We start from the raw sequence: 57,277 nt of genomic DNA on the forward strand, positions 1-57,277 counted from the left end.
GGCAGCCCCATCGGGATCTGGTTCGGCCGCCCATCCGGAAGCACCCGGATGCCCAAGCCGACGCGCCGCGAAGGGGAGAACGGAATGAAGGCCGGTTGCGCGACGAGCCTTGCGGACGACTTCATGCTGGCCGTGTACTTGGACGGACAGGGGCGCGTTCCCAGCTATCGCACCGGTCTCGACTTCGGCCTGAGCGGTGCGATGCTGATGGAACTGGCTCTGGACGGCCTCATCCACACTGCCGGCGGACACATCGTCGCCGTCCACGCGGCGCAGTCGCGCGACCGCGTACTCGGCGAGGTGCTCGTGCGGATCCAGTCGTCGCGCACGCTGCGCACGGCGCCGCAGTGGGTCAGGGCCCTGAGTGGCGGCGCGCACAAGCGTCTCGCGGCCGGGTTGATCACTGACGGCGTCCTTGTTCGCACGCCGCGACGGTTGCCTTTGCCGGCCGATTCGGCCCGTCGCTACGACGTCCTGTGCGGGGAGCGACAGGGTGCCGCGGTCCGGTCCCTGCGCAGTGGGGCCGACGATCGCTCCGTCGCGCTGGCCACACTGGCGACTGCCTGCGCAGTGGCGTCTGGAGATCAGGATGAGAGCGAGTACGGGGCGCGGATGCGGTCCCTGGGCCCGGCCTGCGCCGAGATCCTGGCCGCGGTCGCCGCGTGCGTGTGGCCCGTAGCGCTGTGCTCCTGGGCCTGAACCCGCCGCCCTGTCATGTCTCCATGCCGGGGCGGAAATCGGCGCGACCCACCGATCGACCCGGTCGGCCGACCCCGCGGAAGTCCGACTTGCGGATCTTCCCGTGAACGCCCTTCACGCCGTCGACGACCTGGGAGACCGCGAAGTCGCCCGCCGCGCTGAGGTAGGCCATCGCCACATGGCGGTCGATACCGTAGTCGGTCGCGAGCAGGTCCAGCGCGCAGCGCACGCAGTCGCGCATCGCCTCGTTCAGGTCCTCGTCCAGGCCGATCGGCACGAGGTGGTCGTCCGTCCGGCGAACGGGGCGACGCGGCCGTGGCCAGGGCGGACAGCCGCACCACCCGGCACCACCTCGAGCTTCACGGTGGCGCGCAGCGACGCCTCGAACGCTGTCAGGGCGACCTCGCCATCGCCCTGCGCGAAGTGGGGATCCCCGAAGTAGACCAGCGCGTCGTCGACCTGTACCGGAAGGAACAGGGTGGCGCCCTCGCCGAGCAGGGAGACGTCGATGTTGCCCCCGTGACGCCCCGGCGGGACGGAGTGCGGTCGTTCGCCCCCGGGCACCGCCACGCCCATGACGCCGAGGAACGGCCGCAGCGGGAAGCGCAGTGAGCCACGGGAGGAGTCCGCCGGGTCGACCGCCATCCGGCCCCACGCGCCCTGGCGAGCCGAGTGTGCCGTCGCGAAGGTGAACACGGGGCCGGGCAGCGACGGCATCTCGCCAGGGAGTGCGCCGAAGCCGTGGCGTGCGGAGACCATGCCGTACGGAACCCGCGGGGTGAGGCCGAGGACGGTCACGGCGAGCAGATCGCCCGGCCTGGCGCCGGCCACGGCTATCGGCCCGGTGACGAGGTGCGGCCCGTCATTGTCGAAGTCGTGCGGCATGCCGGAGTCCGCCACCTGCCGGGCGTCGTCGAGCACATGGCCGCCGCTGACGCCGTAACGGCTGAAGAACTCACGTGGGTTGCGGCGCTGGTCCTCCAGAACTCCCTCGTGGCTGATCGTGTCGACCGTGATGGCGGAGCCCGGTTGCACGACCGCACACGGTGAGTCTGCCTCGCACGGAAGGCGACCCCACAGGGTGTTCCCGGGCGTGGCCGGGATGTAGGTCGTCGACGCGATCACTCCGTGATGCGGCTGGAGGATCGGGAAGCCCGTCGCGGCAAGGTCGAGCCGGGGCGAAACGGTCACGGTCATGGCCTTTTCTGTAGGCGATGACTCGAACGCTGGGAACGCCCAGTTGCCGTGGTGTTTCCCCTGGAGGGCGACGCTGTAAAGGTGTCTTGTATTGCAATATGCCATCTCGAAAAAGGGGATGGGGGGCGAGCCCCGAGGTGGCGGGAGGGGCGCCATACTCGCTGCCGGAGCCGTCCGTGTGGCTGTTGCGAAAGGTGAGCCGGCCTATCCGCACAGCCCTGCTCGGCCTGGTGTGTTCGCCCGTCCGGCAGGGGGCGGGCACATCGGGGCCCCGACCGGTCTTCGGACGGGGCCCATCGTCGTGCCTGGAGGGGTTGCGCGCGGCGGTGGCCTACGACGTGATCTTCGGCCCGGCCAGGCGGGCGGTGGACGCGTCCACCTGGCCAGACCTCAGAGGTCGAGGACGAGCCGGTCGCCCTGACAGCGGCCGACGCAGATCATCATCGTGCGTCCGGCAAGGCGTTCCTCGTCGCTGAGGACGGAGTCCCGGTGCTCGGGTGTCCCCGCGAGGACGCGGGTCTCGCAGGCGCCGCAGTATCCCTTCTCGCAGTCGTAGGACAGGCCGCTGACGGCATCGCGCAGGACCTCGATGAGGCGGCGGTCGGCCGGCACGGGAAGCGTGACTCCCGTGCGTGCGAGCTGGACCTCGAAGGTCCGGTTCTCAACGGCATCGAACGCCGTTTCGAGGTCGTCGCCGGCGGTGAAGCGCTCCAGGTGCAGCCGGTCGGTGAGATTCAGGCGGGCGCACTCGTGCTCGACGGCCGCCAGCATCGGTGCCGGCCCGCACGCGTAGACGGCGGTGTCCGCGTCCAGGCGGCCCAGCAGTCGGGGGAGGTCCGGCAGGCCGGCCTCGTCCTGCGGGAGCAGGGTGAGCGCGTCGCCGGCGATGGCGGCGAGTTCGTCGGCGAACCCCATCGTCGAGCGGGTGCGTCCGCCGTACACGACCGTGAAGGGCGTGCCGCGTCCGGCGGCCTCACGGGTCATGGCGAGGATCGGTGTGACGCCGATGCCGCCGGCGAGGAACAGGTAGGACGGCGCCGGCGTGAGCGGGAAGTGGTTGCGCGGCCCGCGTACCACGAAGGTGACTCCGGGACGGGCGAGTTCGTGGAGTTCGACCGATCCGCCCCGGCCCTTCGGCTCGTGCAGGACGCCGATGCGCCACGTCGCGGCGTCGGCGGGGTCGCCACACAGCGAGTACTGGCGCAGCCTGCCCGAGGGCAGGCGCAACTCGACGTGCGCGCCGGGCTGCCAGGCGGGCAGTTCGCCTCCGTCCGGCAGGCCGAGGCCGACGGCGAGGACGCCGTCGGCCGCCGCGCGCACCTCGGTCACCCGCAGCGGGGTGGGCGTGGTCAGCGCGCGGATCGATCCTGCCGCCGCGGTCGCCCGAGGACCGGACGTGAAGACCGCCGGGATCGCGTCCCAGCCGGACTGGTTGCCGCGCGTCGGGTAGGGAACGAGCCCTTCCTCGATCACCCGATAGTCGGGCAGCCGGGTCAGGATCTGCGTCATCATCGCGCGGAACATGGCTCGGGCGAGGTGCGCGCCGGCGCACCGGTGCGATCCGATCCCGAAGCTGAGGTGCCGGCCGGCGTCGCGGTCCAGTCGTACCTGCTCGGGGTCGGGGAACACGGTGGGGTCGTGGTTCGCGGCGACCCACGGGATCAGCACTCGGTCGCCCGTGCGCATCGGACAGCCGCCGACCTCGACGTCCCGGGTGACAGTGCGCGCCATCGACTGCGACGGAGCGAACGCGCGGAGGAACTCCTCGGTCGCGGTGTCCAGCAGATCGGGGGAATCGATCAGCTTCTGGCGCTGGTCGGGGTGGCGAGCGAGGTGGACGAGAGTCGATCCGGTCAGGGAGGTGGTGGTGTCGACGCCGCCGGCGATGAGCAGGCCGATCACCGACACCAGCTCGTCGTCGCCGAACTCGCCGCCGTCGGCGCGCCGGCCGGCCACCAGCGTGCTGACCCCGTCGGGCTTCGGTTCGGACCGGCGCTCGGCGATCAGCTCGCGGATGCGCTGGTCCATGTAGGCCAGTCCGGCGGCCCCGCGCACGGCACGTTCGCTGCCGGTCGGCGCGGCGAAGATATCGTGGATCGGCCCTGCCAGCTTCGCCCAGTCCTCTTCGGGGAAACCGAGCCAGTCCAAGGTCACCGCGGCCGGCAGCGGGTTGGTGAGGTCGCGGACGAGGTCGCAGGAGCCGAGCTCGATGAAGTCGTCCACGACGCGGGCGGCGTGGCGCTCGATCATGGGTACCAGGTGCTCGACCGCCTCCGGGGTCAGCAGCGGGTTGATCAGTTTCCGGTACTCGGTCGCACGCGGCGGGTCGAGCTCGATCGGATACTGCTCCAGCCCCGGTCCTTTGGGGATGACGATGCCGACCCCCTGGCCGCCGTGGTCGCTGCGAGCGGAGGAGAACGTCTCGTCGTCGCGGGCGATGCGTGCCACGTCGGCGTATCGCGTCGTGTACCGGAAGCCGCCATGGGCGGCGGAGCGGCCGACCGGACAGCTCTCGCGGAACTGCGCGTAGTAGGCGACCGGATCGGCGTTGGCCTCGTCGGAGTGGTGGTCGAAGTCGGTGTCAGCGGGCATGAAGTCGATGTCGGCGGACATGGTGGGCACGCTCCACGTGCTCGGGCCTTGCGCGCGGTGTTGTCCGGCCGCGCCACCGGATGTCTGCGTGCCTCATCGGCGCGGCCCACCCTAAGGCGTCGCGCCGCGTGCGACAACGTCTCGTGGGAGACGCTCAGAAGGTCAGGACGGCCTTGCCGACCGCGCCGGACCGGACCGCGGCGACGGCCTCGTTGATCTGCTCGAACGGGAAGTAGGTGATCATCTTCTCGACCGGGAACCGGCCCTTGGCGTTGAGCTCGAGCAGTCGTGGCAGGAACAGCTGCGGCAGGCTGGACCCGCCGATGATGCCGGTGACGGTGCGCCCGTTGAGGATGCTGCGCCACTCGAAGCTCATCGACTCGCTCGGGCCGACTCCGATGACGCCGGCCCGACCGAGCGGCCCGAGAGCCTCCACCGCGGTGCGCAGGACATCCTCGCGCCCGGTCGTGTCGACCACGAAGTCGAACCCCTCCGGGACCAGGGCGGCCAGTTGCTCGGCGGCCTCCCCGGCCGAGGAGTCGACGGTGTGCGTGGCTCCGTAGCCGCGGGCCGCCTGGAGCTTGGCCGGGTTCACGTCGACGGCGACGACGACCTCGCAGCCGCTCAGCGAGGCGGCGATGACAGCGGCCACGCCGACAGCCCCCGTCCCGAAGACCGCGATCGACGACCCGGGGCGCGGCTGCAGCACATTGAGCACGCCGCCGGCTCCGGTCTGGAAGCCGCAGCCGAAGGGGCCGGCCCGCAGCAGGTCCCACGACGGGTCCATTCTGACGACCGCCCGCTCCGGTGCGACGACGTGGCTGGCGAACGACGACTGTCCGAGGAAGTGGGCGTTGACCTCCCGCCCCTCGTGGGTCACCGCGGTGGAGCCGTCAGGCCGGCGGCCGGAGAAGTTCACCGCGTCGAAGCCGCGGCAGTAGGCGGGCGAGCCGGTACGGCACAGCGCGCACGTGCCGCAGGACGCGAAGGACATGGCGACGTGGTCGCCCGGGCGTACGGAGGTGACGTGGGCGCCGACCTTCTCGACGATGCCCGAGCCCTCGTGCCCGAGCAGCGCGGGCGTGGGGAAGAAGGTGGAGAACTCGAGGTCGGTACCGCAGATGCCGACGCCCGCGACGCGGACGAGCACCTCGTCCGGGCGGGGATCGTCCAGGTCCACCTCTGTCAGGACGAATGGCTGTCGGGCTTGCTCCAGCAGAGCGGCGGTGGCACGCACAGGGCCTCCTCATTGCCTCACATTGCGAGACTGCATATTGACATGCGCGACAAGGTCGGTCAAGGTTCCCCCTATGGCGGCTGTTGACTTTCCTTCTTCCCAGCACTTCATCGACGGCGAGTGGGTTGCGGCCCGCGACGGCGGCACGCTGGACGTCCTCGATCCGGCCACCCGGCAGGTGATCACCGAGGTGGCCCGGGCGGGAGGCGCCGATGTCGACGACGCGGTCGCCGCCGCGCGCCGCGCCTTCCCTGCCTGGGCGGCGACCAACCCGAGTGAACGCGGAGCGCTGATCCGGCGCTGGGCCGACCTCGTCATCGGCGAGGTCGAGGCCCTCGCGGCCGTCGAGGCCCAGGACGTGGGCAAACCCCTGTCAGGGGGCCGGACGAACATCTACATCGCACACGGCATCATCGACTACTTCGCCGGCGCGGCCGACAAGCTCACCGGCGTCACCCTGCCCACCCGCAGCCCCGACTACCTGGGCTACACGGTGCACGAGCCGTACGGCGTGTGCGCCGTCGTCATCCCGTGGAACGTTCCCGCCGTGCTCACCGCCGCCAACGTCGCGCCGGCGCTCGCCGCGGGCAACACGGTCGTGCTCAAGCCGTCCGAGATCGCGCCGCTGGCACCGTTCGCCCTGGTCGAACTCGCCCGCCGCGCAGGCTTCCCGCCGGGGGTGATCAACGTCGTCGCGGGCCTCGGCCCCGAGGCGGGCGTCGCACTCACCACACACCCGGACGTCAACCACATCAGCTTCGTCGGTTCCACCGCCACAGGGCGGGCGATCATGACCGCCGCGGCACAGAACCTCGTCCCGGTGAAGCTGGAACTCGGCGGTAAGTCGCCGAACGTGGTCTTCGCCGACGCCGACCTCGACACGGCGATCCCGGCGATCGTCGCCTCGATCACCGAGAACGCGGGGCAGAACTGCTACGCCGGTTCCCGGCTGCTCGTGGAGGCCTCCGTGCACGACGAGGTCGTGGAGCGGGTCGCCGCCGGCATGGCCGACGTCAGGACCGGGCCCTGGGAAGCCGACCTGGACATGGGGCCGCTGGTCAGTGCCGCGCAGTTCGCCCGCGTCAGCGGCTTCCTCGAGGACACGCCTCGCGAGGGGGCGCGGCTGGTCACCGGTGGCGGGCCCACCGGCGACGGGTGGTTCGTCCGGCCGACCGTGTACGACCGTGTGGACGCGGGCATGCGCGTCGCCCGGGAGGAGGTGTTCGGCCCGGTGCTCGCCGTGCAGTCGTTCCGCGACACCGCCGAGGCGACCGAGCTGACGAACGCGACGGACTTCGGCCTGCTGGCCTGCATCTGGACCGACGACGTCTCGCGGGCGCTCCGGCTGGCGAAGGACGTCCGCTCCGGGCAGGTGGCGGTCAACCAGTTCCACGACGCGGGAGTGATCGGCTTCCCGTTCAACATGCAGAAGGACAGCGGCTTCAGCCGGGGCGGCGGATACGCGGCGCTGCGCGAGTACACCCAGGAGAAGGGCGTGGCCATCCGGCTGCTGGCCCGCTGAGAGCGACACCATGGGAATCATTGCCGGGGCGCGATCGGAACCGGCCCGGGAGGGACCGGAGCCGGAGGCCTCGACACCGGCCGTGCTGGAGCGGGAACTGACCGAGGCGGTGCTCGCCGGCGCCGGGCGCTCGGACGTACTCCACGCGCTTCGCCGGGCGACCGGTCGGCACGTGCGCCTGCTGTCCGCCGAGGGCGCGCCACTGGCCGCCACCGACGGCGGTGCGGGGGTGCCGCCCGCGGTGGCGGACGGCGTGCTCGGCGAAGCGACCGGACCGGTGGTCCACACGCTGGACGGGCTGCGGGCCACGGCCCTGCCCGTGCGTGCGGGGACGACAGTGGCCGGTGTGCTGCTGACCGTCGGCCCCGGTGACCCGCGCGTGCGGGCGCTGGCCGGTGCCGCCGTCACCGCGCTGCTCATCGACGCCGTACGCGCGGGGGACCGCTCTGCCGAGGTCGCGTCGCAGCACACGCCGGCCGACGTCATCGCCGCGCTGCGGTCGGGGACGGTGAGCCCCGCGGTGTGCGCGGCGGCCGCGGGACTGGGGATCGATCTGCGGCGACCGCCGACCGGTGCCGTACTGCACTACGGCGGCTCCCGCCTGCGTGCCTGGTCCACCGCCCTCACCTGGCTGGAGCACCCGGTGCGGCAGGAGGGGCGCACCGCGTGGACGGTGGTGCCCGACGTGGCCGTGCTCGACCGCCTGCGGAACCGGCTGCGTCTCATGACCGACGACGATTCCGCCGACCACGTCATAGCGGCGAGCGGTTCACGTCCCGACTCGACCGTAGGCCTGGCCCGGTCCTTCACCGAGGCCGAGAGGCTGCTCGGACTTGCCAGGGCCCGGATGGTCCCGCTGCTCACCTACGACCGCTGCGGGGTCGTCCAGGTACTCCTGCCCCTCCCGCGCCCGCAGCTGGAGGCTTACGCCGAGGCGCACCTCGGTCCGATCCGGCAGCGTCCGGAGCTGATGGCGACTCTGCGGGCCTGGTTGGCCGAGCGAGGCAGCCGGCAGAGCGTCTCCGCACAACTCCATCTGCACCGCAACTCGGTGGGCTACCGGGTGCGCCAGATCAAGAGCCTCCTGGGCATCGACCCCCTGCTTCCCGCCGCCTCGGCGCAGCTGCACCTGGCGCTCGCGGCCCTGGACCTGCTCGCCGCTGACGACCAGCGGCTGCACGGCGACGACGAGCCGGTGCCGACCGGGCGCTGAGCCGCCACCTGCCGCCCCCTCGCGCGGCGCGGTGACGCCTTCCGGTGAGGCCGCCCTCAGCTGCCTCCGTACCCTCACCCACCTGCCGCAGCCTGGGCTGTCAGCCCTGTGAATGGGCGATACACCAATGAAACCAAGATGTTCCCCGGGAGCGTTGACAGCACCGGTCAGCGGGGGCAAAGTACCTCGCAATACGTTCCACCGCCTCGCAATGCGAGACGGCAAGGGTAAGGAGGCATGTGCGGTGCGAGCCATGGTGCAGACAGATTTCGGCGGACCCGAGGCCGTGTCCCTACGGGATGTCCCCGAGCCGGTCTGCGGACCGCGCGACGTTCTCGTCGAGGTCGTGTTCTGCGGGCTGAACCGCCTGGACCTGCTGCAGCGCAAGGGGCCGGGACTGGTCCCCGGCTTCCGGTTTCCGCACGTGCCGGGCATGGACTTCGCCGGGACGGTGGTGGCGACCGGTTCCGCGGTCAGCTCGGTCGTCCCGGGTGACCGGGTCGTCGCGGACCCCACCCAGGGGTGCGGCAGTTGCTCCCGGTGCGCGGTGGGCGATCGTGCGTACTGCTCGAGTCCCCGGATCCTCGGCGGCAACGCCCCCGGCGCTCTGGCCGACTACGTACTGGCCTCTGCGGAATCGATAGTTCAGGTCCCCGACTCCTTGCCGCTCGCGGCGGCCGTCACTCTGCCGACCGCCGCTCCGACGGCGTGGCACGCGGTGCACTCGGTCGGGGCACTCGCCGCGGGTGAGACCCTCGTCGTGCACGCCGGCGCCAGCGCCGTGAGCCTGGCGGCCATCGCGCTGGCCAAGCGGGCCGGTGCCTCGGTCGTCGCGTTCGCCGGCAGCGAGGCGAAGCGGGACGCGGCCCGCACCGCCGGTGCCGACCTGGTGCTGCCCAACGGGGACCCCGACGCGGCGAAAACGGTGTCGGTCTTCACCGGCGGCGCCGGCGCGGATCTGGTCCTGGACCACGTCGGCACCCACACCTGGCGCACCTCATTGGACTGCCTGGGCATCCGCGGGCGTCTGCTCCTGATGGGCAACACCAGTGGCGACCAGGTCTCGTTCTCGCTCCAGGAGGTCTTCCACCGCGGCCTGAAACTCCTGGGCACCGGCGGCTACACCTCGGCGGACTTCGTCGCAGCCACCTCAGCCTGCTTCGCCGACGGCCTGCACCTGCCCACCGCCGCCAGGATCCCGCTCGAGGACCTGGCCGACGCCTGGGACGTGCTCGCTGATCGCGAGACGATCGGCAAGGTCGTGATCGAGCCATGACCGACCTTCTGATCGTGGGCGGCGACGTCGTCACGATGGACCCCGCCCGACGCGTCCTCACCGGTGCGACGGTCGCCGTGTCCGGGGACAGTATCGCCGCACTCGGCACGGCCGAGGATCTGCGCGCCTGCTTCCCGGGCGCGCGGGAGATCGACGCGTCGGGCTGTGTCGTGATTCCGGGCCTGGTCAACGCCCACCAGCACACCACCGTCGACCCCCTCGTGCGCAGCACGATCCCGGACCACATCGGCTCGCACGAGTCGATATTCGACTGGATCGTCCCGCTGCACGCCCACGCCGACGGTGACGACGACGAACTGGCCGCGACCATCACCGCGATCGACTGCCTGTCCCGGGGCATCACCACCGTGCTGGAACCGGGCACGGTGGCCTACCCGGAACGAGTCGCCGCCGGGCTCGGCACCGCGGGTGTCCGCGGGCGGGTCGGCGGCTGGGGCTGGGACGCCGAGGGCGTGCCGTTCGGCGCGCCCGCCGACGAGGTGCTCGCCCGGCAGGAGGACATCGTCCGGTCCCTGCCGGCCACCGGGCCGGTCACCGGCTGGGTGACGCTCGTCGGCCACGACCTGGCGAGCGACGAGCTCTTCGCCGGGGCGGCGAGCCTGGCCGAGCGGCTCGATGTCGGGCTCACCTGGCACATCTCGCCGGGACCCGCCGACATCGAGGCATACGCCCAGCGCTGCGCGCGCCGACCGGTGGTCCACTTCCGCGAGCTGGGAGTGCTCGGCCCACGCCTGCTGCTGGGGCACGCCGTGTGGCTCGACGACGCCGAGGTCGATGCCCTCGTCGAGACCGGAACCGCGGTCGCCGCCTGCCCGGGGGCCTACCTGCGTCTTGCCCAGGGGTACACACGCGCCTCCCGCCACGCCGAACTGGTGCGGCGGGGCGGCCGGGTCGCCCTGGGCTGCGACGCGCACAACGCCGGAGACGGTCCGGATGTCCTCCTTGCCGCCTATCTGTTCGCCGCTCTCGAACGCGACCGTGATCTGCCCGACCCCATCCGCGCCGAGCAGGCGTTCGCCCTCGCGACGATCGACGGCGCCCGGGCGATCGGTCTCGGTGAACGCATCGGCTCCCTCGAAGTGGGCAAGGCGGCCGACCTCGTCGTGCTCGACGCCCGCGACCCCGCCTGGGTGCCCCGGGGCGACCTCGCCCGCCAGCTCGTATGGGGCCATGTGTCGCGCACCGTCCGAGACGTGCTGGTCGACGGCCGCGTGGTCGTTCGCGACCGGCGACCCACCGGCGTCGACCTCGCGGCCGTCGCCGCGGCCGCCGCCGAACGTTCCGCCGCCCTCCTCAGGCGCGCCGGCATCACCCCCCGCCCCACCTGGCCCATGGAGCGGGCGGCCGACCGGTAAGGAGACCCGCCGTTGAACGTCATCGACAAGTCCGGGCTTCCGCCGGCGAAGAAGCAGGGCCCGCTGACGCTACCGATGGTCGCCGGCCCGGCCGACACGACCCACACGACCCACACGACCCATCCGACGCGACTCCGACACAGGGGTCGACCCCGCGCCGTACGGCTGCTGCACACAGGTCAGCGAGGGCCGCCGTCGAGCACGGTCACTTCATCGGCGCCCGGCGGCCGGAGACCCCGGAGCCGAAGGACGCCCGGATCGACACCGAGCACACCGCCGCGTTCGTAGCGAACTCACGACCGGCGAGACATCCGAGCACATCGAGGCGCTGGCCCTCGCACACCCACCGTGCGTCAGCACATGGCCATCGCCGACCGGCGAACCCGCCCCCGCAGATCGCCGACACGCCGTCGCCCGCCTCCATCCCACCCTGTGGAAGGTGCCGCGTGCGCGAGACGAAGGCCGCGGCGCACACAGCCCATGCTCCCCGGACGCGCACCTCGCGCTCGCGGAGGCCGTCGGCATCACCACCGACCTTCGATCACGTCCGCCTTTGGCCGCATCGACCCCACCCGGGTCCGAGCGGTCGGGCGGATGGTCTCCCACGGCTCGTCGCCGCGGGTGAGGAGCCCCTCTCCCACCAGGACCGTGTCTCCTGCGCCGAACTCGATCGGGCCGTCAGCCCCACCGGCCGACCGCCACTCCGACGTGACCACCGCCCCGAAGAGGCGGTGCCATCCAGCGAACGGAAGCACACAGATGACCACAAGAAGCATGCTCTGGCGTCGTCGGGCCGCAACCGGCCTCGCCCTCGCGGGAACCCTCGCGCTCTCCGGCTGCGCCGGTAACGCGGCGACCGCGTCCAAAGCGACCCCTGCGGCGAGCGGCGGCAGCGACTCCCGCCTCAAGGAGCCCGACGTCAACGGCGACGGCAAGGTCGTCGTCGGTGTCCTCAGCCCCGGCGACATCAACGACCGCGGCTACTACCAGAGCTTCGTCGATTCGGCGGAGGCCTTCGCCGAGGAAAAGGGATGGACGATCATCAAGCGCGGAAGCGTAGCCCCGAGCGACGCGCTCACCGCGGCCCGCGCGATGTGCCAGCAGAACGTCGACATGGTCGCGCTCGGCGCGAGCGAGCTCAAGACCGCGACCCCCGCCTCCGAGGAGCCGGTCTGCGGCAAGACGGTCTGGTACCTGCCGTCGTCGTCGGACACCGACGTCCACCCGAGGGTCCTGTTGTCCGCCGACGACCCCAATCAGTCCCTGCTCGCCGCCGGTTACGCCGCGGGCCTGAAGATGAAGGCGGCGGGTTACACCAAGGCCGGATTCATCACCGGCAACAAGGCCGACTTCAGCGTCAACGCCGCCACGGCGTTCCTGGCCGGGATCCGGGAGGTCGTCCCGAAGGCCACCATGACGAGCACCTACACCGGCGACTTCAACGACTCGGCCAAGGCCAAGGAAGCCACCCAGGCACAGATCAGCCAGGGCATCAAGGTCATCTACCCCTACCTCGGCGGAGCGACCGACGCCGCGGCGCAGATGGCGAACGAAGGTGGCGCGCTGACCCTCACGCCGGGCACTGACCGGTGCGACTCGACCAGCCCGAAGTACGACATCTCGGTGATCTTCAGCCCGGGTGACTATTTCCGTGCAGCGCTGGAGGAGTTCGCCAAGGACAACCTCAAGATGGGCACGACGCGTGTGTGGAAGCTGGGCGTCGACCCCTACCCGAGCGTCAAGATCTGCCGGCCCAAGGGTGACGAGGCGCAGCGGCTCGACCAGTTCATGAAGAAGATCGGCACCGACAAGATCGATCCGGCGGCCGAGGTCAAGCGCCTCGGCTGACGCGCCGACAGCCACGAGGAAGATCAGCAATGACACCGACGACCTCAGCGGTTCCGATTCTCGAGCTGCGCGGCATCACGAAGTCATACGGATCCGTCAAGGCCTGCGCCGGCGTGGACCTCAAGGTCGACGCCGGCGAGATCCACGGACTCCTTGGTGAGAACGGGGCGGGCAAGTCCAGCCTCATGAAGGTCCTGCTCGGGCTGGTCCGGCGCGATGCCGGCACCGTCCTGGTGCGCGGGGAGGAGGTCGCGCTGGACAGCCCGCAGGAAGCGGCCGAGCTCGGCATCGGCATGGTGCACCAGCATTTCAGCCTCATCAACGGGCTCACCGTGTGGGAGAACGTGGCGCTCGGCGACAACGGCAAGGTGAACAAGCAAGCCATCCGTACCGACATCGCCGAGGTCTCCGCCCGGTACGGGCTGCCCATCGACCCCGACGCACGCGTCGGGACTCTCTCGGCCGGTGAGCGGCAGCGGGTCGAGGTGGTCAAGTGCCTGCGGCGCAACCCGCAGATCCTGATCCTGGACGAGCCCACCTCGGTGCTGACCCAGGCCGAGTCGGAGGAGTTGTTCGCCGTGCTCGGCCGGGTGGTGCAGGAGGAGGGGCGCGCTGTCATCCTCATCAGCCACAAGCTCGCCGAGATCGCCCAGGCCACCGACCGGGTGACGGTCCTGCGCAGAGGCCGTATCGCTTTCCGGGCGGTCACCGCCGAGACCACTCCCCAATTGCTCGCCCGGCAGATGGTGGGCCGGGAGGTTTCCCTGGGAGAGGAGGCCGCCGCCCTCGGCCTGGTGCCGACGGGCGAGAGGCGCAAGGGCGGGGGCGGCGGCCCCGAGGGGCAGCCGCCCGTCCTCCGCCTCGCCGGACTCACCGTCGAGCAAGGCGGGGTCAGGCTCCTCGCGGACGTCGACCTGACCGTGGGCCCGGGCGAGATCGTTGCCCTCTACGGTGTCGAGGGCAACGGCCAGGCGACCCTGGGGGACGTCCTCGCTGGGCTGATCCCACCGACCGCGGGCACTGTCGAGGTCACCGGGAACAGGGTCGACGTGACTCGGCCCGGCGCTCTCTCGAAGGCAGGTCTGGGCATCGTGCCGGAGGACCGGCACCACAGCGGCGTCGTCCTCGACATGAGCGTCGCCGAAAACCTGACGATGAAGTCGCTCGACAAGGTCAGCGGCCGGTTCCTGCTGCGGCGGCGCGCCATGCTGGCCGAGGCCCGTCGCCTCGCGGGCGAGTTCAACATCGTCACACCGTCGCTGGACGCACCCGTGCGCAGCCTGTCAGGCGGCAACCAGCAGCGGGTCGTCCTCGCCCGGGAACTGTCCGGTCACACCCTGGTCCTGGTGGCCGCGCAGCCCACCCACGGCCTTGACGTCGGTGCCATCGAGGACATGTACGCCCGACTGCGCGCAGCGGCCGCCGAGGGCGTCGGAGTGCTGCTCATCTCCACCGAATTCGAGGAAGTCATGGCCCTTGCAACCCGGATCGCGGTGATCTCGTCGGGGCGGATCACCGGAGCACTCCCCGTCTCCGAGGCGACCCCCGAACGGCTTGGCATGCTGGTCGGCGGTGAGGCCGCATGAGCGCCGCCTCACTGTCGGATCCGGACGATCTCGGCAGGCGCCTCCTCGCCCGGCTCCGACCAGGGCGCCGTGACTGGATGACGGCAGGCCTCACGCTCGCGCTCATCGGTGTCGCCGGCGGCGTGTCCGCGCTGCTGCTCACGCTGACCGGGGCCTCACCGAGCGCTTCGCTGGCCGCGATATGGACCGGGTCCCTGGCCAACACCACCGGCTGGACGACGACGCTGCTCAACACGGCGCCTCTGCTGCTGGTCGCGGTGGGTGCGTGCGTCTGCGCGTCCGCCGGCACGTTCAACATCGGCCAGGAGGGGCAGGTGCTCATCGGCGGCCTGGCCGGAGCCTGGGTGGGGCTGCGCCTGGCCATGCCCGGCCCGATGCTGGTCGCCGTGGTGCTGGTCGCCGCCGCGGTCGGAGGGGCCGCCTGGGCCGCGCTCAGCGCCCTGATGCTTCGCTTCCGTGGTGTCAACGTCCCGGTGAGCACGCTGCTGATGACGTTCCTCGCGATCCAGCTCGTCACCTTCGCGGTCAGTACGCCGTGGGTCCTGCAGGAGAGCGTGCAGGGCGCCGGGGACATCGCTGACGCGCAGTCCAACGCCCTGCCGGCTCATGCCCAGCTCGCCGGCTTCGGGCACTACCCCTCGCTCCAGCTGAACACGGGCCTGTTCCTCGCGCTCGTCGCCACGGTCGCGGTCGCCCTCCTCCTGAGCCGCAGCCGGTGGGGCTTCAAGGTGCGCATGGTCGGACTGAACCCGCGTACGGCCCAGCACGCGGGGGTCCGGGTGGCCGCGCTCGGCGGTCTCACCCTGGCGCTGTCGGGCGCCTTCGCGGGACTGGCCGGAGGGCTGCTGCTGACCAGTCCGGTCAGCACCAACCGGCTGCAGGCCGGGCTTTCGGACAACGTCGGCTGGGACGGCCTGCTCGTCGCGCTCGTCGCGCGCAACCGGCCCATGGCCGCGATCCCGGTGTCGTTCGTGTTCGCCGTGCTGCGTGCGGGCGGCGATTTCCTCTCGGCCACCGGCGTGCCGTCGTATCTCGTCGACATCGTCAAGGCGTTGCTCGTCCTCGCCTTCGTCGCACCGCCCGTCCTCGTCGACCTCTTCCACGGGCGTCGCGGTGCCACACCGCGGGCGGCGCCCGCCGTTTCCGTTGTCCCGGCCAAGACGGAGGCAGCCGCGTGAGCGTTCTGGACAGCACTTCGACCATTCTCGCGAGCGGCGTCCGGCTGACCGTGCCGTTGGCCTTCGCCGCCTGCGGTGAATACCTGGCCGAGCGTGCCGGCGCGATGAACATCTCCGTCGAGGCGATGATGCTCAGCGCCGCCTTCACCTCGGTCGCCACAGCCAGCGCGACCGGCAGTGCCACCGTCGGCCTCATGGCCGGCGTCCTGACCGGCCTCGTCGTCGGTTTCGTGCACGGCAACCTCTCCCACCGGGCCCAGATCAACACCTTCGTCGTCGGCCTCGTGCTGAACGCGCTCGTGCTCGGGCTGACGAGCTACCTGATCACGACCGAGCAGTTCGCCTCGCACCAGGTCGGGGTGCTGTCGATCCCGCTGCTCGAAGACATCCCGCTCATCGGCAAGCCGCTGTTCTCCGAACGCTGGCCCGCCTACCTTCTGATTCTGCTGGTGCCGCTGACCTGGTGGTTGGTGGAGCGCAGCCGCTGGGGCCTGGAACTCCGAGCGGTGGGGGAGAACCCGCAGGCCGCCGACGTCACGGGCATCAAGGTGAACGCGCGCCGTCGGCAGGCCTTGCTGTGGTGCGGCGCGCTGGCCGGCCTCGGCGGCGCGTACCTCGCGGTCGGCGAGGTCGGATCGTTCAACCAGAACATGACCGCCGGACGCGGCTACCTCGTCATCGCCGCGGTGATCTTCGGGGCCTGGCGGCTCGGCCGGACCATGCTCGGCTGCCTGGTGTTCGGCCTCTCCGACGCGATGCGCCTGGCGCTCCCCGCGCTCGGTGTCACCCTCAACGCCCAACTGCTCGTCGCGGCCCCGTATCTGCTCGCGCTCCTCGCCATGCTGCTGTTCACCACCCAGCACAGAGAACCCGCGGCGCTCGGCCGACCCTTCGAGCGTGGGTCGACCTGACAGCAGGGTCCGAAGAGGGGCCTCTCGGCATGCCTGTGCGGGCCCTCGTACGTCCGGTACGAGGGCCCGCACAGGCATGCCGAGAGCACGGTGTCGGACGCCCCACACGCGCGGCCCTGCGCAGCGGTCCCAGCGCAGGGCCGCGCCGAAACAGGCACGGTCATCCGAACCACCTCCGTCCGGATGGGCACACCACTCGGCGAACGCCGGCCCCCGCGACGGGCCGGCGTTCGCCGTGGCACAGCTGTGTCAGCGTCGGCGGAGCGCCGCGGTCTCCAACGCCGGAGGCGTATGGCCGATGTCGTGTGGGTTGAGCACGCTGCCCGGCGCGACGAGTTCGTCGATCCGGTCCAGTGCCTCGGCCGACAGCGGCCGGTCCACCGCGGTGAGCTGCGTCAGGAGCTGGTCGTGGGTGCGCGGGCCCATGAGGGCCGAGGTGACGCCGGGATGGGCGAGTACGAACCGCAGCGCCAGCTCGACGAGTGTGCAGCCCTCGTCGGCGGCGAGGCGCACGAGTTCCTCGACGACCGCCAGCTTGCGCTCGCGTATCCGCTCGTCGGCGTAGTCGAAGTGGTCACTGTGGGTCCGCGCGCGTGAGTCTCCCGCCGGTTCGGAGCCGGCCCGGTACTTACCCGTCAGCCAGCCGCCGCACAGCGGGCTCCACACCATGACCCCCATACGGTGCCGCTGCGCGGTGGGCAGCGCGGCGGCCTCCGCGTGCCGGGTCAGGATCGAGTACGACAGCTGCTCCACGGTGAACCGCTCGCGGCCGGCGCGCCGTGCCGCCCACTGCGCCTCCACGATCTCCTGCGCCGGGAAGCTCGAGGTCCCGATCGCCCGCACCTTGCCCGCCCGCACCAGGTCGCTCAGCGCACCGAGCGTCTCCTCGATGCCGGTCCGGGGATCGGGACGGTGGACGAGATACACATCGAGGTGGTCCGTCCGCAGACGTCGCAGGCTGTCCTCCACAGCACGTCTGATCCAGAGCCGGGAGTTGCCGCGCCGGTTGCGATCGAGCGGCCTCCCGGGCATCTCATTGTGGAACTTCGACACGAGTACAACGTCGTCGCGGCGTCCCTTCAGCGCGCGGCCGAGAATCTCCTCGGACTCGCCGAAGGCGTACACGTCAGCCGTGTCGACGAAGTTGACCCCCGCGTCCAGCGCCGTCGACACGATGCGATGGCACTCCGCCTCGTCGGTGTTGCCCCAGGCCCCGAACATCATCGACCCGAGGCACAGCTCGCTCACCTCGATGCCCGTCCCACCCAGAATCCGGTAGCGCACGTCTTCTCCTCGTCCTCCCCGGCGACATCCGGCGCCGTCATGCCGCAGGCTTCCACCGCGGCGGGCGCGGAACCGATGTCGCGCGGGGTCAGTGTTCTCGTCGTACCCGTTGTGTCCGCAGCACATCGACCTCCGGGTGCGCGCAGACCTAGGCTCGAAGAAAACCGCACCACTCACTGGAGGTACCGTGGCCACCGGTCTCACCTCGGCCCGCTGGACTCACGTCGCGCTGCCGACCGGCGATCTTGACAAGGCGATCGAGTTCTACACCTCGCTGACTCCCCTGGTCGTCGTCGAGCGGTTCAAGGACGCCGACGGCGAAAGCGTCTGGCTCTCCAACGACCAGCAGGCCGAGACGCCCTTCGTGCTCGTCCTGGTGTCGTTCAACAAGGACAAGGGCACCCAGCAGGGCCTGCTGCACCCGTTCGCGCACATCGGCATCGAGGTGCCGGAGCGCGGGGACGTCGACGCGCTCGCGGACAGGGCCCGCGAACTGGGCTGCCTGCACTGGGAGCCCCGGCAGATGCCCGACCCCATCGGCTACATCTGCGCTCTGAAGGACCCCGACGGCAACGTCGTCGAGATCTCCCACGACCAGCGTGTCTTCGACTCGGTCCGACAGAAGTGGGGTTCGTCCTGAAAGAAACCCGCGCCGCGGTCGAGGCATACCTGGCGGCGTTGAACGCACATGACGCCGACGCCGTGGCCGCCTGCGTGGCAGAGGACTTCGTCAACGAACACACCTCTTCGATGGGGCGGAGCCGCAGGGGCCGCGCCGCGTACCGCGCCGCGCTGACCGGGTTCCTCGAGAACTTCGTGGACCTGCGCTACGCGCCCGAGCGCTTCCTCGTCGACGGCGAGTCGGTCGCGGTGCCGTACGTCATGACGTTCCGCATGCGCTCGGCGGGCGACCGCCCCGTGCGCATCCGAGGCGTCTTCGTGTTCACCGTCGCCGGCGGTCTCATCACGCGCCGAACGGACTACTGGGACAGCGGCGAGGTGCAGCGGCAGCTCGCGTGACGTCCCGGCCGACAGGCCTGGAACGGCCCCCGCACCCGGCAGCATGCTCCTGTGACACCCCGCCCGCTTCTCTGCGGACGGGGTGTCCTGTTCTTCCGGGATGACAATGCTCCGAGCGTGGCGCTGTCTCGGACGGAGAGATGGCAGAGATGCTCGCCCGCCGGACGGCCGGGGTTGCCCCGCCGACGGCGCGACCGGGTCAGCACTGGGTCGGTGGGCGGGAGCGTTGTACTCGGTGTGCGGAAAGGGCTCATCATCCACGAGCGCGAAGGGTCCGGCCGCAGACCGAGGGCGCGGACGAGGGCCCCGCTGCCGCATGCCCCGGACAGCTTGCCGGGGTCCTGCCGGCGTAGTCGCCGAGGCAGACCGCCGTCAGCAGCTCATCCGGAGCTCCCGCGACAGAGACTCGGTCCACGCCGCACCGACGGCCGCGGAGCCGACCCACCGACCGTTTGATACCGGCCGGCAGGGCGATGTCCTTGCGTCCTTGCGTAGCGTCAGCCACGGCAGCGGGGGTCTGGGGGACCAGTCCGTTCACCTTCAGCGGCCGGCTCGCGCAAGCCCTGTGCCGGAGCCATCCCGAGAGCGTCTGGCTGCCGCTGCCGTACGTGTCGGTTCAGGCGAAGGCCCGCAGCAGGGCGGACCACCCGAGGCCGCTCGGGCCGATCAGGCTGATGAACGTCCCGCGAGGTCCTCGGCGGGGCGGGGGAGGGCCGAGTGGGGCGAGGTCGTCCAGGCGGTCATGACGGGTCCTTTCCGGCCCGCTGCGGTGCGGCCGGCTCCAGCGGGTTCAGCGTGTGGAACCGGCGTCCTTGATAGGTGAGCGGCTCTCCTCCGCCGACCACCACACCGGCCACCTCGATCAGGATGATCGTGTGGTCGCCGGCGGTGAGGCGCTGGTGCACGACGCCCTCGAGCGACACGGTGGCGCCGTCGAGCAGGGGCGGACCGAGCTCGCCCGGACCGAAGCGCGCCGCAGCGAACCTGTCGACGCCGGCCGTCGCGAACGCCTGCGCCACCGGGTGCTGGTCGACCGCCAGGACGTTGACGGCGACCGACTCGGCCCGACTGAAGGCCGGGTGGACGTCTGCGGTGTCGGCCAGACAGACCGAAATCAGCGGCGGGTCCATCGACACGCTGGTCACCGAGTTGGCGGTGAAGCCGTACCGCTGTCCGTCCACTTCGGTGGTGACTACACAGACAGACGTGACCATCGAGGACAGACCGTCGCGGTACGCCTGTGGGTCGTGGTGGGTGCCCGGCCGGCGCGTGACGGCGTGACCCCTGGAGGTGGCGGGCATGTCAGACCACCGCCATCTCGTCGGCACACTCCGGTGCGCCGTCGGTCGGTGGCTCGGCGGCTCGGCGGATGTGGCCTGGCGTTCCGTAGGCATCGCAGCCGACGGCGTTCCGGGACGGTCGTCGTGTCGCGGAATTCGGCAGGGAGGTCGGCCCGGAGGCCAACGGGGAGGAAACGGATCTCATCATGTCTTGCCTTTGTTGAGGGATGCCCCGACGCTAGGATGGGTCGTCTCGTATGTCAACACGCCATCTCGCATGGAATGTCGTGGATGAGGTCCGGGGGTCGTCGGCAAGGTTGTTCTCATGGGCGGCGCAGGCCTCGCCGGTGGTGCGGAGGGCGGGAAGGTCGCGGGCTCGCGCCAGAAGGTCAACGGCTACCGCGTGCCGGGGTGTTGTGAGGCGGCCGGAGGGCGCCGGGCGCTGCCGGTCTTTTCGTTGAGCGCTTCGAGGACCTCGTCGATCAGCCGCTGGGCCATGCGTGGGGCCTGGGGGGCTTCTGACGGCGAGGCGTCCTGGCGTAGATCTTCGCTCGCCCGGGGCGGAGAGCGGTGATCCCCCCATCGCGAGTCTCGACCGCCCGCTACTGCGGCACTCCCTCGGACGCGTGCGCACCGGGCAGTTCCCGGGCGGGCTGCGGTCCACCGCGGGAACGCTGCCACCAGTCGCGCATGCCCCACAGGACGAGCGCGCCGTAGATGACGTAGACGAAGCCGGAGAAGGCGTAGCCGTTGACGAAGGTCAACGGGACGCCGACCAGGTCGACCAGCAGCCAGGCGAACCAGAACTCGACCATGCCGCGCGCCTGGGCGTACATCGCGACGACCGTGCCGACGAAGATGTAGGCGTCCGGCCAGGGGTCCCAGGACAGGGTCGGGTAGGTCTTGAACAGCAGGGCCACCGCGACCGTGCCGACGGTGACGGCGCCGACCATCGCCGTACGCTCGCGCCAGGTGGCGAACCGCGGGGTGATCTGGCCGTTTCCGGAGCGGCCCTGGTCGCGGTTCCACCGCCACCAGCCGTAGAGGGCCACGGTCATGACGACGGCCTGCTTGCCGGCGCTGCCGGTCAGGTGGCCGAAGAAGGCACCGAAGAGGATGAGGCCGGACAGGAACTGCACCGGCCAGGTCCACAGGGAGCGGCGCCAGCCGAGGGTGAGGGCGGCCAGGCCGAGGATGTTGCCGATCATGTCCGACCACAGAATGTGCTGGCCGAACACGACGAACGCCTCGGAGTTCAGTCCGTTCACCGGGCGGCCGGGCCGGTTTCAGGCGAGTGAAGCGCGAGCCTGCCGTCCGGCAGGTCGTCGGATATCGGGTTTCGGGAGCGATTCATACGCCACAGCTTCAGGCCCCTTTGCCCGTATTGTCTAGAGCTGAACCCCATAAGACCTGCCTCGCAGGGAGGGGTGATCACGCCAAGTGCGTGAGCGCGCGCATGGACCGGGCCGGGTGCGCGGCAGGGCTCGACAGGGCGGCCCGGGGCGTGCGACTAGGCCACGGTGGGCGAGGTGGGCGCACTCGGCGCGCCGGCAGGTCCGGCGACCCAGTACACCGTCCGGTGCTGCCCGGAGAGCGTGCCGAGGACCTCGAGATCGATCGGCTCCGCGGTCTCGGGGACACTGCCCCGCAGGCGCAGCGCGCCCTGCTGGACCGGCAGGAAGTCTGTGTTGATCTCCCGGACCAGGGCCGCCGACATCATGTCCGCACGGACGCAGAACGTGTAGTCCTTACGGTCCCGGCTGATCTTGACGCCGAATGTGCGGAGCGGCAACCGCTCGGGGTCGACACGCTCGTAGTGGACACGGAACTCGGGCGGGGTGGCCGCCAGCTCGGGTTGCAGCACGTACAGGTTCGAGTGCGCCAGGTGCCGGCAGAACTCGTCCAACTCCCACAGCAGTGTGGGGTGTACGTGCCTGGCGAGGAAGAGGTGATCGCTGCGGATGCCATGCGGAGCGGGAGTCCAGCGGGCTTGCGCGAGGTGCGAGTCCGGAAGTGCGTCAACTATCTGCCAGAAGGTTCTGAATCGGGGCATGCGCTTCAGATTGCTCTGATTAGAGCGGTATGTCCAGTACTGGGCCGTCACCGCCGACGGCTCGCACATGAAATGCCGCCATGACCCACCTGACGTCCCGATGGTGAAGCGGATGATCGTTCAGTCGGTCCGTTGCCGCCTTCGGTGGCTCGCTCCCGGGGGACTACTTCTTCAGGCCTGTCGCCGTGCAGTCGGCCGCGAGTCGGGGCGGGCAGATGTCGGACGCTTTGTACATGCCGTCCCTGATCACCGTGTCCTTGATGTTGTCCTTCGTCAGGGCCTCGACCGACACGAGATGCGCGGGGATGTCCTTGCGGGTGGGGCTGTCGATCCTGTCGCCTGTGAGGGCGTCGAACTCTATGTCTCTGCCCTGGGCCTTCGCCACGGCCATCGCCGCAGCGTTCTGGGCCTCCTGCGGGTACGGCTTGTACACGCTCATGTACTGCTCGCCGGTGACGATCCGCCGCACCGCCGAGAGCTCGGCGTCCTGACCGGTGATCGGCGGCAGGTCGGTGACGCCTGCGGCCTTCAGCGCTCTGATGACGCCGCCCGCCAGGCCGTCGTTGGCGGCGTAGACGGCCTTGATGTTGCTCTTGCCGATTTCACTGATCGCCTCGGTCATGTTCTTCTCGGCGTTCTGCGGCTTCCAGTCCTTGGTGTCGAACGACTTGGCGATCGTCACCTTGCCCTCTAGCGCGAGGAGCGCGCCCGCCTTGAACTGCTGGGCGTTCGGGTCGGTGGGCGAGCCGTTCATCATGACGATCTTGTCGTTGACGCCGACGCCCTCGCCGAGGGCCTGAAGCAGGGCGCGGCCCTGCACCTCGCCGACGAGTCCGTTGTCGAAGGTGATGTACGCGTCGATCGGGCCCTCGGCCAGACGGTCGTAGGAGATGACCGCGATACCGGCCTTCTTGGCCTCGCTCACCCCGCCGGCGATGGCGTGCGTGTCGACGGGGTTCAGCAGGATCACGTCGACCCGATCGTTGATCATCTGCTGCAGTTGTCGTGCCTGTTCGCCCGCGTCCGCCTCGGCGTTGGCGTACTGGACCCGGCCCTGGCCGTGGGTGAGGGACGCGACCTTCGCCTTGATGATCGGGTAGTGGAACTGCTCGTACTGGGGATTCGACTTTTCGGGCAGCAGCAGCCCCACGGTGATGTCGTCGCCTCTGGTCGGGCTCGCGTCGCCGCTGCTGCCCGTCGCGTTGAGTCCGCCGCAGCCGACGAGCGAAACAGAGAGCGTTGTGGTGGCTGCGGACATGGCGATACGACGCATCGGGAGCTCACTTCAGGCGCGATCCGGACGTGGGCGCCGCGTTGCGGCCCACCTGACTGAAAAGCCGACACGGAGGTGCCCTCGGCGTCGAGCGGGACTACTGTACGAGATGAGAGATGCCATCTTGAAATATGTCTACCCGATGTGGTTCCCGGACTGCGCCTGACTACCTGTCAGCTCATGTCCGGGCGGGGTGGCGGCCTACCCGCATCCCGCACATTCGTATCGCTTGACACGATGCCATCTCGCATTGAAAGATGCCCGCCATGCGAGTAGTGACGACGGACGCCGGCCTGGGCCGGATCGAGGACGGGGGTGTGGCCTTGCTGAACACTGCTTTTCCGCACGTCGGCGCGGTCCTCGAACAGGAGGGTTCGCTGCGGTGCCTGGCGTCGTGCGCGGTGCGCCGACGCATCCCGCTCGAAGAGGCCACGCTCGTGGCGCCACTGGGCCGCCCCCGCGCGGTGTGGGGCGTCGGGCTCAACTACGTGTCGAAGGCGGCCCGCACCGGACGCGGGCTGCCCGAGCAGCCGATCCTCTACCTGGCCGCGTCGTCCGGCGTGTCGGCACCCGGCGCGCGGGTGGTGATCCCGCAGTCCGCGACCGAACCCGACTACGAGGGCGAGATCGCGGTGGTCGTCGGGCGCCGGCTGTACAGGGCTACCGAATCCGAGGTCTGGCCCGCGATCGCGGGTGTCACCGCGGCCAACGACATGACGGCACGCGACATCATGCGCGCCACAGGCACCCCCGCCCTCGCCAAGAGCCACCCGGGCTTCACGCCGCTCGGCCCGTCGGTCCGCACTCCCGAGGATTTCACCGACCGTGACGCGATCCGTGTACGGACCCGGGTCAACGGCGAGCTCGTGCAGGACGACACGAGCGACGGGATGATCTTCCCGGTTCCCGATCTGCTCAGCAGGCTGTCGTGGTTCACCGCGCTCGAACCCGGCGACGTCGTCCTCACCGGAACCCCGGCCGGCACCGGGCAGGACCGCGCGTGCTTCCTCGCCGACGGCGACGAGGTACGCGTCGAGGTGGACGGCGTGCTGCCCCTCGTCACCCGCATCGTGCGTCCCCCGGACGCCTCACAGCACGACCACCGGCTGACTCAACCGGTCAGCTGACCGTTCCCCACCCTGGAGCACACTTCGATGTCCATCTCCTCCTTGTCGTCGTACGACCTCGTCCTGGCCGGCGGCACCGTCATCGACCCGGCGTCGGACACCCACGCCCGGCTCGACGTGGCGGTCACCGGTGACCGCATCGCCGCTATCGGGGAGGGCCTGTCAGAGAACGCGGCTCGCACGATCGACGTCACCGGCTCCACCGTGCTGCCGGGCCTCGTCGAGGGCCACACCCACATCTTCCAGTACGTCTCCGCCGTCGGAGCACCTGCCGAGGAAGCCCATCTGCGTCGCGGCGTGGTCGCCGCGGCGGATGCCGGCACGGCCGGCGCCTCGACGTTCGCGGCCTTCCGCAAGCTTGTGGTCGAGGCCAACCCGCTGCGCATCGTCAACTTCCTCAACGTCTCGGTGCTCGGCCTGATCGACTTCAGGTTCGGCGAGCTGCTCAACCCCGACACCCTGGTCCCCGAGGACGCGCTCGCGACCGCCGAGGCCCACCCCGACATCGTGCGCGGCTTCAAGATCCGTCTCTCCGAGGACGTCGTCGGCGAGAACTGGGAGTCGTTGCTGAAGAAGTCCGTGGCGCTGGCCGAACAGGCCCGTCTCCCGCTGATGGTGCACATCGGCGAGACCGAGGAGCCGGTCCCCGTCGTCCTCGACTACCTGCGCCCCGGCGACATCGTGGCGCACTGCTACACCGGCAAGCCGAACGGCATCCTCGACGGCGACCAGGTGCACCCCGCGGTCATGGCGGCCCGCGAGCGCGGCGTGCTGTTCGACTCCGCCCACGGCAAGAGCAATCTCAGCTTCGAGGTGGCACGCAGGGCGATCGCCGACGGATTCCTGCCCGACGTCCTCAGCTCCGACACCAGCGCCCGTAACTGGCGCGGCCCGGTGTTCGACCTGCTCACCAGCATCTCCAAGCTGGTCGCGCTGGGCGCGCCGCTTCAGGAGTGCGTCCGTCGGGCCACCGTGGCGCCGGCCCAGCTGCTCGGGCTCGACGCCGAGGGCTACGGGCGCATGGAGGTCGGCGGGCGGGCCGACGTCACGGTCGTCGACTGGACCGACGAGGTCACCCTGCCCGACGCCGCCGGCAACACGATCGTCGCGCCGCGTCTGGAGCCGACCGTGGTGCTGCACGGCGGCAAGGAGGTCGACATCGTGCCGTGGCGGGGTCTGAAGTCGGCGTGACACGCCCGCACATCCCAGGAGGACTCCATGAGTGTCGGTGACGTCCATCTGCTGCGGCGCCGGCTGCGCCTGGCCCTGACGGCGGGGCGACCCGCCGTCGGCACGTTCGTCAAGCTGGCCTCGCCCGACGTGGTGGAACTCGCGGAGGCGGCCGGGTTCGCGTTCGTGGTCGTCGACCTCGAACACTCCACCCTCACCGAGCGAGACGCCGTCGACCTGGTGCGCCACGCCGACGCGTGCGGGCTGCCGGCTCTGGTCCGCGTGCCCGAGGTGAACGCCGCCACGGTCAACCGGCTCCTGGAGGCCGGGGCTGCGGGAATCCAGCTGTCCATGCTCACCCGCCTCGCCCAGGCCGAGGCGCTCCTGGCCGCGACCCGGTTCGCTCCGACCGGCAGCCGGTCCGTGAGCCTGGCCAACAGGGCCGCCCGGTTCGGCGCGGCCCCGCTGGCCGGGTTCCTGCGCACCGAGCAGGACGACCCGCCGGTGCTGGTGGGCCAGATCGAGACCGCACGGACGGATCCGCTGCCGGAACTGGTCGCCGCCCTCGACGTGTGCTTCATCGGCAGCACCGACCTCGCGGTCGACCTCGGCCTGCCGGCGGACCCGGCGGTGCTGGGCGCCGCGGTGGACCGGGTGAGGGACGCCGCCCGCTGCGCCGGGGTGGCGTTCGGCGGCTGGGCGCCGAGCCTGAAAGTCGCGTCGGACCTGGGACTCGGTGACGCCGACTACCTGGTCGTCGGATCGGACCTGCAGATGTTGGCGGCCGGCCTGCGGGCGGCCGCCGGAGAGGAGAATCAGTGAGCACACGCAACGCGGCCCTGTTCCACACCGTCGTCAACTGGGACGAGATGCCGGTGACCCAGGTACGGCCGGGCGTCCGCCGCCGCGTCTACGCGACGGACGAGGTGATGATCTGCCACCACGAGCTCGAGATCGGCATGACACTGAACCCGCACCGGCACGACGACTTCGACCAGTTGGTCCAGATCGCCGAGGGACGCGCGAACTACTACGTGGACGGTGTCGCCCACGACATGCGTGCCGGATCCTTCCTGCTGGTTCCCCGTGGCAGCGAGCACTACGTGGAGCCGACAGAGGCACCCTGCGTGAACATCGACTTCTTCGTTCCGCCGCGGGCCGACCTGCTTCCCTGAGCGGCGGACGGGCGCGCTGGAGGCATGCGCGTCCGCCACTCACGTGACGGAACGACCCGCTCGCGTGCAAGAACGAAAGAGGGCCCACCGCCTCAGCGGTGGGCCCTTAGGTGTTGCCGCAGCCAGGTCAGCCGCCGTTGGGCGCGCCCTCGGAGGTGCCCAGCCGCTGCGACAACGCGCGGGCGGTCTCCAGCAGTGCCTGGGCCATCGTTGACTCGACGTCGTCCGAGACGGTCGCCGTCGTGCCGACGATCGCAAGCGTTCCGCTGATCTTGTCGCCCTCGAAGATCGGCGCCGCGACGGTGCGGACCCCGTTGACGGTGGGCGAGTTGACGGACAGACCGTACTGCCGGATCGCTTCGAGTTCCTCGGTGAGCTCGGCCGACTTGCGGACCGCGCGCGGCAGCGTCGGTACCTGCTCCGGCGGCAGGAAAGCGAGGAAGACGCGGCCCTGCGCCGAGGCCGTGAGGTTCAGGCGCGAGCCGACCCGGACGCTGATGCGCACCATGTGATCGGTGTTGTCCACCGAGCGCACCACGGTCGCCGACTCGCCGTCCCAGACCGACAGCACGATCGTCTCGTCGATGCGCCTGACCAGCTCCTCCATGTACGGCTCGGCGGCGGCGACGATCGGCAGGCCGGCCCGCGCGGCGGTGGCGAGTGTGAGTACCTGCGGGCCGAGGGAGTACAGCGAGGTGCGCTCGTCGTACCGCAGCAGGTTCGCCGCCCGCAGCGCCTTCGTGTAGCGGTGCGCGGTCGCCTTGCTTGCCCCGAGACGCGCGGTGATCTCGTTGAGACTCATGTGCGGCTTGCCCACCGTGAACGAGCCGAGAATGAGAGCCGCCCGCTGCACCGTCTGGATGGTCGGTGCGGTCCTGTCCGGGCCGTCCTGCTCACCGGTGCCGGGCTGCGCCTTCGTGGGCATGAATCCTCGCTCCTGTCTGTGCGCCGTCAAAGTGATAAGGCAGTAGATGAAACGCCGTATCGAATAAGGTAATGGTAAAGGGGAGGGTGACGGGGCGTGAAGGGGGTCGGGACCCTCATCCACGGTCACCGGACCGGCACCGGGCGGTCACGGTCGGCAGCCGCGGAAGGGCCTGCGTCGACCGCGTCGCCCCGTGCGTGGGCCTCACGCATCCGAGGAGTGCCCCGGCGTTGTCGAGCATGTCGGGTCCAGCAGGGCGGCGATGTGGTTGACGGCCAGGGCCGCCTCGCCGAAGCCGATGGAGATGAGGCTCACCTTGCCGTCATGGTCGGCGATGTCGCCGGCCGCGAAGACGCGCTCCCGGTTCGTGCGCATCGTGCGGTCGACGAGGATACGCCGACGCCGCAGCTCAAGTCCCCACCGCTCGATCGGGCCGAGATCGGCGATGAAACCGAGCGCGGCCACGACGGTCTGGGCGGGCAGGGTGACCCGGTCGCCGTCGGAGCACGCGACCACGACCTCCGACACGGCCCCCTCGCCGGAGACCTTCTCGACCTCGTACGGCGTCAACACCCGCACCGAGGACGCGTGCACCTGCTCGACACTGCGCTCGTGGGCCCGGAACCGCGCGCGCCGGTGCACCAGCGTCACCGACGAGGCGATCGGCTCCAGCGACAGCGCCCAGTCCAGCGCGGAGTCCCCGCCGCCGACCACCACGACGTCCTGTCCGGCGAGCTCGTTCAACCGGGGTACGAAATACCGCAGCCCCCGGTCCAGGTACTCGGAGCCCACCGGGAGCTCGCGGGGGATGAAGTTGCCGATCCCGCCGCAGACGAGCACCGCGCCCGCGGTGATCCGCGCGCCGGCGTCGGTGGTGGCGACGATGCCCCCGCCCGCGTCGTCCAGCTGGGTGACCCCGTGCCCGAGCAGATAGGTGGGGTTCCACCGCCAGGCCTGCTCGGCCAGCCGGTCCACCAGGTCCTGCCCACGGACGGCGGGAAAGCCGGCCACGTCGTAGATGAACTTCTCGGGGTACAGCGCGGCGATCTGGCCGCCCACCTCGGGCAGAGCGTCGACGACCGCCACGCTCAATCCCCGGAAGCCGGCGTAGTACGCGCCGTACAACCCGGTCGGGCCGGCGCCGATGATGAGCAGGTCGACGGAGACCTCGGGGCAGGCGCCCCCGGGCGCGTGGCCGGTCACGCGCCCACCTCCGGGTGGTCGTGGCCGGCCTGGCCGACCTTGCGGGCGCCGCCGGGCGATCCCAGCGGTTGGGTGCCGAGGGTGAAGAACTCGGCGTTGATGCGCTCGAAGTGCTTGCTCTCCTCCGGCAGGTCCTCGTGGTGGAAGATCGAGATCTGCGGACAGACGGGTTCACAGCGCCCGCACTCGACACATTCGTCGGGCTGGATGTAGAGCATCCGGTCGCCCTCGTAGATGCAGTCGGCCGGGCACTCCTCCATGCATGACTTGTCCATGATGTCGACGCAGGCCTGAGTGATGACGTACGGCACGAGCTTGTTGCCCTTCACACGGTCGCACAGCATGCGAGACGGTGTATTTCAATGTGGAACAGGATGATGGCGCCGTCGGGGCAAGGTGTCAACCGTGAGGTGAATGCTTGACACCGCCGGATTGACGGGGGACGCTAATGCGACATACGAGATGGCGTCTCACGGCACGCCACTCGGGTCGGGACTTGTGAGAGGCACACTCCCCATGGGAAGCAACCCCCGGACCGTCCCAGCGCCGATGATCGTCGAGGACTGGGACCAGCTCACCTTCCGGGTCAACCGCGAGGCCTACCGAAGCGCGGAAATCTTCGCCCGGGAACGCGGCTGGGTGTGGATGCACACCTGGCTCTACCTCGGGCACGAGACCGAGATCCCCAACCCCAACGACTTCAAGGTGCGCACCCTCGGCGGCAGGCCGCTGATCTTCTGCCGGGACAGCGCCGGCGAAGTGCACGCGTTCCTGAACTCCTGTCCGCACCGCGGCACCGTGCTGTGCCGCGAAAGCGAGGGTTCGACCAGGCTCTTCCAGTGCTTCTACCACGCCTGGACGTTCCGCAACAACGGCGAGGTCGCCGCGATCCCCGATGCCGGGGCATACGAATCGAGCGACGAGTTCCGGGAGTCGATGGGGCTGCGCGGCGTGCCGCGCCTGGAGATCCACGAGGGATTCGTCTTCGTCTCCTTCGACCCCGACGTGCCGCCGCTGCTGGAGTACCTCGGCGACGCGGCCGACTACATGACCATGATCCAGCAGCAGCACGTCGGCGGCATGACCACGCTGCCCGGCACACAGCTCTACAGCGTGCGGGGCAACTGGAAACTCGCCGTCGAGAACGCCATGGACGGCTACCACTTCGCGCCGACGCACAACACGTTCGTGGGGTACCTGCGAGAGAGCGGCTACGCCGTCACCGACGACAACCAGTACGCGTACAACCTCGGCAACGGCCACGGGCTGCTGGTCCTGACCGGGCACGGCGGACGCATCAGCATGATCTGGGAACCGCGCTTCGGCGAGGACGAACGGATCCGCACCGAGGCCCACCGGGCCGAGATGACCCAGCGGCTGGGGGAGGAGCGGGCGCACCACGTGGCCGACGAGAGCCACATCCTGTTCGTGTTCCCCAACCTGCTGCTGTTCGACATCGAGGGTCTGTCGATCCGGCAGCTGGAGCCGGTGGCGCCCGACCAGACCGACGTGCGTGCCTGGCAACTGGTCCCGCGCGCCGAGGACCCGGACACGCGCGCCCTGCGGATGAGGACGGTCGTCAGCTTCGTCGGCCCGGGCGGACTCGCGACGCCGGACGACATCGAGGCGTACGAGGCGGTGCAGCGCGGCATCCAGGCCACGGCGGGCGCCGGCGCGCCCGAGCTGGACTACAGCGACATGTCGCGCGGCATGGCCGACGAGGCCAGGGGGGTGCAGGGCCGATCGATCGACGAGGGCGCGATGCGTGGCTTCTGGCGGCAATGGGTCGAGGCCACCGGGCTCGACGACGGCCTCGAGATCCACGGCGAGCGACCGGCGTCCTTCCTGGCGGGAAGGGACGTGCGATGACAACGAACAGCAACCGCGGCCTGGTGCGATGCGGGGGACGCACCGTCACCCGGCCGGAGGTGGAGGACTTCCTCTACACCGAGGCGGACATCCTCGACCACTGGGACTACGACAGCTGGCTGGCCCTCTTCGAGGACGGCGCCCGCTACGAGATCCCGACCACCGACTACCGCCCCGGCTGGTCCCCGCACGAGACCGGATCGTTCGTCGACGACGACTGGGACCTGCTCCGGGCCAGGGTCAAGCGCCTGAAGTCCCGCAAGGCGCACGCCGAGAACCCGCACTCGCGCACGCATCGGCTGGTGTCCAACGTGCGGCTGTCCGAGGAGTCGGAGGACTCCTTCCGGGTGGCGGCGGCGTTCGTCGTGCACCGCGCCCGCGACGGGCGCTTCGACGCCTACGTCGGGTGGTACGACCATGTGCTGGTGCCGACCGAGGACGGATTCCGCTTCCGGTTGCGGCGCTCGATCCTCGGCCACGAGTCGCTGGCGGCAGGCGCCCGGCTGAGCTTCATCCTCTGACCGGCGACGGAAGGCGATCCGATGATCCGACACACCCTGTCCTTCCGTTTCGCCGACGGAGTGGACGAGGCCACACGGGAGTCCGTGCTGGCCGAGCTGCGTACCTTTCCGGACCGGTACCCGGCCATGCGCGGCTTCGTCCTCGGCGAGAACATCAGCACCCGCGACCAGACATTCACCCACACCTTGGCCGTCGACTTCGAGAGTCAGGACGACCTGCTCGCCTATCTCGGCAGCGAGTCCCACGAGAGCTTCGTGCGCTCGCGCTGGCGGCCGGTCATCGCCCAACAGGCCATCACCTCGTTCGAGTTCGCCGAGCGTCCCTCGCTCACGGCAGGAAGGACACCGCCGGTGAGCACCCGCCCGCACGGCCCGTACGGCATGGAGTACGCCCGGATCGAAGTTCCGGACATGCAGGCAACGATCGACTTCCTCGAGTACCACGTCGGGCTGCAGCTGGAGCGGCACACGGACGAGTACGCCTACCTGCGCGCCGACATCGAGCACCACGCGATCGAACTGATCCACGCCCCCGAGCGCACCGACGGGTGGACGACCGCGGTCGGCTACAGCGTCGAGAGCGAGGAGGTCCTCGAACAGCTGCACAAGAGCGTGCTCGACGCCGGACTCGAGGTGCTCGAACTGCAGGAGCGGCAGAAGGCGCTGTGCGACAACGGCTTCGCGGTGAAGGATCCCGACGGCCTCATCGTCGAGCTGTTCACGGAGTTCCAGGAGTACGCCGAGCCGCCGCACGTCGAGATCCGGCCGCTCGACCTGGTGCACCCCTTCATCGCCACCGCGAAGTTCGAGGAGTCGGTGGACTTCTACCAGAACGTCCTGCGGTTCCGGCCCTCGGACCACGTCGTCGGCTCGACCACGTTCTTCCGCTGTGAGGACCGCTACCACCACAGCCTCGCCATCCAGAAGAACACCGAACACTATGTCGCGCACCTGTGCTTCGCGATGAAGAGCCTCGACCACGTCATGCGGATGCGCGCCCGCGCGCTGTACAAGGGCGCGCCGATCGCCTCCGACATCGTCAACCACTCGGCGTCGACGTCGATCGCGTTCTACATGCACGACACCCGCTTCGGGCCGCGGTACGAACTGTGCGACCGGCACCGGGTGTTCACGCCGGAGGAGCACGAGACGCACCGGCCCCGCAGGATGCCGGCCGACCCGCGCAACATCGACGTGTGGCGTCCGGCTGCCGACGACTGGGGACGCTTTTGAGACAGCAGTTGCTCGACGTCCTGCACCTGCTCGACGCGCTCCCCGCCCCACGCGGCGGGGAGCGCACGGCGGCCCACCGGTTGCGCGCCTGGTGCGCCGATCGGTGGCCGCACGTCGAGTGGCAGGTGCTGGAGCACGGCTCCGCGGGCGGCAGCCTGGTCGCCACCCGCGGATCCGGGCCGCTGCTCTACTCCCACCTCGACACCTCGCTGGACGAGGGAGGTGCGGCCAACCGGCTCGTCACCGGTGACGACGCGCCCGTCGGTCCGCTCACCGTGGACGGCGACACGGTGAGCGGCTTCGGTCTCGGGGTCGCCCGCGGGCCCGCGGCCGCCGCGCTGGTCGCCTTCGCCGAGGCAGGTGCCGGGCGGCTCCTGCTCGCGGGCTCCGGGACGCACCGCCGCACGAGCGCGATCACCGGTCTGGAGGCGTACACCGACGCCTACCCGCTGCCACCCTCGGCGATCGTGGCCAAGTGCGGCCCGCCGACGGTGCTGTGGCACGAGCCCGGCGCGTTCTACCTGACCGTCCGGGTGACCGGACGCTCCGGGGCCGCGATGGTGGCGGAATCCGCCACGCCACCCGGGGGAGTCGTCGCTCAGGCCGGCATCGTCCTGGACGAACTGGCACGCTGGCGCACGGCCTACCTGGCCGCCGATCCCCGGGTGGGGCAGACCGGCCGGGCGTGCGGTATCGGAGCGATCAGCGGGGGATGGCCGGACAAGCCGGACCTGCTGCCGGCTCGACTGCGGATCGATCTGTACGTCGTCGTCGGTGACCAGGTGGAGCCGAAGGCGCTGGCGGCCGAGCTGACCGACCGGCTGCGGGCGCGGTGCGCGGCGTCGGTACTGCGTGATTGCAACATCGAGGTGGAGGCCGAGCCGGTCGCGTCCGCCGCGGCCACGCCGGCCGACGCCCCGGTGGTGACGGCCGTCCGAGCGGTGTGGCTCGACGAGTTCGGTACACAGCCGCCGCCGATCACCGGATGGACCGGCTCGACCGACGGCGTCGCCCTGCGCGCTCGCGGCGTCGACACCGTCCGCCTCGGCCCGCGGGCGAGGCCGGCCACCGACGAACCGCGTCGCGACGCCATGTCGTTGACGGAGCTGACCGCCTTCGCGCGCATGTACCGAAGGCTCTTGACCGAACCGGGCTAGCCCGGCCGGTCGCCGACGGCGGACCGGTCGGGCAGCACGACGGCGGACCGGGCCCCGCCCGGGCCAGAAGTGCCGGCGTTCTCCTGCGAAGGCCGACCGCTGATGCGGGCGCCGCCGAGACGAGTGCCTGCTCGACCGCGGGCCGGACGTCGTGGGTCCCGGTCGTGGTGCCCCTCCATCCCCGTGCGCCCGGCCCCGTCAGCGAGGCGAGCGACGTCGAGACGGCCGAGCGGCCTCAAGACATCAGAGCCACTGGTGAACTCGAGTTCGCCAGGGCGCGACCTCATACGTAGGGCACGGATGCCCTGAAAGGAAGTGGACGGGACGATGGACAAAGTCATCGCCTCAGCCCCCGAAGCCGTGGCGGACGTCCCTGACGGGGCCTCCCTGACAGTCGGCGGCTTTGGTTTGAGCGGGGTCCCGGACATCTTGATCCAGGCCCTGTACGACACCGGTGTGACAGGACTGGACGTGTTCTCGAACAACTGCGGCGCCCTGGACTCCGGCCTCGCCGTGCTCCTCGCCGCAGGCCGGATCGCGCGGGTGACCGGCAGCTATATCGGCGGCAACCAGGAGTTCGCCCGTCAGTACCTGGGCGGCGAGATCGAGCTGGAGCTGATCCCCCAGGGCACGCTCGCCGAGCGACTGCGGGCCGGGGGCTGCGGCATACCGGCCTTCTACACCCCGGCCGGCGTCGGCACCCTGGTCGCCGACGGCGGCCTGCCGTGGCGGTACGACGGTGACGGCGGCATCGCCGTCGCCTCACCGCCCAAGGAGGTCCGCGAGTTCGCGGGCGGTGACTACGTCCTGGAGCGCGGGATCACCACCGACTTCGCCCTGGTACGGGCGGCGAAGGGGGACCGCTACGGCAACCTGGTGTTCAGCAAGTCCGCCCGCAACTTCAACCCGCTGGCGGCCATGGCCGGCCGCATCACGATCGCCGAGGTCGAGGAGCTGGTCGAGCCGGGCGGCATCGACCCGGACCAGGTCCATCTGCCGGGCATCTTCGTGCAGCGAGTGGTGGCCCTCAGCCCCGACCAGGCCGCCGACAAGAAGATCGAGAAGCTGACAGCCATCCCCAGGGACCGGGAGGTGCGGGCCTGATGGCTTGGACACGCCATGAAATGGCCGCCCGCGCGGCCCATGAGCTGCGCGACGGCGAGTACGTCAACCTGGGCATCGGCCTGCCGACCCTGATCCCGAACCACGTGCCCGAGGGCGTCCATGTAGTGCTGGAGTCGGAGAACGGCGTTCTCGGCACCGGCCCCTTCCCCTACGAGGACGAAGTCGATCCCGATCTGATCAACGCGGGCAAGGAGACCGTCACGGTGCTGCCCGGTGCGGCGTTCTTCGACTCGGCGCTGTCCTTCGGCATGATCCGCGGCGGCCACATCGACACCGCCGTACTCGGCGCCATGCAGGTCTCCGAGCGGGGCGACCTCGCCAACTGGGCGATCCCGGGCCGGATGGTGACCGGCATCGGCGGAGCCATGGACCTCGTCCACGGTGCCCGTCGGGTGATCGTCACCATGACGCACACCGCGAAGGACGGCAGCCCGAAGATCGTCCAGGAGTGCGACCTGCCGCTCACCGGGAAGGGCTGCGTGGACCGGATCATCACCGACCTGGCCGTCCTCGACGTGACCGACGGCGGTCTGGTCCTCGTCGAGACCGCACCCGGTGTCACGCATGAGGAGGTCGCCGCGAAGACGGCGGCGAAGGTGATCATCCCCCACGAGATCGCCTGCCGACCCTGCTGAACGGGAACGTCGCCGATGCTGTCGGCACCCCGACCGCCCGGTACGGCGGCGCGCTGCTCGTAGGTGTGCCGCCGTACCGGGCGGTCGTTTCATGGAGAGGTTCTGCTGGCCCCAGTGGGGTTCGGGCCTGGCGGAGGTGATCCGTGGGTCGCCGGCCCCCGCGATGTCTGATCGCCGACGCTGTTGCCTGCCGGTCTCGCGGCACCGGTTCCTGACGGACTTCTTCGGCCGGACAGAAAACCGCCGCAGCCATGCGTCGGCATGGCTGCGGCGGTGGGGAAACTGTCCGGTCGTGCGCGACGGCCGTCGAAACGGCGCGGCGCGTTCAGGGCGCCCCGGTGCGAGCGGTGGTGTCACACTCCCCAGTCGTCGTTGACGGTGACCGCGTCGGCGATACGGAACCGGCCGCCAGGCACCAGCGGCGTCGTGGGCTCACCCAACTCGACGACGTGCTTGCCGAACTTGGGAGCCAGCGGGCGGCCGACGTCCCGCTTGAGCCACAGACGCAGCAGATGCCGACGACGCTCAGGCTCCGGGTGGTCGACGTAACTGGTGCGTGAGTGCAGCGCGGCGTAGTTGAGCAGCCACTGCACGTCCCCCGGCTGGAAATCCATGTCGATCGGCAGGCCCGGCTCCTGCGAGATCTCGTCGAAGAGGTTGATGGCCGCGACCTGGTCGGGCGTCAGTTGCGGGACACCGGGGTACTCCTGGGCGCTGAAGATCATCGAGTTGCCCGCGTAGGTGCTGAAGACTCCGTCGACGTAGCCGATGATCGGCGAGGTGTACGTCAGTTCCGGAGAGTCGGGGTCCTGACGCCGCCAGTCCCAGTGGTACGTGTCGAAGAGCCGAGGAGCGAGGTCCGGCCGGCGGCGCAGCATCTCGTTGTAGATCGTGGTGCCGCTGACCAGGCTGGAGGCTCCACCCTCCTTGGCGCCGCGCAGGCACATGAGGGCGACGACGTCGGAGCTGTCCGAGTGGAACGGCAGCCGGTCCCGTACGCGGGAGGGCAGAGCCCCCTCGTCGGACAACGTCTTGTTGGAGGTGGCGATCACGTGGTCGAGCAGGTCCCCCCGCTGGTTCTGCCCGATCGGCTGGCCCAGGTGCAGTCCCATGACGAAGAAGACGGCGGCGGCCATGGCGTCGCCGTACTCCTCGGTGCGCAGGCCGCGCACCAGGACGAAGCCGCGTCCGGCGTCCATCTGGGCTGCGCACTCCTCGTTGAGTGCGCAGCAGGCGTCGAACGGGTAGTCGGCGGCGGTGACGGTGCGCAGGTCGGGGTTCTCGGCGACGAAGCGCCGTCCCAGCGCCTCCAGCTCAGCGCGCTCGGCGTCGCTGAGCACGTAGATCCATGCGGTGGACCTCGACAACTCCTCGCCGCGCCAGGCGGACGGCCCGGAGATCGGCTGAAGGCCGACAGTGGTGGTCATGATGGTGCGCTCCTCGAAAATGCGGTGAAAGCCCGTGGGCGAAGACCCGACGGACGACGAAGCTCTCGGTGCGGCGGGTGTTCGTCGCTCGGCGACGAACGGCACTCGGAACACTCAGAACGGGGTCTGAGGCTCGCCGGCGGCCGTACCGGGGCGCAGTCCTTCCCGTGGCGGGAAGTAGCTGAGCGGCTCGTCATAGGTTCGGCGGCCAGCGCACGACACGAGCAGAACGCCGATCAGGGCGACTGTCTCCATGCTGGTTCCGTCCTTTCGAGAAGTGCCTCAACCGTAGGTGAGAGCAGAATGCGAGTCAATAGGCGTGACGATGTCTCGTATTGCAGTACACGCGCGTCGTCTGTTCCGCCGCACCCGTCCAGGCGAGTGGGAGCAGGCCCGCCGCCTGCCAGGCGGAAGAGGAAGCGCCGGGTCCGCTGTCACCGCCGGGCTGTTCGCCGGTCCGTACATTGCGTAGGTCGTCGCGGGACTGGTGGGCGAAGACGAGACGGCCGTCCTGGTGGACCCGATGGTGACCACCGGGGCCCGGTCGCCGATCTTGCCGCCCATGGCCTGGCATTGGTCGAACAGTTCGCTGCCGGGTTCGTTCTGGACGCCGAGCCAGGTCTGGTCGTCCCCGCCGTGCACGACGACATCGAGCCGGCCGACCTGGCCGAGGGTGGGCCCCCGGCGTGTCTTGGTAGTGCCGGCGAGGCGGCGTTCGCCGGTCCAGCTCATGCAGGCGTTGTCCTGTGCGCACCCCGTAGTGAGAGCTGCCGCAACCTGGGATGGCTTGCAGGGGGCTGTCACGGAAGGGACGGCGTGAGCCGGGCGGTCTGCCGACAGAGCGACTTGCCGAGCCGCATGCCCAGCAAGATCGAGGTGGGCCCGGAGTCCGGCCGCCGGCTGTGGACCGGTAGCTGTAATCGGGAGGGCCCGTCCGGCTACGGCACCGTCGCCTCCAGGGGAAGACGCAACTCGTTCACCGTGTGGTGTTCAAGCTGCTGGTTGGGGAGATCTCGGAAGGCTTTCAGGTGAGTCACGCCGAGCCACGGGCACCCCACCACACTCGATGGTGCAATCCGCATCACCTGGAATCCGTGACGGGGGAGGAAGCTCTTCGGTGCCGGGACTGGGATAGGGCATGCGCCCGCAGGACCCACTGCCCAAACGGTCACGAGTACACGTCGGTGAACACGCACCACGACCCCCCCGGGCTTTCGGCAGTGCCGGGCCTGCCGTAGCGAGAGAGACAAGAGCCGTTAGGTTTGGGACCCGCATGTGAGATCCCGTGAGAGATGAGAGGGTCTGACGGGTGAGCGAGACACTACCGAACACCCTGCAATACCGCTTTGACGGGCCAGAAGACGCCCCAGTCCTGATCCTGGGCCCTTCGCTCGGTACCACATGGCACATGTGGGACCGGCAGATCCCCGAACTGGCCAAGCAGTGGCGGATCTTCCGCTTCGACCTGCCCGGCCACGGCGGCGCGCCCGCGTACCCCGGCGGATCGGTCACCGAACTGGCGTCCCGGCTGCTGGCCACGCTCGACGCCGTCGGCGTACAGCGCTTCGGCTACGCCGGCTGCGCGCTCGGCGGCGCCATCGGGACCGAGCTGGCGCTGCGTCATCCCGAGCGCATCGCCTCGCTCGCGCTGATCGCCGCCTCGCCCCGCTTCGGCACGGCCGACGAGTTCCGCCAGCGCGGAGTGATCGTACGGACGAACGGTCTCGACCCGATCGCCCGTACGTCCCCGGACCGCTGGTTCACCGCCGGGTTCGCGGCGGCGCAGCCCGCGATCACCGAGTGGGCCGTGCAGATGGTCCGCACCACCGACCCCGGCTGCTACATCGCCTCCTGCGAGGCGCTCGCCTCGTTCGACGTGCGCACCGAACTCGGCCGGATCGGCGTCCCCACCCTCGTCCTCGTCGGCTCCGACGACCAGGTCACCGGCCCGGCCGAGGCCCGCACCCTCGTCGCGGGCATCCCGGACGCCCGTCTCGCCGTCGTCCCCGGCGCCTCGCACCTCGTCCCGGTCGAACAGCCCGCGGCGGTCACCGACCTCCTCGTGCGCCACTTCTCCACGGCCTGGCAGCCCGCCTACGACTCGACCACCGGCCAGGTCGCCATCCCTGCGGCCCCGGTCAAGCCGGCCATCGCCGCCGTCCCGCCGCAGACCGGGCCGGTCGCCGAGATCGCCCCGGCCGCCGCCCAGCCCGAGGCGATGGGCAGACCGGACCCGTACGACGCCGGACTCAAGGTCCGCCGCGAGGTGCTGGGCGATGCGCACGTCGACCGGGCGCTGGCCACGGCGGACGAGTTCTCCGGCGACTTCCAGGAGTTCATCACCCGCTACGCCTGGGGCGAGATCTGGGACCGGCCAGGCCTCGACCGGCGCTCCCGCAGCTGCGTCACGCTGACCGCCCTCGTCGCCGGCGGACACCTGGACGAACTCGCCTTCCACACCCGCGCCGCCCTCCGTAACGGCCTCACCCCCAACGAGATCAAGGAAGTCCTCCTCCAGGCCGCCGTCTACTGCGGCGTACCGGCCGCGAACAGCGCGTTCAGGGTGGCCCAGCAGGTCATCCGCGAGGAGACCACCCCCGAGGAGTGAGGGCGGTGATCGACGGCCGCAGGCAGGATGGACCCATGAAACTCACGCTCACGAAGAAGTCGCATGCCTGCGTCCGCCTGGAGAAGAACGGACGCACGCTCGTCATCGACCCGGGCGGGTTCAGCGAGCAGGACGCCGCGGTCGGCGCGGACGCCGTCCTGGTCACACACGAGCACCCCGACCACTTCGACGAGGGACGGCTGCGGGCGGCCCTGGAGGGCAACCCGGCCGCCGAGATCTGGACCCTGCGGTCCGTCGCCGAGAAGATCGCCGCCGCCTTCCCCGGCCGGGTGCACACCGTCGGCCACGGCGACACGTTCACCGCCGCGGGCTTCGACGTCCAGGTCCACGGCGAACTCCACGCCGTCATCCACCCCGATCTCCCGCGCATCACCAACGTCGGCTACCTCGTCGACGACGGCCGCGTCTTCCACCCCGGCGACGCCCTCACCGTCCCCGACCACGCCGTCGAGACGCTGATGCTCCCCGTCATGGCACCCTGGAGCAAGATCTCCGAGGTCATCGACTACGTCCGCGAACTCAAGCCGCGACGCGCGTACGACATCCACGACGCCCTCCTCACCGACCTCGCCCGCCCCATCTACGACCGCCAGATCGGCGCCCTCGGCGGCGCGGAACACCTGCGCCTCGCCCCGGGCACCTCGGCGGACGTCTGAGGGACGCCCCCGACCTCGGTGGATGCCCGGGTGACGACCGGGCGGGACCGGCGTTGTCAGACCCGCCCGGTAAGTTGTGAGGCATGCGCATCGCGACCTGGAACGTGAACTCGATCACCGCCCGCCTCCCGAGGCTCCTGGCCTGGCTGGAGAGCAGCGGCACGGACGTGCTCTGCCTCCAGGAGGCCAAGATCGCCGAGGACGGCTTCCCGTTCGAGGCGCTGCGCGAGAAGGGTTACGAGGCGGCGGTGCACGCCACGGGCCGGTGGAACGGCGTGGCGGTGATCTCCCGCGTCGGTATCGAGGACGTGGTCAAGGGCCTGCCCGGCGACCCCGGTTACGACGGCGTCGTGGAGCCCCGCGCCCTCTCCGCGACCTGCGGCCCGGTCCGCGTCTGGTCGGTGTACGTGCCGAACGGCCGCGAGGTCGACCACCCGCACTACGCGTACAAGCTCCAGTGGTTCGAGGCCCTCAAGGCCGCCGTCGCCGGTGACGCGGCCGGCAGCCGCCCCTTCGCCGTCATGGGCGACTACAACGTGGCCCCGACGGACGACGACGTGCACGACGTCGCCGCCTTCGAGGGCCTCACCCATGTCACCCCCGCCGAGCGCGCCGCCCTCGCCTCCCTCCGCGAGGCCGGCCTCTCCGATGTCGTCCCGAGGCCCCTCAAGTACGAGCACCCCTTCACGTACTGGGACTACCGGCAGCTCTGCTTCCCCAAGAACCGAGGCATGCGCATCGACCTCGTCTACGGCAACGAGCCGTTCGCGAAGGCCGTGAGCGACTCGTACGTGGACCGGGAGGAGCGCAAGGGCAAGGGCGCGTCCGACCACGCGCCGGTCGTGGTGGACCTGGACCTGTAGCCGTCACAACAGGCCGAGGTCCACCGACTCGGCCAGCGCCGCCAGCCCCGCGTCGCCCGGATGCAGATGGTCCCCGCTGTCGTACGCGGGCAGCATCCGCGCCGGGCGGTCGGGGTCCCGCAGCACCGCGTCGAAGTCGAGGACCCCGTCGAAGTCCTCGTTGCCCCGGATCCACTCGTTCACCGCGACCCGCTGGGCATCGGCGGCGGCCGTGCACCGGGTCTCTCCCTCGCACGGAGCGATCGTCGCCGCGAGCGTCCGCAGCCCGCGCTCGTGCCCCCGGGCCGCGATCTCCCGTAGCCCGGTGACGACCTCGTCCGCCGTCGCACCCCAGCGGACGTCGTTGACGCCCTGGAAGACGACGACGCTGCGGGCCGAGGTCTGGGCGAGGACGTCGCGGTCGAGGCGGTGCAGGGCGCTCACACCGCCCGTGTCGGTGGAGACGCCGTCGCCCGGATAGCGGTCGGTGACCACCCGATTCGCCGAGATCCCCTGGTTGAGGACGCCGTAGCGCGGGACCTCGTCCTGGGCCAACAGCCGCCTCGCCAGCACATCGGGCCACCGCCGGTTCGCCCCGGCCGTCGACTTCTCCCCGTCGGTGATCGAGTCCCCGAGAAGCACGACGGAGCCCGGCCCGCCGCCCACATCCACCCCCGTCAGCAGTGGCCAGGCCGTGACCGCCGAGGTGTACGCCGTCGCCGAGCCGTCGCCCGCGTGGTCGCCCGGCTCGCTGACGTACGAGGTCTGCTGGGCGAGCCGGTGCACGGGCGCCGCCGTGACGGTCCCCGGCAGATGGAAGCTCACCAGCAGGTTGGTGTCCGGCGGCACCTCGAAGCCCAGCGGGTCACTGAACTCCTGTGCGCCCGCCGGGATCGCGGTGCCCGCCGCACCCCGGAACGACAGCGGCACCGGCGCGCTCCGGGCGGCGGCCCCCACCCCCTGCAACGCCACCGTCGCGCTTGCGACCCGTACCGGCGCGGACGCGAACGTGTTGTCGAGCCGGATGCGCACCCGGGGCCCGCCCGCCGAGGTGTGGACGACCAGTCGCAGCGTCCGGTCGGTCCAGGGCCCGACCGCCGTGTGACCGGAGGTGGACGCGGCCCAACTACCCGTCCAGCCGCGTGACTCGGGCCGCACCGCCAGGGCGAACACATGCAGGTCCCGGTTGCGCGGCAGGGTCACGGAGGCGACCTCGCGGCCACGCGCGATCGGCACGGTGACGACGTACAGGCGTGCCTTCTCGGTGAGTTGGCCGTCGGGCGTGTTGATGTGGGGGAGCGCGACGGCCTTGGTGGCGAGTGGGCCGGTGCGCCAGTCCGGCGCGGTCAGGCGGTACGTGGAGCGGGCGCCGCCCGCGTAGCGGACCGTGCCGGTGCCGGTCGCGTCGGTGCCGGCCGTGCCGGCGACGAGGAGGGCGAGGGCGTCGCCATGGCCCCGCACGCGCACGGACTGGCCCGCCGCGCGTACGTTGTCGGGCTCGCCCGCCGTGCGGCGCGGCCACGTCAGGCGGGCGCCCTGAACGGTCAGCGCCCGCCAGGGCGTCCATCCCGCGGCCGTCAGGTCGGCCGCCGAGAGGGAGCCGCCGGCGCCGTCGAAGTCGGCCTCGGCGGGCCGCGCGTCGTGGCTGACCGCCCGGTTGTCGAAGAGGCGTTCCAGCGGCGCCGGTTCGGTCACCCCTCCGTCGGCTGCGCGGGCCGAAACGGCGGGTGCGACCGCCGCCAACAGACCCAGTACAACGGCCGTTCCCCAGACGCGTCGGCGCACGCGTGACCCCTCCCGCTCGCTGATGACGATGATGGCGACGATGACGATGAGACATCGATACAACGATGAGACGACAGATGCGCCACGAAACTAAAGAGCCGTCATGGGCCCGTCAATGAGGCGTGCGCGAACGCGGGGTGAATCCCCGGCGAACAGGCGGTACCCGCGCGCCTGTGGTGCGAAGGGGGGTGCGAATGACACGCTGACCGCATGAACATCTCTTTCCTGGGCAACTGGCGCAAGAGGCGTGACCCCGCCTTCGGGGTCGCGGTGTTCACCGGCGGCGACAGCGGCGACGGCGGTGACGACGACGGTCACCAAGCCCTCGCCGAACTGCTCTCCGAATGCGAACTGCTGCGCGCGCAGGCCGAACAGGCCGGGGTCGAACTCGACGATTCCACCGCCTCGTTGGAGGCGCTCGACCAGCTCGTCCCGCGCTGGCGCGACGACGAGGAGACCGCGGCCTGGCTCGGGAACGACGCCGGGCTCTACCTCGGCACGGTCGTCGTACGCGCTGTCCCCGGCGCCCGCTGGGAGATCTGGCCGAACGGACAGCCCGTGGTCCGACTGGCCTCCGGCCGGGAGGTCGACGTGGTCGAGGCGGGCCAGGAGTGGGCCGCCAGCGGCGTACCGGAGCTCTCCCAGTTGTATGCCGAGGTCGCGGAGGGATGACCGCACAATACGGCTAATTCCCGAAAGTGCGTGTTCCCGTATAGAGGCAACTTCCGTCCGGATAGTTTGCGGCATCTGCGGCACGGCGTGCGGCGGCACAACAGGGCACAACACGACACGGCACAACACGACACGGCACAACACCACACGGTCGAGAGTGACTGGGGCGGGCAGGGCATGGCTGTCGATCCATTGATCGAGATGCACGACGTGAACAAGTACTTCGGCGAGTTGCATGTCCTGCAGGACATCGACCTCACCGTCGGCAAGGGCGAGGTGGTCGTGGTCATCGGCCCCTCGGGGTCGGGGAAGTCGACGCTGTGCAGGGCCATCAACCGGCTGGAGCCGATCCGCTCCGGCACGATCCTGCTGGACGGGCAGCCGCTGCCGGACGAGGGCAAGGCCCTTGCGGCGCTCCGCGCCGACGTCGGCATGGTCTTCCAGTCCTTCAACCTGTTCGCGCACAAGACGGTCCTGCAGAATGTCTCGCTCGGTCAGATCAAGGTCCGCAAACGGAAGAAGGAGGACGCCGACAGACGCTCCCGCGAACTCCTCGACCGGGTCGGCCTTTCCGACCAGGCACCGAAGTACCCGGCGCAGCTCTCCGGCGGCCAGCAGCAGCGCGTGGCCATCGCCCGCGCCCTCGCCATGGACCCCAAGGTGATGCTGTTCGACGAGCCGACCTCGGCCCTCGACCCAGAGATGATCAACGAAGTCCTCGAAGTCATGCAGCAGTTGGCGCGCGAGGGCATGACCATGGTCGTCGTCACCCATGAGATGGGTTTCGCCCGCTCCGCCGCCAACCGTGTCGTCTTCATGGCCGACGGCCGTATCGTCGAGGACCGCGACCCGGACGGGTTCTTCACCACCCCGGAGAGCGACCGGGCCAAGGATTTCCTCTCCAAGATTCTCAAGCACTGACCACCCCCACTGGACCGGGCGCGGGCCTCGACTACGATGAGCGGTTCATCCACTCGGGGGTGACCGGGGCCATGGACGCCGCCCCGGCCGAACCGGTGACGCTGCTGCCAGGCGCGCAGTAGCCAGGGGCCAGGCCCGCCCGGCGGCAGCCGGAGATCACTGCTCGCGCAGCGGGATCGACACGTACGACGGGTCGTTCGGCGGCGAGGAGAAGGTCAGCTGCGCGCCGGACGGGTTGTGCTCGATGTAGAGCGGGTCGACCGTGTCGACGACCAGGGCGAGACGGTGGCCCGCCGGAACGTCGTAGGCCGTGGAGGACAACTCCAGGTCCACGCCGAACGGTGTGCCGGGCGTCTTGCCGTGGAAGGTGTACGGCGCGTTACTGACCAGCTTGCCGAGGCCGAGCGGGCCCACGTCGTAGAGGTAGGCGACGAGGGTGCCGCTCTCCTTGGTGGCCGTGACCGTGGTGTGCAGATTCGCGGTGCCCCGGACGGCCTGGGTGCTCGGGTACTTCTCCGACTGCCACACGGCCGCCCAGCGGCGCGGCAGCAGCGGTATCGAGGCGACCGGCGGGAGCTGGGCCAGCTGGTCCAGGATGCTGGACAGGAAGACGACCCCGCCGTTCGCGCCCGAGTCGACGTTCGCGCGGATCGTGGTGCCGCTCGTCAGGGCGATCTTCTTGCGGGTCGCGGCGACCGACTTCCAGTCCGGATACCCTTCGTACGCGCCGCCGGTACGGGACTTGAGCTGGACGGGCTGCTCGCGGTCGATGCCGTTGGCCGTGCCCTTGAGGTGGTGGTCGAGCCAGCGCCGGGTGTCCGTCCACACGTCGTTGGGCAGCCCGAGCAGGCCGGTCAGCTCCGTGGTGGCGTGGTCGCCGGGGCGCAGCTCCAGCCGTTTCGGGCCGGTGAGCTTCTCGTAGAAGTCGGCGTACTGGTTGGGCGGGAAGATCGAGTCGCCCCAGGCGTTGGCGAGCATGACGGCCGTGCCGTTGGTGTTGAGCCGGTCCACATAGGTCACGGGGGAACGTTTCTTCCCCCAGGCGAGCATGTCGCCCTCCTTGGCCAGGTTGGACGCGTAGAAGTCCTTGAAGATCTGCTGGACTTCGGGCCCCTGGCGGCCGGTGATCCGTCCGGCGCCGTCCAGCAGTCCGGCCGCCTGGACGTGCTGCGTGCGGCCGGAGTAGATCGACTCGATCAGGTCCGCCCAGCCGCTCAGCGCCGCGACCGCCTTGACCCGCCGGTCGTGCGCGGCGGTGAGCAGGCTGATGCCCGCGCCGTACGACAGCCCCGCCATGCCGACGTGCCCGGCGTCGGCCGGGGTGTTGGCGAGGGCCCAGTCGATCACCTTGGAGGCATCGGCTATGTCGGGTGGTCCCGCGACTTCTATGAACCCGCCGGACTCCCAGAAGCCCCGGACGTTGTAACTGACCACGACATAACCGGCGTCCGCCAGCTGCCGCGCCTGGGCCAGGTACTCGATCTGGGGCAGGCCCCAGCTCGTGGGCAGCACGACCAGCGGGTACGCGCGTGAAGTGTCGGCGGGGGCCACGACGTTGGCCTTGAGGACGATGCCGCCGTCGCCCCTGATGTCGACGAAGCGGGTGGTGGGCGGGCTCGTCGAGGCCGCCTGGGCGGCGGGGGCGAGGCCGAGGGCCGTGCCGGCGACCAGGGTGGCCGAGACGGCGCCCACGGCGCTCGTGCGCAGGGCCTTGGTGGTACGCGATGTGGTGCCGTGCGGGTGTCTCACGGGTCACTCCTCACTCGTGTAAGTGCAAAGTGACCCGACGGTAACCGGCACCCCTTACCAGAGGTAACTCCCCAGTAAGTTACGTGACGGTAACGTTTGGCTCGGGCTATGAGGCTCGGTGCGAGATCTGTTCCGGTACCGACGGCGCCGGGGCCTGGGCCGCGCGGGTGACGTCCCCGACGAGTTCGACGACATCGGGGCCGTACGCCTGGGAGTTGACGACCTTCAGGAGGAGGACGAAAGTGCCGGTGCCGTACTTGCGGTGCAGGCGCTCGTGGTGGCGGGCGAGGTAGCGGGTGGCGGCCTGGTTGGTGATCGCCCGCTGGCCGCAGAAGAGGAAGACCGGCCGCGACTGGTCGGGCTGGCCGGTGGTGATCCTGGCCAGGATGACGTGCTCGGTGACGCCGGGGTCCAGGCGGTAGCGCTCGCCGCCGATCTGGAAGGCGGCCCGGTCGGGGCCGGGCTCGGGGGCGAGGTTGAAACGTATGCCCGGCAGCATGGCCGCGATGTGGGCCGCCATGCGGCGGTTCGAGCCGGGTCCTCCCACGCAGAATTCGGTGCGCTCGCCGAACCCCTGCTGGGCCGCGTCCTGGGTGATCATCTGCGCGTGCGAGCCGCAGTCCTTGATCAGCGCGGAGAGCTCCAGCAGCGCGAACACGTCGAAGCGATGGACCGCGAGGTCCGCGCTGGACGGATCGCGGTTGACCACCAACAGGGACTCGGAATTCTCCGGCAGCCCGAAGAACGTCTGCTTGCGGCGGAGCTTCCGCTTCCACAGGTATGTCCGGACGAACCAGCCCAGCGAGGCACTGACCCCCGCCGCGATCACGCCGAGGACGATATTGCGCACGTCGTCATTCATGGGCGCGCATGGTAGCGGGCACGGCCGAACAGTGCCCGAATCTCTATCCGAATCCCTGTCCGAATTCGCCGTTGGCCCAGACATCGCTGACGGGGTCATGGCAGCCGCGTTACTCTGCGCGGACGGTCCCTGACTGGAGGTACGGATGCGTCTGCGTCGCCCTGTCGCGCGGAAACTGGCTGTGCTGGCGGCTACGTCCGCCGTGGTGTCGATGGGGGCGGCCCCGCCGACCTCCGCCGCGACGGACCCCGTGGAGAAGGTCCCGGTCGCCGTCGGCTACGGCGGTGCCGTGTCCAGCGTCGATCCGGATGCCTCCGCCGCCGGCATCGAGGTGCTCCGCAAGGGCGGCAACGCGGTGGACGCCGCCGTCGCCACGGCCGCCGCGCTCGGCGTCACGGAGCCGTACTCGGCGGGCATCGGCGGAGGCGGCTACTTCGTCTACTACGACGCCAAGTCCCGTTCGGTGCACACCATCGACGGCCGGGAGACCGCGCCCCTGAGCGCCGGCGAGGACCTCTTCCTGGAGAACGGCACGGCCATCCCGTTCGCGGAGGCCGTCACCAGCGGGCTGAGCGTCGGCACGCCCGGCACGCCCGCCACCTGGCAGACCGCACTGCGGAGTTGGGGCAGCAAGCCGCTCGGTAAGCTGCTGAAGCCCGCCGAGAAGCTCGCCCGCGACGGGTTCACCGTCGATGCGACCTTCCGCGCCCAGACCGCGTCCAACGAGGCCCGGTTCCGGAACTTCCCGGCCACGGTCGACCTGTATCTGCCCGGCGGCGAGCTGCCGGTGGTCGGCTCGACCCTGAAGAACCCCGATCTGGCCCGTACCTACGCCGAGTTGGGCCGCGAGGGCGTCGGCACCCTCTACCGGGGCGACCTCGCCGAGGACATCGTCGACACGGTCAACGAGCCGCCGGTGGACCCGAGTTCGGGCTACAACGCCCGACCCGGCGATCTGACGGCCGCCGACCTCGCCGCGTACCGCACCAAGCTCCAGGCGCCCACGAAGGCGTCGTACCGGGGTCTCGGCGTGTACGGGATGGCCCCCTCGTCGTCCGGTGGCACGACGGTCGCCGAGGCGCTCAACATCCTTGAGCGGACCGACCTTTCGAAGGCGAGCGACGTCCAGTACCTGCACCGCTACATCGAGGCCAGCCGTATCGCGTTCGCCGACCGTGGCCGCTGGGTGGGCGACCCCGCCTTCGAGGACGTACCGACCAAGGAACTGCTGTCGCAGAAGTACGCCGACTCGCGTGAGTGCCTGATCAAGGACGACGCGGTCCTCACCAGTCCCGTCGCGCCGGGTGACCCGCGCGATCCGGCGGCCTGCTCGGCGGGCGGTACGGCGGCCCCGACGACGTACGAGGGCGACAGCACGACCCACCTCACGGTCGCCGACAAGTGGGGCGACGTGGTCTCGTACACCCTCACCATCGAGCAGACCGGCGGCAGTGGCATCACCGTGCCGGGCCGTGGCTTCCTGCTCAACAACGAGCTGACGGACTTCTCCTTCACCCCGGCCAACCCGGCCGTGCACGACCCGAACCTGCCGGGGCCGGGCAAGCGGCCCCGCTCGTCGATGTCGCCCACGATCGTGCTGGACAAGCACGACAGGCCCGTCGTGGCGCTCGGTTCACCGGGCGGCGCGACCATCATCACGACCGTGCTGCAGACACTGACCGGCTTCGTCGACCGGGGCCTGCCGCTGGTCGACGCGATCGCCGCGCCGCGCGCCAGCCAGCGCAACCAGACCACCACGGAACTCGAACCGGGCCTGTGGAGCAGCCCCCTGAAGACCGACCTCGAAGCCATCGGCCACGGCTTCCGGCAGAACCCCGAGATCGGCGCCGCGACCGCCGTCCAGCGCCTGCCCGACGGCAAGTGGCTGGCCGCCGCCGAGACGGTACGGCGCGGGGGCGGCGCGGCGATGGTGGTGCACCCGGCGAAGTAGGCGGGCCGCGTCAGGACGCGGCGAACGCGCCGACCGTGGCGGCGGACCAGGAATACTCGATCTCGTCGAGCACGAGGTCCGCCGTCAGCCGGACCGGTCGCTCGGCCGTGCGCACGCCACCCTGACGTTCGTAGAAGCCGATCGCCCGCTCGTTGCCCCGCAGCACCTCCAGGTAGACGTCCCGGCCCGGATGCTCGGCCGCCGCCCAGCGGAAACCGTGGCGCAGCAGGCGGCCGCCGATGCCGGTGCCGAGATGCCCCGGCCGGGCATGCAGGTTGTCCACGTGGACACGGCCGTCCGCCGCCACGACGAGATGGATGAAGCCGCGCAGCTCCTGCCCCTCCTCAGCCAGGAGCAGCCACCGCCCCTCGGGGTCGGCGGTCCGGGCACGCCACTTGGCGAGATGCTCCTCGCGCAACGGCCCGTCGAGGTACGCGCCGGGCATCAGCTCGGCGTACGCGGTCCGCCAACTGGCGGTGTGGAGCGCGGCGACGCGCTCGGCGTCGGTGGTCGTGCCGTTCCTGAAAAGCATGGCCAGAGGGTAGACCGGGGTGTTTCGAGAGGTGCGGGGGAATGGGCTAGCGCTCGGTGAGAATCCGCGGCCCCGCGTCCGTGATCGCGACCGTGTGCTCCGCGTGGGCCGCCCGGGACCCGTCGTTCGTCCGGAGCGTCCAGCCGTCGGGTGCCTCGTGGTATCCGTCCGTGCCTCCGCCGATCAGCATCGGCTCGATGGCCAGCACCATCCCGTGCCGCAAGCGCATCCCCCGCCCGGGGCGCCCCTCGTTCGGCACACCCGGATCCTCGTGCATATGGCGCCCGATTCCGTGCCCGCCAAATCCGTCGGGAATCCCGTACCCGGCGGCGCGGCACACGGTGCCGATGGCGTGCGCGATGTCGCCGATGCGGTTGCCGACCACGGCGGCCCCGATGCCCGCCGCGAGGGCGCGCTCCGCGGTCTCGACGAGCCGCAGGTCGGCCGCGCGGGGCTCGCCCACGACGAAGCTGATCGCCGAGTCCCCGGCCCAGCCGCCCAGTTCGGCGCCGAAGTCGAGGGAGACGAGGTCGCCGTCGCGCAGCCGGTACGACGTCGGGATGCCGTGCACGATCGCGTCGTTCACCGAGGCGCAGAGCACCGCGGGGAAGGGCGTGGGCGCGAAGGCGGGCCGGTAGCCCAGGAAGGGCGACGAGGCGCCCGCCCCGCGCAGCACCTCGTGTGCCACCTCGTTCAGTTCGAGCAGGGAAACGCCCACGTCGGCCGCCTTCCGCGCGGCGGTGAGCCCTCGCCCGACCACCTGCCCGGCCTCGTACATCGCGTCCATCGACGCGTCCGTCTTCAGTTCCACCATGCCAATTACTATACCGCTCGATGCCCAATTAATATACCGGTCCATCGGTGGGGATCGGTATTAGAATGGGGTCATGGTGCGTACCCCTCTGACCCCCGAAGAGCGCGAACGCGGCGAGCGGTTCGGCCGGCTGCTGCGTGACGCCCGCGGTGGCCGCAGCATGACGGAGGTCGCCGCCGGTGCGGGCATCTCCGCGGAGACCCTCCGCAAGATCGAGACCGGCCGCGCCCCCACCCCGGCCTTCTTCACGATCGCCGCCCTCGCCCGCACGCTGGACCTGTCCATGGACGCACTGGCCGCGCAGTGCGCCGTGGCGCCGGCCGCGGCAGCGGTGGTCTGACGTGTTCGAGGGGCCGGTCAAGGGCCCGCCGCCGCGCCGTGGCCGGAGCATCGCCGTAATGGCCGGAACTCCTGAACGCACAGCCGTCACCCAGGCGCGCACAGCACACTGCGTCCACTCTGAAAACTTCGCGTAGCCGTTCTGTAACACAACTGGTGTTTTCTAACGGACCGGAGCACTCCAGTCTGCCGGGGAGTATGCAATGGCTGTGGATCAACTCCCCGGTGAAGTGCGGGAGTTCTCGGGTTACCTGAACAAGCTGATGACCAAGCTCGACCAGGGCGGCGGTTGGTGTGCCGTTTTCTGGCAGCGCGACCCCGAGGGCATGCGGGCCTGCCTCGACGGCCTGGAGGTGCCGCCCTGGGATGTCGTGGAAGCGCTCATGCACGACCTCAACACCGCGTACGGTCCCGCCGCCGCGGCCCAGGAGACCGCGCGCGCCCGCGCCCTGCACGGCGCCTCGCTCGCCGCGTACGACGCCCGGCCCGGCGGCCGTGACGCCCTCGGCGGCCGGCTGGACGTGATGATCCGCGAACAGCGCCACGCCGGCGAGCGCACCGTCGAACTGAGCCGCCTCCTCCAGGGCGCCACCACCCAGCAGGAGGCCGATTCGATCCGCCTGGACCTGGCCTGGGCCCACGACGACCACGAACGCGCCACAGCCCGCTGCACCGAGCTGCGCACCCGCATCGAGGAGTGCGACGCCCGCGCCCCGCACGACCCCGTGCGGGGCGCGGCGCGCTTTCCGGCGAACGCCGCCGGGGACGGCTTCTGGGTGCCGGAGGCCGAGGAGCGCGGCGACGGCCGTACGCACACGGAGCAGCGGACCGGCGGTCGTACGCAGGGCAGCCGCGACCCCGACAGCACCGCGCACGACGGCTACGCGGACGCCTTCCCCCACCCCGACGCAACCGCCCGGACCACCGCGGAGCCCCAACACCGCGGCCCCGGCCAGGAACCCTCCGCCCAGGCGCCCGCCAAGCAGCGCCCCAAGCGCCGCCCCCGAGGGGGTGCCCGCTTCGCCGGGGCCGCCGAAGCCGAGGAGGCACCGCCCGCCGTCGTCCCGGAGGCGGCGCCCGGGCCGGCCGCGGGGCGCAAGGGACGGGCTCCCCGGGGCGCCCGCTACGCCGGTGTCGCGGCGGAGGCCGAGGCGGCGGCGCCGCAGAAGCAGGCGCGGGAGCCGCTCGACGACGAGGCGCGCCGGGAGGTCGCCGGGACCGTCGAGCGGTTGCTGCGGCTGCGCGGGGAGGGGCGCAGCGGGGAGGCGCACGCCCTGCTCGTGGAGGCCGCGTACTGGCCCGCCGCCCGCTTCCCGCTGCTCGCGGCCGGCCTGCACCGCGCGGGACTGAGCGCCGACTGGGCGACCCTGCTGTGGGAGGCCGGCTCGCTGCCCCCCGACCGGCTGGTCGCGGTCGCGGACGCCCTGCACGCCGTGGGCCGCGCCACGGACGGCGAACAGATGCTGCGGCAGGGCGTCTCCCGGCCCGCCGAGGAGATCGGCGAGGCGGTGCTCGGGTTCGCCACCGAGGGGCGCGAGCGGGAGGCGCGTGCGCTGCTCGACGTATATGTGCACATGCGTACGCCGGAGGAGGCGGCGCGCAGCGCGGCGCCGGATCCGCAGCGGCTCACGCCCCTCGTCCTGGCGGCGGCGCGCGGCGTCTCGGAGGACCGCTACCGCGAGGTGGTGCACGCGCTGCGCGTGGCCGGACTCGGCTGACGGACACCCCCGGCGGGACGGGGCTCGGCGGGTTCGCCACGCGGGGCACCTGGGTAATCACCCACTGGAGTGCGAAACGTGATCGACTCGGCCGGTTAACGGCGATGGTCTTGCCCAGCCCGTCGACGGGGCTTACTTTCAAGCCTCTACGGCCTGCGTCTACGGGCGTAGAGGCTCGCTGACGTCCCTGTCGAAGGAGCAGCTGACATGGCCAACGTCGTACGCGCCGCCCTGGTCCAGGCCACCTGGACCGGCGACACCGCATCCATGGTCGCCAAGCACATCGAGCACGCCCGCGAGGCGGCCCGGCAGGGCGCCAAGGTGATCGGCTTCCAGGAAGTCTTCAACGCGCCCTACTTCTGCCAGGTCCAGGAGCCGGAGCACTACGCCTGGGCGGAACCCGTGCCCGACGGGCCGACCGTCACACGGATGCGGGAACTGGCCCGCGAGACCGGCATGGTGATCGTGGTCCCGGTCTTCGAGGTCGAGCAGTCCGGCTTCTACTACAACACCGCGGCCGTGATCGACGCCGACGGCACCTACCTCGGCAAGTACCGCAAGCACCACATCCCCCAGGTCAAGGGCTTCTGGGAGAAGTACTACTTCAAGCCCGGGAACCTCGGCTGGCCGGTCTTCGACACGGCCGTCGGCAAGGTCGGCGTCTACATCTGCTACGACCGCCACTTCCCGGAGGGCTGGCGCCAGCTCGGCCTGAACGGCGCCCAGCTCGTCTACAACCCTTCCGCCACGCACCGGGGTCTGTCCGCCCACCTGTGGCAGCTGGAGCAGCCCGCGGCAGCCGTCGCCAACGAGTACTTCATCGCCGCGATCAACCGGGTCGGCGTCGAGGAGTACGGCGACAACGACTTCTACGGCACCTCGTACTTCGTCGACCCGCGCGGCAAGTTCGTGGGCGAGGTCGCCGGCGACAAGGACGAGGAACTCGTCGTACGGGACCTCGACTTCGACCTGATCGAGGACGTACGACAGCAGTGGGCGTTCTACCGTGATCGTCGACCCGACGCCTACGAAGGACTGGTACAGCCGTGACCAACGAACTGCTCGGACGGCACAAGGCCGTCATGCCCGACTGGCTCGCGCTCTACTACGCCGACCCGCTGGAGATCGCCCACGGCGAGGGACGCCATGTCTGGGACACCGAGGGCAACAAGTTCCTCGACTTCTTCGGCGGCATCCTCACCACGATGACGGCGCACGCGCTGCCCGAGGTCACCAAGGCGGTGAGCGAGCAGGCCGGGCGGATCATCCACTCCTCGACGCTCTATCTCAACCGGCCGATGGTCGAACTCGCCGAGCGGATCGCCCAGTTGTCCGGCATCCCGGACGCCCGCGTCTTCTTCACCACCTCCGGCACCGAGGCCAACGACACCGCGCTGATGCTGGCGACGACGTACCGGCGGAGCAACCAGATCCTGGCCATGCGCAACAGCTACCACGGCCGCTCCTTCAGCACGGTCGGCATCACCGGCAACAAGGGCTGGTCGCCGACCTCGCTGTCCCCGCTCCAGACGCTGTACGTGCACGGCGGCGTCCGGACCCGCGGCCCCTACGCCGACCTGAGCGACGCCGAGTTCATCAAGGCCTGCGTCGCCGACCTGGAGGACCTGCTGGGCCATGTCCGCCCGCCGGCCGCGCTGATCGCCGAGCCCATCCAGGGTGTCGGCGGCTTCACCGCACCGCCCGACGGCCTCTACGCGGCCTTCCGCGAGGTGCTCGGGCGGCACGGCGTGCTGTGGATCTCGGACGAGGTGCAGACCGGTTGGGGCCGCACCGGCGACAACTTCTGGGGCTGGCAGGCGCATGGCCAGAACGGGCCGCCGGACATCCTCACCTTCGCCAAGGGCATCGGCAACGGCATGTCCATCGGCGGCGTCGTCGCCCGCGCCGAGATCATGAACTGCCTGGACAGCAACTCGATCTCGACCTTCGGCGGCACCCAGATCACCATGGCCGCGGGCCTCGCCAACCTCGCCTATCTGATCGAACACGACCTCCAGGGCAACGCCCGGCGCGTCGGCGGACTGCTCATCGAGCGGCTGCGGGCGATCACCGCGCAGATTCCCGAGGTGAAGGAAGTACGCGGCAGGGGACTGATGATCGGCATCGAGCTGGTCAAGCCCGGCACCGACGAGGCGAATCCCGAGGCCGCGTCCGCCGTCCTCGAAGCCGCCCGCCGGGAGGGCCTGCTGATCGGCAAGGGCGGCGGTCACAACACCAGCGCGCTGCGCGTCGCACCCCCGCTCTCGCTGACCGTCGCCGAGGCCGAAGAGGGCGCCGAGGCCCTCGAACGTGCTCTGCGGAGCATTCGGTAACACCAGATGTGAGGAAGACGGCCATGAGCACCGCCTTGGAACCCGCCCTGTCGGTACGCCAGGTCCTCAACCTGGACCGGGTGCTCGCCGGAGAGCCCGAGGTGGTGGCCGGTGCCGGTCAGCTCGACCGGCCCGTGCGCTGGGTGCATGTGGCCGAGGCCCCCGACGTGGGCGTGATGCTCACCGGCGGTGAGATGGTCCTCACCACCGGGGTCCTGCTCGCCGGGGACGAGGACGCCCAGGCCGAGTACATCCGTTCCCTGTACCGGTCCGAGGCCGCGGCGGTCGTCCTCGGTCTCGGCCGGGCCTTCCCGACGCCGCCCGACGTGATGCGCCGGGCGGCCGAGCGGTGCGGGCTGCCCATGGTGGTGCTGCACCGGCCGTTCCCCTTCGCCGAGCTGACGGAGGAGGTCCAGTCCAGGCTCGTACGGCGGAAGTTCGCGGCCGTGAGCCTGTCGGAGGCCGTACGGACCGCGCTGACCGGGCTCATCACCGCCGGCGCCCCGCTGCAGCGGCTGCTCGACGAGATCGCCCAGCACGCGGGCTGTCCCCTCGTCGTCACCAACCTCGCCCACCGAGTCCTCGCCACGGCGGGGGAGCGGTCCGCGGTCGACGACGTGCTGCGCGACTGGGAGCGGATCTCCCGGCAGGCGGGCGGCAGCGAGGGCGACGGCTGGGCGCGCGCCGAGCTGGGCGGGCGCGGGGAGCGCTGGGGGCAGATCGTGCTGTGCGGCTACCGCGGCGACACCGCCACCGGGCGGCTGCTCGCCGACCGGGCCGCCGAAGCGCTCGTACTGCACCGCATGCTCGGCGGCTCGGCGCACTCCTGGGAGGAGCAGTCCGCGCAGAGCCTGCTGACGGACCTGGTCTCCGGGGTCGTACCGGCCCGGCAGCTGCTGCCGAGGGCGCGGGCGGCCGGGCTCCCGGTCAACCGCCGTACGTTCGTGCCGCTCGTCGTGCGGGACGGTGACCCGGCCCAAATCGACCGTGTCCTGCGGATGCTGGGGCTCTCCGGGCTCGTCGCCGAACTCGCCGAGGGCGCCACCGCCGTACTGCTCAGCCTCGCCCGGGACCAGGACGCGGCCGCGCTGACCGCGCACTTCGCGACCCGGCTGCGGTCGGAGTCGGGGGTGCGTGGGACGGTCGTCGCGGCGGCGGAGCCGCGGACCACCTGGGAGGACGTGCCGGGCGGGGTGCGTGAGGCGCGGCATGTCGCGGACGCCGTCGCCCAGTCGTCGGCGGCCGGGCTCGATCTGCCGGTCGTCGTGCGGCTGCGGGACGTCCATCTGCGCGGTCTGGTCCGGCTGTTGCGGGACGACCCGTATGTGCAGGCCTTCGCCGAGCGCGAGCTGGACGGGCTGCTGTCCGGCGACCGGCACGCCGAGCACGAACTGCTGCCCGTCCTGCGGACCTATCTCGCCACCGGCCGCAACAAGTCCCGCACCGCCCAGCTCCACCACGTCAGCCGGCCCGCGCTGTACCGCCGCCTGGAAGCGATAGAAGCCCGCCTCGGCGTGGACCTCGACGACTTCGAACAGGCCGCCTCCGTCCACATCGCCCTCCTCGCCCACGACGCGCAACAGCGCTGAAACATCCCCCGACCTGCGAAAACGCCGGTGAAACATGCGCCCACGAAGAGGTGACACGGTGGAACGCGAAACGCCCGCAGACGTGACACCGTGCAACTCAAACCCGCCATCGGGACTTCCTAGGCTCCTGGGGCGGGCGTCGGTAGTCCCGTCTGCCCTGCGACGCCCGGCACGCTCCCCCATTCTCGGCTCCGCTCGAACGGGAGGGGCCCCCACCGCCGCACCGGGCACAAGCCCAAGTACATCCAGTACGAGGTCTTGCGCCCGGCACGCCGAGAGCACGCACCGGACGCCGCAGGGCCCGCCCTGCGGGCGGACGACGGGACTACCCACGCCCGCCCCAGCACACCCAGTTGACCGGAGGTCCCGATGAGCAGAGTCATCCGTGCAGCCATCTTCCAGACGGCCTGGACCGGGGACAAGGAGTCGATGATCCAGGTCCACGAGCAGGCCGCCCGTGACGCGGCGGCCCAGGGTGCGCAGGTCCTGTGCTTCCAGGAACTGTTCTACGGGCCCTATTTCTGCCAGGTCCAGGACAAGGCGTTCTACGAGTACGCCGAGCAGATTCCCGACGGCCCGATCGTCAAGCGCTTCCAGGCGCTGGCCAAGGAGCTGGGCCTCGTCCTCGTGCTGCCGATGTACGAGGAGGAGCAACCGGGCGTCCTCTACAACACCGCCGCCGTGATCGACTCGGACGGCAAGTACCTCGGCAAGTACCGCAAGCACCACATCCCGCAGGTGCCCGGCTTCTGGGAGAAGTTCTACTTCCGCCC

52 protein-coding genes (1 of these 52 cut by a window edge) are annotated in these 57,277 nt (G+C 70.7%); 33 read left to right on the forward strand and 19 right to left on the reverse strand.

What is annotated here, in order from left to right:
* Positions 1 to 699 (forward strand): GOLPH3/VPS74 family protein (locus tag I8N67_RS18980; RefSeq protein WP_234045922.1); only part of this gene is annotated, 699 nt, incomplete at its 5' end.
* A gap of 13 nt (positions 700 to 712) precedes the next feature.
* Here the strand turns inward: I8N67_RS18980 and I8N67_RS42690 are convergent.
* From I8N67_RS42690 to I8N67_RS18995, 4 genes are all read right to left on the reverse strand, one after another.
* Positions 713 to 976: an acetamidase/formamidase family protein gene (locus I8N67_RS42690; protein WP_234045923.1), complete on the reverse strand. Its 264-nt coding sequence runs from the start codon at positions 974 to 976 to the stop codon at positions 713 to 715.
* Complete coding sequence (locus I8N67_RS18985) at positions 949 to 1,896, reverse strand: acetamidase/formamidase family protein (RefSeq protein ID WP_234045924.1); 948 nt, start codon at positions 1,894 to 1,896, stop codon at positions 949 to 951. The genes I8N67_RS42690 and I8N67_RS18985 overlap by 28 nt, the downstream gene beginning before the upstream one ends.
* A gap of 390 nt (positions 1,897 to 2,286) precedes the next feature.
* Positions 2,287 to 4,509 (reverse strand): cytochrome P450/oxidoreductase, encoded by a 2,223-nt coding sequence (locus tag I8N67_RS18990; protein WP_200304332.1) that lies wholly within the window; start codon positions 4,507 to 4,509, stop codon positions 2,287 to 2,289.
* Positions 4,510 to 4,642: 133 nt separating this feature from the next.
* On the reverse strand, positions 4,643 to 5,725 hold the full coding sequence (locus I8N67_RS18995; RefSeq protein WP_307835283.1) for an NAD(P)-dependent alcohol dehydrogenase: 1,083 nt from the start codon (positions 5,723 to 5,725) through the stop codon (positions 4,643 to 4,645).
* A gap of 73 nt (positions 5,726 to 5,798) precedes the next feature.
* Between I8N67_RS18995 and I8N67_RS19000 the strand changes: the two genes are divergently transcribed.
* The 8 genes from I8N67_RS19000 to I8N67_RS19035 all read left to right on the forward strand — a co-directional run bounded on the left by I8N67_RS19000 (position 5,799) and on the right by I8N67_RS19035 (position 16,635).
* Positions 5,799 to 7,247, forward strand: a complete 1,449-nt coding sequence (locus I8N67_RS19000; RefSeq protein WP_200304333.1) for an aldehyde dehydrogenase family protein — start codon at positions 5,799 to 5,801, stop codon at positions 7,245 to 7,247.
* Between the two features lie 10 nt (positions 7,248 to 7,257).
* Positions 7,258 to 8,460 (forward strand): PucR family transcriptional regulator, encoded by a 1,203-nt coding sequence (locus I8N67_RS19005; protein ID WP_200304334.1) that lies wholly within the window; start codon positions 7,258 to 7,260, stop codon positions 8,458 to 8,460.
* 253 nt (positions 8,461 to 8,713) lie between these two features.
* A complete protein-coding gene (locus tag I8N67_RS19010) occupies positions 8,714 to 9,736 on the forward strand; it encodes a quinone oxidoreductase family protein (RefSeq protein WP_200304335.1) in 1,023 nt (340 codons plus the stop codon).
* Positions 9,733 to 11,112 (forward strand): amidohydrolase family protein, encoded by a 1,380-nt coding sequence (locus I8N67_RS19015; RefSeq protein ID WP_200304336.1) that lies wholly within the window; start codon positions 9,733 to 9,735, stop codon positions 11,110 to 11,112. The genes I8N67_RS19010 and I8N67_RS19015 overlap by 4 nt, the downstream gene beginning before the upstream one ends.
* 759 nt (positions 11,113 to 11,871) lie before the next feature.
* Positions 11,872 to 12,960, forward strand: a complete 1,089-nt coding sequence (locus tag I8N67_RS19020) for a BMP family ABC transporter substrate-binding protein (RefSeq protein ID WP_200304337.1) — start codon at positions 11,872 to 11,874, stop codon at positions 12,958 to 12,960.
* Between the two features lie 29 nt (positions 12,961 to 12,989).
* On the forward strand, positions 12,990 to 14,546 hold the full coding sequence (locus I8N67_RS19025) for an ABC transporter ATP-binding protein (RefSeq protein WP_200304338.1): 1,557 nt from the start codon (positions 12,990 to 12,992) through the stop codon (positions 14,544 to 14,546).
* Positions 14,543 to 15,724 carry an ABC transporter permease gene (locus I8N67_RS19030; RefSeq protein WP_200304339.1) on the forward strand — a complete coding sequence of 394 codons (1,182 nt, stop codon included), beginning with the start codon at positions 14,543 to 14,545 and terminating at the stop codon, positions 15,722 to 15,724. Before I8N67_RS19025 ends, I8N67_RS19030 begins: the two co-directional genes overlap by 4 nt.
* Positions 15,721 to 16,635 carry an ABC transporter permease gene (locus tag I8N67_RS19035; RefSeq protein ID WP_200304340.1) on the forward strand — a complete coding sequence of 305 codons (915 nt, stop codon included), beginning with the start codon at positions 15,721 to 15,723 and terminating at the stop codon, positions 16,633 to 16,635. The genes I8N67_RS19030 and I8N67_RS19035 overlap by 4 nt, the downstream gene beginning before the upstream one ends.
* 249 nt (positions 16,636 to 16,884) lie before the next feature.
* Here I8N67_RS19035 and I8N67_RS19040 read toward each other — a convergent pair whose 3' ends face one another.
* Positions 16,885 to 17,919: an aldo/keto reductase gene (locus tag I8N67_RS19040; protein ID WP_200304341.1), complete on the reverse strand. Its 1,035-nt coding sequence runs from the start codon at positions 17,917 to 17,919 to the stop codon at positions 16,885 to 16,887.
* A 187-nt stretch (positions 17,920 to 18,106) separates the two neighbouring features.
* On the opposite strand from I8N67_RS19040, the gene I8N67_RS19045 reads away from it, so the two are divergent.
* The gene (locus tag I8N67_RS19045; RefSeq protein WP_200304342.1) at positions 18,107 to 18,559 is read left to right on the forward strand and encodes a VOC family protein; all 453 of its coding nucleotides are present in this window, start codon (positions 18,107 to 18,109) and stop codon (positions 18,557 to 18,559) included.
* A complete protein-coding gene (locus I8N67_RS19050) occupies positions 18,544 to 18,939 on the forward strand; it encodes a nuclear transport factor 2 family protein (RefSeq protein ID WP_307835284.1) in 396 nt (131 codons plus the stop codon). Before I8N67_RS19045 ends, I8N67_RS19050 begins: the two co-directional genes overlap by 16 nt.
* Positions 18,940 to 19,679: 740 nt before the next feature.
* Here I8N67_RS19050 and I8N67_RS19055 read toward each other — a convergent pair.
* The 4 genes from I8N67_RS19055 to I8N67_RS19070 all read right to left on the reverse strand — a co-directional run bounded on the left by I8N67_RS19055 (position 19,680) and on the right by I8N67_RS19070 (position 23,545).
* Positions 19,680 to 20,240: a flavin reductase family protein gene (locus tag I8N67_RS19055; RefSeq protein ID WP_200304344.1), complete on the reverse strand. Its 561-nt coding sequence runs from the start codon at positions 20,238 to 20,240 to the stop codon at positions 19,680 to 19,682.
* Between the two features lie 581 nt (positions 20,241 to 20,821).
* On the reverse strand, positions 20,822 to 21,487 hold the full coding sequence (locus I8N67_RS19060) for a nicotinamide mononucleotide transporter family protein (protein WP_200304345.1): 666 nt from the start codon (positions 21,485 to 21,487) through the stop codon (positions 20,822 to 20,824).
* A 242-nt stretch (positions 21,488 to 21,729) separates the two neighbouring features.
* Entirely contained in the window at positions 21,730 to 22,272 is a 543-nt protein-coding gene (locus I8N67_RS19065; RefSeq protein WP_200304346.1) for a hypothetical protein, read from the reverse strand.
* A gap of 163 nt (positions 22,273 to 22,435) precedes the next feature.
* The gene (locus I8N67_RS19070) at positions 22,436 to 23,545 is read right to left on the reverse strand and encodes a sugar ABC transporter substrate-binding protein (protein ID WP_200304347.1); all 1,110 of its coding nucleotides are present in this window, start codon (positions 23,543 to 23,545) and stop codon (positions 22,436 to 22,438) included.
* A 266-nt stretch (positions 23,546 to 23,811) separates the two neighbouring features.
* Between I8N67_RS19070 and I8N67_RS19075 the strand changes: the two genes are divergently transcribed.
* The 4 genes from I8N67_RS19075 to I8N67_RS44230 are packed head-to-tail and all read left to right on the forward strand — an operon-like array spanning position 23,812 to position 27,017.
* Entirely contained in the window at positions 23,812 to 24,672 is an 861-nt protein-coding gene (locus tag I8N67_RS19075; RefSeq protein ID WP_200304348.1) for a fumarylacetoacetate hydrolase family protein, read from the forward strand.
* Between the two features lie 27 nt (positions 24,673 to 24,699).
* Positions 24,700 to 25,863, forward strand: a complete 1,164-nt coding sequence (locus I8N67_RS19080) for an amidohydrolase family protein (RefSeq protein WP_200304349.1) — start codon at positions 24,700 to 24,702, stop codon at positions 25,861 to 25,863.
* Positions 25,864 to 25,890: 27 nt separating this feature from the next.
* Positions 25,891 to 26,664, forward strand: coding sequence for an HpcH/HpaI aldolase family protein (locus I8N67_RS19085; protein ID WP_200304350.1), 774 nt, complete (start codon positions 25,891 to 25,893; stop codon positions 26,662 to 26,664).
* The gene (locus tag I8N67_RS44230; protein WP_200304351.1) at positions 26,661 to 27,017 is read left to right on the forward strand and encodes a cupin domain-containing protein; all 357 of its coding nucleotides are present in this window, start codon (positions 26,661 to 26,663) and stop codon (positions 27,015 to 27,017) included. Before I8N67_RS19085 ends, I8N67_RS44230 begins: the two co-directional genes overlap by 4 nt.
* A gap of 127 nt (positions 27,018 to 27,144) precedes the next feature.
* Here I8N67_RS44230 and I8N67_RS19095 read toward each other — a convergent pair whose 3' ends face one another.
* From I8N67_RS19095 to fdxA, 3 genes are all read right to left on the reverse strand, one after another.
* Positions 27,145 to 27,942, reverse strand: coding sequence for an IclR family transcriptional regulator (locus tag I8N67_RS19095; protein ID WP_200304352.1), 798 nt, complete (start codon positions 27,940 to 27,942; stop codon positions 27,145 to 27,147).
* 204 nt (positions 27,943 to 28,146) lie between these two features.
* Complete coding sequence (locus I8N67_RS19100) at positions 28,147 to 29,145, reverse strand: NAD(P)/FAD-dependent oxidoreductase (RefSeq protein WP_200304353.1); 999 nt, start codon at positions 29,143 to 29,145, stop codon at positions 28,147 to 28,149.
* A complete protein-coding gene (gene fdxA, locus I8N67_RS19105; protein WP_234045925.1) occupies positions 29,142 to 29,489 on the reverse strand; it encodes a ferredoxin in 348 nt (115 codons plus the stop codon). Before fdxA ends, I8N67_RS19100 begins: the two co-directional genes overlap by 4 nt.
* Positions 29,490 to 29,661: 172 nt before the next feature.
* Here fdxA and I8N67_RS19110 point away from each other — a divergent pair, with 172 nt between their 5' ends.
* The 6 genes from I8N67_RS19110 (at position 29,662) to I8N67_RS19135 (ending at position 35,685) form a co-directional block, all read left to right on the forward strand.
* Positions 29,662 to 31,014, forward strand: coding sequence for an aromatic ring-hydroxylating oxygenase subunit alpha (locus tag I8N67_RS19110; RefSeq protein ID WP_200304354.1), 1,353 nt, complete (start codon positions 29,662 to 29,664; stop codon positions 31,012 to 31,014).
* Positions 31,011 to 31,535 carry an aromatic-ring-hydroxylating dioxygenase subunit beta gene (locus tag I8N67_RS19115; RefSeq protein WP_200304355.1) on the forward strand — a complete coding sequence of 175 codons (525 nt, stop codon included), beginning with the start codon at positions 31,011 to 31,013 and terminating at the stop codon, positions 31,533 to 31,535. The genes I8N67_RS19110 and I8N67_RS19115 overlap by 4 nt, the downstream gene beginning before the upstream one ends.
* A gap of 21 nt (positions 31,536 to 31,556) precedes the next feature.
* On the forward strand, positions 31,557 to 32,768 hold the full coding sequence (locus I8N67_RS19120; protein WP_200304356.1) for a Dabb family protein: 1,212 nt from the start codon (positions 31,557 to 31,559) through the stop codon (positions 32,766 to 32,768).
* The gene (locus tag I8N67_RS19125) at positions 32,765 to 33,925 is read left to right on the forward strand and encodes a zinc-binding metallopeptidase family protein (RefSeq protein WP_200304357.1); all 1,161 of its coding nucleotides are present in this window, start codon (positions 32,765 to 32,767) and stop codon (positions 33,923 to 33,925) included. Before I8N67_RS19120 ends, I8N67_RS19125 begins: the two co-directional genes overlap by 4 nt.
* Positions 33,926 to 34,252: 327 nt before the next feature.
* The gene (locus I8N67_RS19130) at positions 34,253 to 35,029 is read left to right on the forward strand and encodes a CoA transferase subunit A (protein WP_200304358.1); all 777 of its coding nucleotides are present in this window, start codon (positions 34,253 to 34,255) and stop codon (positions 35,027 to 35,029) included.
* Positions 35,029 to 35,685 carry a CoA transferase subunit B gene (locus I8N67_RS19135; protein ID WP_200304359.1) on the forward strand — a complete coding sequence of 219 codons (657 nt, stop codon included), beginning with the start codon at positions 35,029 to 35,031 and terminating at the stop codon, positions 35,683 to 35,685. Before I8N67_RS19130 ends, I8N67_RS19135 begins: the two co-directional genes overlap by 1 nt.
* Before the next feature lie 353 nt (positions 35,686 to 36,038).
* On the opposite strand, the gene I8N67_RS19140 is transcribed toward I8N67_RS19135, so the two are convergent.
* Entirely contained in the window at positions 36,039 to 37,112 is a 1,074-nt protein-coding gene (locus tag I8N67_RS19140; RefSeq protein WP_200304360.1) for a TauD/TfdA family dioxygenase, read from the reverse strand.
* Between the two features lie 114 nt (positions 37,113 to 37,226).
* Positions 37,227 to 37,367: a hypothetical protein gene (locus I8N67_RS19145; protein WP_020277398.1), complete on the reverse strand. Its 141-nt coding sequence runs from the start codon at positions 37,365 to 37,367 to the stop codon at positions 37,227 to 37,229.
* 1,054 nt (positions 37,368 to 38,421) lie between these two features.
* Between I8N67_RS19145 and pcaDC the strand changes: the two genes are divergently transcribed.
* The 3 genes from pcaDC to I8N67_RS19160 all read left to right on the forward strand — a co-directional run bounded on the left by pcaDC (position 38,422) and on the right by I8N67_RS19160 (position 41,260).
* The gene (gene pcaDC / locus I8N67_RS19150; protein ID WP_200304361.1) at positions 38,422 to 39,720 is read left to right on the forward strand and encodes a bifunctional 3-oxoadipate enol-lactonase/4-carboxymuconolactone decarboxylase PcaDC; all 1,299 of its coding nucleotides are present in this window, start codon (positions 38,422 to 38,424) and stop codon (positions 39,718 to 39,720) included.
* 35 nt (positions 39,721 to 39,755) lie between these two features.
* A complete protein-coding gene (locus tag I8N67_RS19155; RefSeq protein WP_200304362.1) occupies positions 39,756 to 40,397 on the forward strand; it encodes an MBL fold metallo-hydrolase in 642 nt (213 codons plus the stop codon).
* A gap of 83 nt (positions 40,398 to 40,480) precedes the next feature.
* A complete protein-coding gene (locus I8N67_RS19160; RefSeq protein ID WP_200304363.1) occupies positions 40,481 to 41,260 on the forward strand; it encodes an exodeoxyribonuclease III in 780 nt (259 codons plus the stop codon).
* Positions 41,261 to 41,263: 3 nt separating this feature from the next.
* Here the strand turns inward: I8N67_RS19160 and I8N67_RS19165 are convergent, their stop codons facing one another.
* A complete protein-coding gene (locus I8N67_RS19165; protein ID WP_200304397.1) occupies positions 41,264 to 43,054 on the reverse strand; it encodes an SGNH/GDSL hydrolase family protein in 1,791 nt (596 codons plus the stop codon).
* A 180-nt stretch (positions 43,055 to 43,234) separates the two neighbouring features.
* On the opposite strand from I8N67_RS19165, the gene I8N67_RS19170 reads away from it, so the two are divergent.
* Entirely contained in the window at positions 43,235 to 43,696 is a 462-nt protein-coding gene (locus I8N67_RS19170) for a DUF6278 family protein (protein ID WP_200304364.1), read from the forward strand.
* A gap of 177 nt (positions 43,697 to 43,873) precedes the next feature.
* Positions 43,874 to 44,617: an amino acid ABC transporter ATP-binding protein gene (locus I8N67_RS19175; RefSeq protein ID WP_200304365.1), complete on the forward strand. Its 744-nt coding sequence runs from the start codon at positions 43,874 to 43,876 to the stop codon at positions 44,615 to 44,617.
* 156 nt (positions 44,618 to 44,773) lie between these two features.
* Here the strand turns inward: I8N67_RS19175 and I8N67_RS19180 are convergent, their stop codons facing one another.
* Together I8N67_RS19180 and I8N67_RS19185 are read right to left on the reverse strand one after the other, a co-directional pair.
* On the reverse strand, positions 44,774 to 46,366 hold the full coding sequence (locus I8N67_RS19180) for a CocE/NonD family hydrolase (RefSeq protein WP_200304366.1): 1,593 nt from the start codon (positions 46,364 to 46,366) through the stop codon (positions 44,774 to 44,776).
* A 106-nt stretch (positions 46,367 to 46,472) separates the two neighbouring features.
* The gene (locus I8N67_RS19185) at positions 46,473 to 47,228 is read right to left on the reverse strand and encodes a hypothetical protein (protein WP_200304367.1); all 756 of its coding nucleotides are present in this window, start codon (positions 47,226 to 47,228) and stop codon (positions 46,473 to 46,475) included.
* Positions 47,229 to 47,373: 145 nt separating this feature from the next.
* Here I8N67_RS19185 and ggt point away from each other — a divergent pair, with 145 nt between their 5' ends.
* Positions 47,374 to 49,179: a gamma-glutamyltransferase gene (gene ggt, locus I8N67_RS19190; RefSeq protein ID WP_200304368.1), complete on the forward strand. Its 1,806-nt coding sequence runs from the start codon at positions 47,374 to 47,376 to the stop codon at positions 49,177 to 49,179.
* Positions 49,180 to 49,189: 10 nt separating this feature from the next.
* On the opposite strand, the gene I8N67_RS19195 is transcribed toward ggt, so the two are convergent.
* A complete protein-coding gene (locus I8N67_RS19195; RefSeq protein WP_200304369.1) occupies positions 49,190 to 49,711 on the reverse strand; it encodes a GNAT family N-acetyltransferase in 522 nt (173 codons plus the stop codon).
* Positions 49,712 to 49,757: 46 nt separating this feature from the next.
* Entirely contained in the window at positions 49,758 to 50,525 is a 768-nt protein-coding gene (gene map / locus I8N67_RS19200) for a type I methionyl aminopeptidase (RefSeq protein ID WP_200304370.1), read from the reverse strand.
* 73 nt (positions 50,526 to 50,598) lie between these two features.
* Between map and I8N67_RS19205 the strand changes: the two genes are divergently transcribed.
* The 6 genes from I8N67_RS19205 to I8N67_RS19230 all read left to right on the forward strand — a co-directional run.
* Positions 50,599 to 50,865, forward strand: a complete 267-nt coding sequence (locus tag I8N67_RS19205; RefSeq protein WP_200304371.1) for a helix-turn-helix domain-containing protein — start codon at positions 50,599 to 50,601, stop codon at positions 50,863 to 50,865.
* A 202-nt stretch (positions 50,866 to 51,067) separates the two neighbouring features.
* Positions 51,068 to 52,582 (forward strand): hypothetical protein, encoded by a 1,515-nt coding sequence (locus I8N67_RS19210; RefSeq protein ID WP_200304372.1) that lies wholly within the window; start codon positions 51,068 to 51,070, stop codon positions 52,580 to 52,582.
* A gap of 207 nt (positions 52,583 to 52,789) precedes the next feature.
* Entirely contained in the window at positions 52,790 to 53,632 is an 843-nt protein-coding gene (locus I8N67_RS19215) for a nitrilase-related carbon-nitrogen hydrolase (protein WP_200304373.1), read from the forward strand.
* A complete protein-coding gene (locus tag I8N67_RS19220; protein ID WP_200304374.1) occupies positions 53,629 to 54,915 on the forward strand; it encodes an aspartate aminotransferase family protein in 1,287 nt (428 codons plus the stop codon). Before I8N67_RS19215 ends, I8N67_RS19220 begins: the two co-directional genes overlap by 4 nt.
* 23 nt (positions 54,916 to 54,938) lie before the next feature.
* Complete coding sequence (locus I8N67_RS19225; protein ID WP_200304375.1) at positions 54,939 to 56,504, forward strand: PucR family transcriptional regulator; 1,566 nt, start codon at positions 54,939 to 54,941, stop codon at positions 56,502 to 56,504.
* A 369-nt stretch (positions 56,505 to 56,873) separates the two neighbouring features.
* Positions 56,874 to 57,277, forward strand: partial view of a nitrilase-related carbon-nitrogen hydrolase gene (locus I8N67_RS19230; RefSeq protein WP_200304376.1) — the 5' portion only. 439 nt of this gene lie beyond the right edge of the window; only the first 404 of its 843 coding nucleotides appear in the window; it begins with the start codon at positions 56,874 to 56,876; its stop codon lies beyond the right edge, outside the window.

The organism is Streptomyces adelaidensis (assembly GCF_016598475.1).
GTDB classification, from domain to species: Bacteria; Actinomycetota; Actinomycetes; order Streptomycetales; family Streptomycetaceae; genus Streptomyces; species Streptomyces adelaidensis.

Coding starts and splice junctions, on each gene's coding strand:
- I8N67_RS19135 (WP_200304359.1), top strand. CDS start 35,029: ATGGCTTGGACACGCCATGAAATGGCCGCCCGCGCGGCCCATGAGCTG.
- I8N67_RS19175 (WP_200304365.1), top strand. CDS start 43,874: ATGGCTGTCGATCCATTGATCGAGATGCACGACGTGAACAAGTACTTC.
- I8N67_RS19010 (WP_200304335.1), top strand. CDS start 8,714: ATGGTGCAGACAGATTTCGGCGGACCCGAGGCCGTGTCCCTACGGGAT.
- I8N67_RS18990 (WP_200304332.1), bottom strand. CDS start 4,509: ATGTCCGCCGACATCGACTTCATGCCCGCTGACACCGACTTCGACCAC.
- I8N67_RS19005 (WP_200304334.1), top strand. CDS start 7,258: ATGGGAATCATTGCCGGGGCGCGATCGGAACCGGCCCGGGAGGGACCG.
- I8N67_RS19155 (WP_200304362.1), top strand. CDS start 39,756: ATGAAACTCACGCTCACGAAGAAGTCGCATGCCTGCGTCCGCCTGGAG.
- I8N67_RS19085 (WP_200304350.1), top strand. CDS start 25,891: ATGAGTGTCGGTGACGTCCATCTGCTGCGGCGCCGGCTGCGCCTGGCC.
- I8N67_RS19055 (WP_200304344.1), bottom strand. CDS start 20,240: ATGCCCGCCACCTCCAGGGGTCACGCCGTCACGCGCCGGCCGGGCACC.
- I8N67_RS19130 (WP_200304358.1), top strand. CDS start 34,253: ATGGACAAAGTCATCGCCTCAGCCCCCGAAGCCGTGGCGGACGTCCCT.
- I8N67_RS19145 (WP_020277398.1), bottom strand. CDS start 37,367: ATGGAGACAGTCGCCCTGATCGGCGTTCTGCTCGTGTCGTGCGCTGGC.
- I8N67_RS19185 (WP_200304367.1), bottom strand. CDS start 47,228: ATGAATGACGACGTGCGCAATATCGTCCTCGGCGTGATCGCGGCGGGG.
- I8N67_RS19075 (WP_200304348.1), top strand. CDS start 23,812: ATGCGAGTAGTGACGACGGACGCCGGCCTGGGCCGGATCGAGGACGGG.
- I8N67_RS19080 (WP_200304349.1), top strand. CDS start 24,700: ATGTCCATCTCCTCCTTGTCGTCGTACGACCTCGTCCTGGCCGGCGGC.
- I8N67_RS19065 (WP_200304346.1), bottom strand. CDS start 22,272: ATGCCCCGATTCAGAACCTTCTGGCAGATAGTTGACGCACTTCCGGAC.
- I8N67_RS19225 (WP_200304375.1), top strand. CDS start 54,939: ATGAGCACCGCCTTGGAACCCGCCCTGTCGGTACGCCAGGTCCTCAAC.
- I8N67_RS19025 (WP_200304338.1), top strand. CDS start 12,990: ATGACACCGACGACCTCAGCGGTTCCGATTCTCGAGCTGCGCGGCATC.
- I8N67_RS19020 (WP_200304337.1), top strand. CDS start 11,872: ATGACCACAAGAAGCATGCTCTGGCGTCGTCGGGCCGCAACCGGCCTC.
- I8N67_RS19170 (WP_200304364.1), top strand. CDS start 43,235: ATGAACATCTCTTTCCTGGGCAACTGGCGCAAGAGGCGTGACCCCGCC.
- I8N67_RS19095 (WP_200304352.1), bottom strand. CDS start 27,942: ATGCCCACGAAGGCGCAGCCCGGCACCGGTGAGCAGGACGGCCCGGAC.
- I8N67_RS19160 (WP_200304363.1), top strand. CDS start 40,481: ATGCGCATCGCGACCTGGAACGTGAACTCGATCACCGCCCGCCTCCCG.
- I8N67_RS19215 (WP_200304373.1), top strand. CDS start 52,790: ATGGCCAACGTCGTACGCGCCGCCCTGGTCCAGGCCACCTGGACCGGC.
- I8N67_RS19115 (WP_200304355.1), top strand. CDS start 31,011: ATGACAACGAACAGCAACCGCGGCCTGGTGCGATGCGGGGGACGCACC.
- I8N67_RS19000 (WP_200304333.1), top strand. CDS start 5,799: ATGGCGGCTGTTGACTTTCCTTCTTCCCAGCACTTCATCGACGGCGAG.
- I8N67_RS19195 (WP_200304369.1), bottom strand. CDS start 49,711: ATGCTTTTCAGGAACGGCACGACCACCGACGCCGAGCGCGTCGCCGCG.
- map (WP_200304370.1), bottom strand. CDS start 50,525: ATGGTGGAACTGAAGACGGACGCGTCGATGGACGCGATGTACGAGGCC.
- ggt (WP_200304368.1), top strand. CDS start 47,374: ATGCGTCTGCGTCGCCCTGTCGCGCGGAAACTGGCTGTGCTGGCGGCT.
- I8N67_RS18985 (WP_234045924.1), bottom strand. CDS start 1,896: ATGACCGTGACCGTTTCGCCCCGGCTCGACCTTGCCGCGACGGGCTTC.
- I8N67_RS19120 (WP_200304356.1), top strand. CDS start 31,557: ATGATCCGACACACCCTGTCCTTCCGTTTCGCCGACGGAGTGGACGAG.
- I8N67_RS19140 (WP_200304360.1), bottom strand. CDS start 37,112: ATGACCACCACTGTCGGCCTTCAGCCGATCTCCGGGCCGTCCGCCTGG.
- I8N67_RS19070 (WP_200304347.1), bottom strand. CDS start 23,545: ATGCGTCGTATCGCCATGTCCGCAGCCACCACAACGCTCTCTGTTTCG.
- I8N67_RS19030 (WP_200304339.1), top strand. CDS start 14,543: ATGAGCGCCGCCTCACTGTCGGATCCGGACGATCTCGGCAGGCGCCTC.
- fdxA (WP_234045925.1), bottom strand. CDS start 29,489: ATGCTGTGCGACCGTGTGAAGGGCAACAAGCTCGTGCCGTACGTCATC.
- I8N67_RS19110 (WP_200304354.1), top strand. CDS start 29,662: ATGGGAAGCAACCCCCGGACCGTCCCAGCGCCGATGATCGTCGAGGAC.
- I8N67_RS19210 (WP_200304372.1), top strand. CDS start 51,068: ATGGCTGTGGATCAACTCCCCGGTGAAGTGCGGGAGTTCTCGGGTTAC.
- I8N67_RS19015 (WP_200304336.1), top strand. CDS start 9,733: ATGACCGACCTTCTGATCGTGGGCGGCGACGTCGTCACGATGGACCCC.
- I8N67_RS19205 (WP_200304371.1), top strand. CDS start 50,599: ATGGTGCGTACCCCTCTGACCCCCGAAGAGCGCGAACGCGGCGAGCGG.